The following is a 57,671-nucleotide window of genomic DNA, read 5'->3' on the forward strand; positions in this document are numbered from 1 at the left end:
AGTACGTGCAATGAAGCACAAAATTGACATGGCAATCAACTATCTAGCCAAACGCGTGATTATTAAAACAGAAGATCTAGAAAAGCAGTATACAATGGAACTTCGCGGACCACTTTATTTGTTAAAACCAAAAGAACAAATGAACATGTCTGCTTTTGTTCGCGAAAAAGAGTCTTCAAAAATTACTAAAGCGCGTCAAATTGAAGCTCCAGCAGATGAAGCGGAATTCCAAGAGTTTCATCGTCAAGTACAAGAACTTGGTAAAGTTCTTACCGAAAAAGAAGTATGGCAAACGGATGACGATGTAATCTATATACCTGCTGAACGTGATTAATTATTTAGGTATGTTGCAACTTACTTTAGTGTATTAAGGTAAATATTCCTTAATATTAAAAGGGCAAAAGTTATATACTTTTGCCCTTGTTTTTTTAGAAAGTGTCGACATTTAGGTTTTTTTGATATTTACCAGGGTAAGAAAATTGAAAATATTTGTTGCTGGTGCTGGCGGATTTATTGGGCAAAATTTAATTAAAAAACTAACGCAGAGTACAAACCACAATATTGTTGCTTTGACGCGGCGAAAAATAAACTTTTCTGCAGGAAAAAATATTGTTGGTGACATTTTAAAGTCAGATAAGTGGAAAGAAGAGTTACAGTCATCTGATGTTGTTGTAAACCTTTGTGGTAATGATATTGCTCGAAAATGGCCAAGGTCTGTAAAAATAGAGTTACAAAACGCGCGTTTGAAAACAACAGAAGCAATTGTTAGAGCAATGAACAGTAAGCAATTACTCATTAATGCTTCTGCTGTTGGTTACTATGGTTATTCTCGTGACAAAACTTTTGATGAAACAAGTGTAAGTGGTAAAGATTATTTAGCTTTACTTGCCAAGGATTGGGAATTGAAAGCACTTTCTGCTATAGAAAAAAAATGCCGCGTAGTTATTATGAGATTGGGTGTTGTTTTAGGAAATGGTGGTGCAATAAAAAATATTGTTGGGCAGAAATTTATTGGTGGACGTATTGGAAGTGGTAAGCAATATTTCTCGTGGATTCACATTACAGATGTACTTCATTTTATTAAGCGTGCAATAGATGAAGATGAATTTTACGGTATTTATAATATTTGTAGCCCAAATCCGGTCTGTTATGATGAGTTCAATGCCTCTTTAGGGAGTATACTTCCGCGAATCACAACGATGAAAATACCTAATATGCTGTTAAAAATGTCTGTTGGAGAATTTGCTGAAACGCTTATACAAGGACAGAAAGTGCTTCCAAAAAGATTACAGCAATTAGACTTCGAATTTACCTTTCCCTATCTAAAAGAAGCTTTGCAGGATGTATTAGCAAAAGTATAATACCCAACGACTAACACATCTCTTTAAAATCATAGTAAGGTACCTTTGTGGTGCCCGCAAAAAGAAGAATCAAAATTTTTATTTTGAGTTATTACACCGATTGTCACGGACACCCGGGGTGTTCTTACATCTTTACAAAAACACATTTTTGAATCTTTGCGAATAAGTCTATTCGGAACACTCCTTGGTCAATTATACATCCTGTTTTAATTAAAAACTTTGTAGTCTAAACCTTTCTCTGTGGTTTGTTTTTTTACTTTCAACTAGCAAAATATTATGGAGACACAACTTGAATATAAAAAGTATTTGCGTTTATTGTGGATCATGTGAAGGAAATTTATTGCAATATCAAATGGCAGCTATTGCGTTAGGGAAGCTGCTTGCTCAAAAAGAAATTACTCTTGTGTATGGTGGTGGCCACGTTGGGCTAATGGGAATACTTGCCGACGCAGTACTACAAAATAACGGCAAAGTGATAGGCGTTATTCCTAAGGCACTATATGAGAAAGAACTAGCTCATCTTGAAATTACAGAGCTACTTATTGTTGAAAATATGCACGAACGCAAGCAAAAAATGGCTGACCTTGCGGACGCGTTTATTGCTCTTCCTGGCGGTCTAGGAACCTTAGAAGAGTTGTTAGAAATTTTGACGTGGACAAAGTTGGGATTTCAGAAAAAACCGTGCGCCATTCTCAATGTTGCTGATTACTATAAACACTTACTTCATTTTTTTGAATTTATGATAGAACAAAAATTTTTATCTCGCGAAAATTTTAATCTATTTGTTAGTGAATCTCCTAATGAAGTTGTGAAAAAACTTAGCGAAGTGTAAGGTGTGTTGACACTACAAAATTCTAAGCAGGCCAAATAATACAATGGAATTTTAGATGAATGAACAAGAAACGGCTTTTATCGATAGTGACTTTTTAAAAGAAGGCCAAGTTTTTGACCAATATGTTGTTTTGGAAGAGATTGCACGAGGAGGTATGGGTGTTGTTTATAAATGTAAAACACCACATCGAATTGTTGCAGTTAAGTTTCTGCTTCAAGAAGGGAACAGTCGCATTTCTACAAAAAGATTTCTTCGCGAAGCGAATGTTCTTGGTAAATTAAAACATCCTAGTATTGTGTCTGTTTATAGTGCTGGAGTTTATAAAAATTGTTTATACATTGCAATGGAATTTCTTGAAGGACAGACTCTTGACTCCTTTTCAATTCAAAACATGCCTTTAGAAGAACGATTGATTTTAATAAAAAAGATAGCTATTGCACTTCATTATACACATAAAAATGGAATAGTACATCGCGATATCAAACCATCAAATATCTTTATTGAGAAAAACCATAATCCCAAAATAATCGACTTCGGGATTGCCAAAAACACGAAGATAAGTGAAGAGACATTAACTGCAGAAGGTTCTCGTTTAGGTACACCGCGATATATGTCTCCTGAACAAGTAAAAGGTGTCCGTATAAACGCACAAAGTGATATTTATTCATTAGGTTGTATAATGTTTGAAGCAATTAGCGGTGAAAAAATGGTTTTAGGCGAAAGTCAAATAGAGATTTTTTATAACCTGCAGTTGCACGAAAATCGTCGTCTCTCTGATGTATGCGAAGTGTCTAGTGATCTTAGCTATATATGTACCAAAGCGACAAATAGTGTACAAGATAAACGTTATAAAACAATGATGCATTTTATAAATGATTTAGAAAAGAATTTGCGTCATCAACATGTAAAAAAATCACCGTGGGTTAATGTTAGTATTTGTTTTATTATTTTGCTGAGTATGGTGCTTTCGATTTTTTGGTATAAAAATATCTCTGTTGAAAAACAACGACAGCAAATGACTACTAGTGACAAAATCGCCCTTATAAAAACAGCTATACATGCGCGTGATTATTTAGAAGCACAACATTTACTTCGCGAAATCCCTCTTAAAAAAATCAAAAAAGAAGACCGTGCTCGCACTCTTATCGGATTAAAAGAGTATTCTTTGTTTAATAAAACATACACAATCGAGCAATTTTCACAAAAAACTCCGTGTCTAGTAGCTATTTGCGAGATGTTGTGTGAATTAAAAGATTTTGAAAAAGCCCAAGGTATTCTTGATAAAATTCCGCAAACACAGCAACTATATACAAAATATGTTTCTTATTCTGATATATGTAATTATTTGAAAGGCAAAATTCATTTTGCTAATGGTAATTATAAAGATGCGCACAAAAGATTTCTTGTTATTAGAAATGTAAAAGAATTTTTTACTATATATCCCCGACTTTTTTACTATCTAGGGGTTTTAGATTATCAACGGCAAAAGTACGATGAAGCTTTTGAATATCTAGAGAAATCATATCAATTAAAGCGAGAGAAAGAAACGCTTTATGCAATAGCTGATTGTGTAATAGCCTCAAGTTCCGATGGTGTCGAAGAACAACGAAAAATTTTGCTTAGGATATTGGAAAATATAGTTAGTCGCGAGCCAATGTCTGGAAAAATTCATTCATATCTAGCTCAAGTGTATTATGCCGAAGGAAAAAAAGACTTAGCATACAATCACGCTCTAAATGCTATAGATTTTGGTGAAAGTGATATGAGCCTCTTTGAAATTCCTGTACAAATTTCTAGAGATGATTATTTGCATTATCAAAATTTCATGAAGATTTTTCACGAAATTTTTTATTTTTATGAAAGAGTTACGAGGCCGGATATCTTTGCTTCTCCGATCAAGTTTATACAAACAAAATATTCTCGAGACTACGATTTATATAATTTAAATGTTGAACGGTATGATAAGAAAAAATTTATTTCTCTTATGAATAGAGCACCACAAGAAATAAGAGAATCGTTAATGCGTTCTCTTCCTGCTGATAAAGATATTCTAAAAGAAGTGACTCTCGTCATTCCGCAACTTAACTATAACCAACATTTTTATATACAAAAAAGAATGCGTTTATATCGCTATTATTTAACATATATAAATAAAACAGATAATACTTATATGTTGTCACAAATAGAGAGAAATGCTTCTGAAATTTTTGAATTTATTTTTAATAATGTTGACGAAGATACTGTAATGCGATGCTTGGCATTAAAAACTCTATTAAGAGTTTTAGGGTACGATGATGTAAAAAAATACCGTAAGAAAATTGAGGATTCTCGCGGTCGATTTATTTATGATTTGACACTTTTTCGCTATGGATTTAAAGATATTAAAAAATCTCAAGTTGAAGATTACTGGAGATGGTGTGACGAAGTTTCTGATGCCAAATTTGATAAATATTTTATAATAGACACAATGCTTGAAAGAGATAGCCACTTACTATTGCCATATATAAAGCTAAAATTACCATCTATTTTGAAAGTATTATCAACAGAAAACGTATTGTCTGTTAGTTATGCTTACGTAATGAAAAAAGAAAAGAAGTTAAAAGAATACCTACTTGCAGTAGCAGAGAATGCTAACAATAACGATATATTTGTTAGAAAATATGCTTATCACGCTATTTTAGAGCGCACTGATATAACAAATAGGAATGATTACAGCGTTTTTTTTCTTGGTCTAAAGAAACCGCGACTAGTTAAGCAAGTTCTTAAAAGACTTGTTATCCAACAAGAAATCGTAACGCGAAATCAAGAATTTTCGATTTTACCTACAGCAAAACCAAGTATCTTTAGTAATGCAAATTTTGAGCTTGTTCTTGAAGAAATATTGCAAAAAAATAATCGCGATTTTTCTTTGGCTAATCTTGCCGCGAAATTGTGGAGTGGTTTAGAGAATACTACATCGAGGAAAATAAGTCTTTTTTTAAACGACACGCAAGTTCCTGTTCCTCTTAAATTTATGGCCTACTTTTATTTTTTAGAAAATAATCCCAAGATACTCTTTTCTCATTTTTTTCTAAGTTTAAATAAGTTTGAGTTACTTCGCAATGCTAAAGAATTTGGCTTTTTTTCTATGGCAATTGAATTTCAACAAATTCACAACATTAAGAAGTTGTTATCTTCTTTAAAAGATCCTAGTTTGAAGGTCCTACTCTTTCGTACAATTCAATCTGTAATTCCACTACATAATTTGTACGAACTTCTAGAAAACGAAGCTCTTCCTTTACGTAAGAAACTTCTGGCAAGCTATATTGTTAATCCTTTGATTAAAGAAATTAATGATTATCCGCTCGTTATATGTTGTCAGCATAAAAATCAATATCCAGAGTTTGGAAATGTATTAGCGGTTATTTGCAATAATTTAGATATTTTAAAAGTGCGCGAAGTAGAATATCGCACAAAATTCATTAGGGATGTGAAGGCATCAGTAAAGGCAAATTTTCAAAATAAACAAAAAATCTTTTCTGCAGCGCACGCTCTTTATTCAAATGTAGATACATTTTGGAAGCAAGTGCAGAAAAGAGGTAGTAAACTCGATAAAAAAGCTAGTGCATTAGGATTATATTTACGTTTAAAAGGTGGTTTTCTTGCATTTGAACGTAGTAAAACTATAGAGGGGATGTTTGCTCGCAATCGTAGTAAAATGAAGAGGAATTTCCTTTATGCTGGAAATAGTATTAAAGAAAGTCGATATCTAGATTATGTTTTGTATTTAAAAGAGAAAAGTAAGGTGCCTGAAGAGTCTCGAAGACTAATAAAAATACTAAACTACGCTATTGATTTATACCCTAAAGCAACATTTCTTTATCAACGGGGTGTTGTGTATAACGAAATTGGAAAAAAGAAAAAAGCGCTAGAGGATATAGAAAGAGCTGTAAAGCTAATGCCTAAAAATATACACTTTCTAATAAGTAAAATTGAAATTCAATTACTGCTTTACCCAGAACAACAAAAACTTTTGTTAAAAGAATTAGACAACCTGCGAAAAAATACAGTGAATCGCTCTTTTTTAAAACATATAGCTCGCATATACAAGACTTATAATATGACAAAAAAAGCGCGCAAAATTTTTGAACGTTTGTATATAGAAGATGTTTATGACATTGAAGTTATAAATAGCATTATAAATACTTATAAAAAAGAAAATAGCAGTTTTTTCGATTGGAAAAAAGTACTACAAGTTGTAAAACAAAAAATTATACGAAAAAATATGCCTATTGGTACACACTAGGAAAAAAAATGAATGAATTTGATACTTCAATATTTTTTGATGAGGAAGCGCTTCGTCCAGGAGATTCTTTTGATAAATACATAGTTGTTTCAGAAATTGCTCGTGGTGGAATGGGAGTTGTGTATAAATGCCAAGAAAAGGAATTGCAGCGCTTTGTTGCAGTAAAATTCCTTCTCAAGGAAGCAAAAAATATTATTGCTGAAAAGAGGTTTTTGCGCGAAGCCAAAATAATGGGGAGATTACAACATCCTAATATTACTGATGTATATAACGTTGGGAATTACAATGGACATGTATATATTGTAATGGAGTTTCTTGAGGGACAAGCACTTGATAGTTTTCGAACACAAGATTTTTCTTTACAAGAACGCTTGGCGTTAATTAAAAAAGTAGCTCTCGCACTCCATTATGCTCACCAAAATGGTATTATTCATCGCGATATAAAACCATCAAATATATTTATAGAAAAAGATAATAATCCGAAAATTATGGATTTTGGGTTAGCTAAGAATCTCAAAGTAGATAAACAATTAACACAAATAGGAGAAGTCTTAGGCACACCTCGCTATATGTCACCAGAACAAATCAACGGTTCCTATGTTAGTGCTCAAACCGACATATACTCTCTTGGTAGTATTCTTTTTGAAGTTGTTAGTGGAGAAAAGATGATCGAAGGAGAACATGCGCTGCAAATCTTTTACAATATACGTTTACAAAAAACACGTTGTCTTATAGATATAATGGATGTTTCCAAAACTTTGAACGCTGTTTGCTGTAAAGCAACAAGCAAACAACACCAAAGATACAAAACAATGATCGCTTTTGCCAACGATTTAGATGCGCTTTTAAAAAATCGCAAACGCTATTATTACAAGAAAAGCTTATTTACTATTTTTATCGTCTTTGTTATTGCTAGTTTTGCGTGTCTTTATTTACCGAAAAAAACAACGAAGAATCCAGATACAATAATAAATGAAGCAATGTTTCGCGAATTAGAGGATTACATTCGTTCTATAAAAAATTCTTTGCTTAATCGCCAATATCTTGCTGCTAAAAGACTATTGCAAGAAGTTCGCAAAAAATTTCCGCAGCAACAACAAGGACAACAAGAACAATTAAGATATTTACGTGCACGTACTTTGCTCGGTTTAAAAGAATATGACACATTCAATCAAAAATGCACAATAGAAGAGTTAAGAAGTGACTTACTTTGTTTGATTTCTATCGCAGAGATGTATTATTACCAACAGCAGCCACAAAAAGTAAAACAAACTTTGGAAGTAATAGAAAATCCTACAGATGAGAAGTATGTTGGTCAAGTCAGCGTGCGTGATGTGTATAATTTTTTGTCCGGTTACGTTTCTTTTGCAACAAACCAAAGAAATAGCTACCTGTATTTTAAGAAGATACCGAAATCAAACCACGCTAAATTTGCTAAAGAATATCCAATGTTCGATTACTATTTGGGAATTTTTTTCCAGGAACGGGGAAATCTACGCAAATCGTTTATTTATTTAGAAAAAGCATACGAAAAAGAAAATCGCTACCTTATTTTAGATGCAATGATTAACTGCGTGATGGAAAGTTTTCACTATAAAACATCAAGATTCTGGGGAAGAGTATACGCCCGTTTTTCAAATACATTAAAGTCAATCAACAAACATTCAACTTTTACCCCGCGCATTCATCACTGTTTAGCTCGTATCCACGACAAAATAAACGAGAATAGGAAAGACTTAGCCCTTTACCATATTGCGCAAGCAATTGAGTTAGGAGAGAATAAAACCGAGGCTTTTAATTTCCTTGCAAAAATGAGCAACGAATGTTTATTAAATAATGACGCATTTCCCCAGATTGTAGAAAATAGCTTTTTTGAGTATACGCGAAACCCTGAATTTGATATTTTTGCAAATAAGGTGTTTTCTCTACATAAAAAGTATGAAAGAGATTATTTACATTACTATCAAGCTATTGATAATCGCCAAAAAAATCTTGGCCTATTAAAAAAAGCGCGAGATTTAGAGACTAAAAAGGTAATTATTCGTTCTTTACCTGCTGATCAGGAAACAATAGAGTACATTTGTAAGAGTTATCCATCTTTGGTTGCTGAAGAACTTTTACAATTTTACAATCAAAAAATAATGAACTTACAACGCTATCGTTTAGCATATTTATATTCCCAAAGTGATAGTCAGATGTATTCAAGGGTTGAAGAAGATATAGATAAACTGTTTCGAGAAATATTTTGTAATCGGGAAGAAGACCCAGTAATGCGTTTTGCGACATTGACAGTACTCTTAAGAGTGTACGATTATTCGCAGTTTAAAAAGCAGCAAATTCCTGATCAAAAAGGACGAATCATTTTTGATTTGCTTTTATATCGCAATAGTCTTATTGATCTTGACAAAATAACAATAGATCGCATTTGGAAATGGAGTAACACATCCCAAGTTAGAGGTGCAGAGTTTATAAAAACTCTTCTTCTTAGTATACTTATTTACAAATCAAATTATAGTATTGTATCTTCTATGCCTAAAAATTATTTGCAAAAAAATGTAATTCAAGCAAGCTATGTTTATCACCATCGAAAGAATAAGAAAGCCGAAAGGTTTCTTATTTCAATGGTAAAGAATCATGATGATTTAGAACGTCGCATTTACGCTTATAGCGTAATGATGAAGAGCATAAATGCAAAAAATATACACAATAAAAAAAATATAAATTTATTGTTTTTGGGATTAAGACAAAATTCGCTTGCGAAAATGGCGATTAGAACGATGATTAACTGTGGCCGATCTTTTCAAGGTGAAAGTATTGTTGCAGATAAACGTTTCATTGGAGGAATATTTCACCGAACTGTAAAAGGAAAGTCTCTTCGAGAATATCTTGAGGATTTTTTCTTAAGTAAAGACTGGGAGCTTGTTAAGTTATCGGTACGATTATGGGCAAATTTACGTTATGTAAATTATCCTGAACTGCAAAAAATAATAAACGATTCGCGAATCCCAAGTGCTGTGCGCGCAACTTGCTACTTTCATTTTATAAAAAACAACCCCCAAGCATTACTAATTTCTTTTATTTCTCATATGCAAAAGATAACAAAGGAGTTGCCAAATTCAAAATATGAAATATTTGCGAGCGCTATTGAAGTGATGAAAAAAGAATATAATCTAGAGCAAGTCGTATCTGTAATACAAGACGAGAGTTTAAAACTAATGATTCATCGTTTGATGCGTAAAAATATGTATACTGAAAGTTTTCTTGATGAATTGAACAATAAGAAACAGCAGCGCAAATATTTTGCAGCAATATATATCAATGCTCCAATAAATGAGAGTCTAGATGATTTTCCAATCAAATATTTTTGTAATAATGCACGTAGTACTTTATTACAATCTTTTATTAACGAGATATGTAGACAAAGTGATATCGTTAATCGCCTTGAAGTTAAATATCGTAGAAATCTTAGGCGAAGCATTTTTCGTAAAATGAAAGACCTGTACACTCCTTCGCTGGCAATTTCCGAGAGACAAATATTTTGGATGAGCCGTATTTTATATACAGATTCGCGTCAACATAAACGCTTCTCTGATGAATGGATGGGACGTCGAGAAATCACAAAACAGCTTTTGGCTTCTGGGTTTTATCAATCGTTACGTTCTATTTTTTTTGATTTTAAACGATTAGAAAATTTAAAACAGTTAATTGATAGAAAGCATGAGCTATATTTTCCTCTACTTGGAAGTAATGTTATACAAGATACTTATTCTCTGTACATTGAGTTTTTGAAAAAAAGTATCCACAATAAAGATTTAAAACCGAGGTTAATTGAAAAATTAAATTACGCAATACTCTTTGATGGAGATCATCCAACATACTTGTATGAGCGAGCTATAATCTATCGTGAAATGAGAGAGTATGATCAAGCGCTAAAATTATTAACTAAAGCTTTATCTATAGAACCTCACAATACTCGTTACAAACTTGAAAAAATAGAAATAGAGTTACTATTAAAAAAAGCTATTGATTTTAATACATTGTCTATTATGTGTTCTAGAACAAACAATCGTATTTTTCTTAAACGAATAGCAAAAATATACGAGCACCGTTTTCCAAAAAAAGCGCAAAAAATTTATCGTAGACTCTACATGGAAGATTTGTTTGATAAAGATTGTTTACAAAAAATAATCGCGACTTATAGAGAGGGTGATTCAGACAAAAAATCTTGGCAAAAAATCTTGAGTGATTTAGAAGAAAAAATTGAAAAAGAACAACTACCTATTAAATAAGTTTTGAGCGGAGAAAGAATGAATGAGCTTAGTGATATTTTTGCGGAGTACGAGATTTTAAAGCCTGGTAGTTCTTTTGATAAATATATTATTATTTCGGAAATTGCTCGCGGTGGTATGGGAATAGTATACAAGTGCCGAGAAAAGCATTCTGGACGAATTGTTGCGGTTAAGTTTCTTCTTGCGGAAGCAAAAACTCTTATTGCAGAAAAAAGATTTTTACGCGAAGCAAAAATAATGGGTAAACTAAAGCATCCAAATATCGTAGAGGTTTACAAAGTAGGTACCTATCAAGGATCTTTGTACATTGTGATGGAATATTTAGAAGGAACGACTTTAAATAAATTTTCATTACAACAATTTTCGTTGCAACAACGTGTTGAGTTAATAAAAAAAACAGCATTAGCGTTTCACTATGCGCATAAAAATGGCATTATTCATCGCGACATAAAACCGTCAAATATTTTTATTGAGAGTGATAACAATCCAAAGATTGTAGATTTTGGTCTTGCAAAAAATCTCAAATTAACAAAACAACAGCTAACGCAAACTGGTAGCATCATTGGAACCCCTCGCTACATGTCTCCTGAGCAAGATCCAGAAAGTGAAACTTGGCAAAGAATTATTCGTAATCTAAAGCGGATTATAAAAACAGAGAAACTCTCTATTGACAAACCGAAATAGAGGTTGCTATTTTTTCTACACACTTTGAACTTAAACTCTAAATTTTATAATGGAGATTTTTACAGATGCGCGTCCAAGATAATCTATTTATAAAACTCGCCTTACATATGAAAATGATAACGAAAGAACAAGTTTTAGAGTGCCAGTTGGAAAAAGACCAGTCGGCTTCTCGTACATTTTGCAAAAAAGGTTATATCTGCACTGGAAATTTGCAAAAGTTAGAGGAACATGTAAAGTGTAGGACGCTTAAAAATCGCTATGTTGTGTTTGGTGAAATCGGTCGCGGTGGTATGGGAGCTATTTACAAAGCGTTTGATTTATTTCTTAATAAAGAAATAGCTCTTAAAAATTTACAACGTTCGGGCACAGAAGATATCGAACGATTTGTTCGCGAAGTAAGAACTATTGCAAAGCTTCACCATCCAAATATTATTAAAATGTATGATGTTATAGAAGAGGATAATCAATATTTTTTTTCGATGGATTTTATTGAAGGACAAACTTTCGCAGATGCAATAAAAGAAAATTTTTCTCAACAACAGATAATCGAAATACTTATAAAAATAGGTGATGCTGTTCATTATGCCCACAGACAAGGAATTATTCACCGCGATTTAAAGCCTGAAAACGTTATGCTTAACAGTGAGCTACAGCCAATCGTGATGGATTTTGGCTTAGCAAAAGAAGTAAAAAATTTAGAGAAACTCTCAGCAAGTGGAGCAATTATTGGAACTCCAAGTTATATGTCTCCTGAGCAAGCAAATGCCAATAATGATAATGTTGACGAACGTAGTGATGTTTACGCTTTAGGTGTGATTCTCTACGAAGCACTGACAAAAAAACTTCCCTTTACTGCTCCGCGTATAGCTATACTCCTCGTTAACATCTGCACAAAAGATCCGCAAATCCCTTCGCGTTTAGATTCCTCTGTCCCATCAGAATTAGATCGCATTTGTTTAAAAGCATTAGAGAAAGATCAAGATAAGCGCTATCAAAGTGCTGCAGATTTTGTAGACGATTTGTTGCGTTTTCAACAAGGAAAGACGATCCGCGCGCACATGCCGCGAAAATGGACGCGTATTATAAGAAAAATCAAAAGAGATGCTGTTGTACGGACTTCTTTATTTGCGGTAATTATTACTACCGTTGTTTCGGTTTTTGGTATTGCGCTCTTTGGTAGTTGGCAAAACTCACATCAAATGAAGTTAGTTTTTACAAAAGCCACAAATATGTTTGATAACACTTCTGATTACAAAACCTTACAAAAATTACAAAAAGTCTCAAAAGCAAAAGCTTATAGAGCTGCAGAACATTCTTTGTTCAAATATAGAGAAACCCTATCTATTTTAGAGCAAATTACATATCCAAATGATCAAACTGAAAACTTACGATTTATAGTTGAAAAACAAATGGGGCTTGTAGCACTATTAACAAAAAACTACATACTAAGTGAACTATGTTTCCAACGTTGCAAAAAAATATACCCTGAAAAATCAAAAATTCTTTTTACACTCTTAAAAAGTAAACGCGAAGAAGTAAAAAAGGCAGCAATAAAGCAGTTAGAAGAAATAATGGGAAAAGTAAATGACAAGCTAACTCTATATGTACAAGATGATTATGTAACAACTATAATAAAACAGCCAGAAGATTATATTGTACAGGAATTACTTTACCATGTTACCAAGACAAATGCATCATTCTCTCAGAAAAAGATAGCGATAGAAGCTTTAGGAAAAATAGGCAAGCGTGAGGTGCTATATGAAAAGAAAGATGTTGTACAGTGGTTAATGTTTATATTGCAACAAGCGACTAAAAATCGCGAAGAAGACCTCGCAGAGGTTACTATTTGGGCTTTGGGACGTTTGCGTGATGCGCGATCGAATGTAACTGTTTATAGAGCTCGAATAGCTTTTGGGCAAGGTAGTTCTCTTTTTTTACGTACTGAAATACCCTATCGTTGGATACCTGTTAGTAGAATAAAAGATACATCGGCAGAAAGTGTCTTTCTGCGAGCGTCTGCAAAAATAGAGAAAAAAGACTATAAAGGTGCTATAGCAGACTTAACTGCGAGAATTAAGTTACAACCTCATCCTGATTTATTGTCTACGCGCGCTGATACTTACGAAAAATTACAACAGTTTGACAAATCAATAGCTGACTATTCGTACATACTTAAGTATTTTAAAACAACGAAAGTCTTTGCCTCTGATATTTATTCAAAGCGAGCAATTGCTCTTTCTCAACAAGGAAAATACAACGAAGCGCTTAGTGATTTCAAACAGGCAATATCCCTAAATCCTCAATATCCACTCCACTATAACAACCGCGGCTTTCTTTATTTATCTTGCGAAAAAATAGATTTAGCACTGAAGGATTTTGACGAAGCAATTCGCCGCAATCGTAATAATTTTCATGCACTCTGTAACCGCGCTTATGTATATAATAAAAAATCCATGTGGCACAAAGCAATTGCGGATTTAACTGTCGCTATACAAATAAACCCCCAAAGAGGTGAAACATATCTTGATCGCGGTTATTCTTACGAGAAGATTGGTAAAATAAATCAAGCAATAGACGACTACAAGCAAGCGCTTAAAGAAAATCCTAGTATAAGAGAGGCTTACTCTAATTTAGGATATATTTATTACCGAAAAGGTGATATACAAAAAGCATTTAAACTGTATAATAAAGCGTTATCAATTGATCGAAATTTTGGTTCGCCATATTATTTTATCGCAAGATATTATCACGATAAAAAAATGTGGAAAGAAGCGGAAAAAAATTATTCATTTGCTTTACAAATAGAGACTTTTGCTCACCCAGATTTGGCTTATAAAGAACGCGCTCAAGTTTATATAAAACTTAAGCGTTATGATCTTGCAATTCGCGACTGGAAACAATATCTAAGAAAATACCCTGACAATGTAGATCGCGACAAAATAGTTAAATATATAAAAAAATATTCAAGAAAATAAATCGTTTTATTAAATTATTTAGATTCAGAACATCATACAAGACTTTTAATGTAGTAAAGTACGACTTAGCTTTAGCGTCTAATTATAATTCTTGGCAACGTATTTTGAAGTAAAGTTTTTAATTTTACAACGGAGGCACTGTCAATGCGCGCTCAAGACAATTTATTTATTAAACTTGCTTTACATATGAATATGATAACAAATGAACAAGTCTCTAGTTACCTTCCTCAAAAGGATTTATCTGTATCGCAAACTTTTCGTACAAACGGCTATATTTCACAGGAAAATTTTAGAAAATTAGAAGAACACGTAAAATACCGAACTCTCAAAAACCGTTATGTGGTGTTTAGTGAAATTGGTCGCGGTGGCATGGGAGCTATTTATAAAGCGTTTGATTTATTTCTTAATAAAGAAATAGCTCTAAAAAAATTAGAGCGTTTTGGAAAAGAAGACATTGAGCGGTTTATACGTGAAATAAGATCTGTTGCCAAATTAAGCCACCCCAACATTATTAAAATGTATGATGTTATAGAGCAAGATAGAAGCTATTTTTTCTCGATGGAGTTTATACAAGGCCAGACTCTGGGAGAGATTATTGAAAATGGTTTTTCCCACAAAGAAACAGTTGAGGCGATGATCAAAATAGGTGATGCTGTCCACTATGCGCATCGCCAGGGGATTATACATCGCGATTTAAAACCAGAAAACATTATGTTTGACGACAAGCAGCAACCAATTGTTATGGATTTTGGTTTGGCAAAAGAGATCGAAAGCTCACAAAAAATATCAGCGAGTGGTGTTCTTCTTGGTACTCCAAACTATATGTCACCAGAACAAGCAAATGCTAAAAGCCATTTAGTTGATGAAAGAAGTGACGTATTTGCCCTAGGAGTTATTCTCTATGAAACCTTAACCCAAAAACGCCCTTTTGATGACCCGCAATTAGCAGTTCTGCTAACTCACATATGTGTAAAAGATCCACAAGTCCCTTCGCGTATAAATCCTTCCATTCCTCTAGAATTAGACTGTATTTGTTTAAAAGCATTGGAAAAAGACCAAAATAATCGCTACCAAAGTGCTGCTGATTTCGTTGATGATTTACTACGTTTTCAAAAAGGTAAAAGCATTCGCGCATACATGCCGTCGCGGTTGGTACGTATTACTCGAAAAATAAAAAGCAGTGCGGTTGTGCGTACTTCTTTATTAACTGCCGTTATTGCAATGATTGTTGTATCGATAAGCATATTTGGTTGGAGTAATTGGCAAAATAAACGCCAAACGCAAAGTCTATATACGGAAGCGAAAAAATTATTTGAAAATACTAATAATTATAAAACGCTGCAAAAACAATCAAAAGCCAAGATGTATAAGATGGTTGAAGATTCTCTGATAAATTATCGAGAGGCTATGTCTATTTTAGAACAAATAGCTATACCAAATAATGAAACGGAAAATTTGCGGTTTCGTGTTGAAGAACAAATGGGTCTTGCGGCGCTTCTTACTGAAAATTATATGCTAAGTGAACTATGTTTTTTGCGTTGCCAAAAAATCGATCAAAAAAAATCAAACTATCTTTTTAGTACTTTAAAAGCAAAACGCGAAGAAATAAAAAATTTGCGTATCGCACGTTTGGCTGAAATTATAAAAAAAGTAGATAATGAGTTGGCTTCGGGAATGAGGGGGCAATATATGATTACTACTTTAAAAATGGCAGAGGATTATATTGTTCAAAAATTGTTGTTTTATGCGACAGCTGATTTTTCTCAACTTCAAAAAGAATTTGCTATTGAAGCGCTAGGAAAAATAGGTAAACCAAATGTGATATACAATGAAAAAAATGTGATTCAGTGGATGCTTATTTTCTTAGAACAATTCGCAGTGCAGGAAGATGCGCAACTTCTAGAAGCAACTATTTGGGCTTTAGGACGATTTCGCGATCCACGAACAAATAAAGAGGTTTATCTCGCGCGAGGAATTTTTGGCGAAGGCCATTCTTTATTTCTACGTACAGAATTACCTTACTCTTGGATTCCACTTGATAAAAATAAAGAACAATTAAAATCAGTAGATGATATCTATTTGTTTGCAGTGCGAAAAATAGAAAACCAAGATTATCACGGTGCTATTGTTGACTTAAATAAAATAATAAAAATACAACCTGCTCCTGCTTTATTGTCTTCGCGGGCTTGGGCGTATGAGCGTCTAAATGAACTGGATAAGGCTATTCAGGATTATTCCTATGTACTAACATATTTTAACTTAAATAAAGTTTATACATCTAATACTTATTTAAAGCGAGCTGTTCTTTTTTCCAGGCAAGGAAAAAATAAGCAAGCTCAACACGACTTTAATAAAGCGATTAAGTTGAATCGATCACCTTCGAACTACAGTAACCGAGGTTTTTTTTATATGCAACAACAACAAATGGACAAAGCGCTTGATGATTTTAATAAAGCTATTCATCGGGATGGGTATAATTTTGCCGCTCTTAGTAACCGCGCTCATGTATATTTTAGTAAAAAAATGTGGTATCAAGCTATAGAAGACTTAACGCGTGTTCTTAGAATTAATCCTCGATATGCAAAAGGATATAGTAATCGTGGTTATGCCTATGATAAAATCAATGAAGTTGATAAAGCTATTGACGATTATCATAAAGCACTTTCAGAAAACCCGAGACTTATACAGCCCTATACCAATTTAGGGGAAATTTATTATCAAAAAGGTAATACCAATGAAGCTTTAAGCATGTATAATAAAGCAATATCTATAGATAAAAATTTTGGCCCTGCATACTACTTGCGCGCGCAATTATATGAAGATGAGCAAATGTGGAACAAGGCCATAGAATTTTATTCTTTGTCCTTAGAAAAAGGTCGCCTTACTGATCCAGGGTTAGCTTATAAATATAGAGCTAAGGTATATATAAAAATTAAAAGTCACAAACTTGCTCTAGATGATTGGCAAGAATACTTAAAACTTTACCCGAAAAGTTTAGATCGTAAAAGAATCGAAAGTTATATAAAAAAGTACTCACAATAAAATTTTATGGGGAGTGAACCATGAATAAATTTTTTAGTTTTGCTATTGTGCTTATTCTTATTTGTAGCATAACAGCAGATGATGTTTTTACATCGCAAAGTGGTAACAAATATTCTACAAATCGTCTCATTGTGAAATTACAACCGCAAAAAGAAATGCCAAAGAGCGAACTTATTAAAAACGTTCACCATTTATTTTTGCAGACATACGTCGTATACACAAGTGATCTTCACGCTTTAGAAGATGTTCTACAAAAAAGTGAAAATGTAAATTCTATTGAGCGCGATTTTCATAGCGAACGCAAAGATCTTGCACGTAATGTAACAACAATACGTGAAAGTGAAGTGGCGTCGCCTTTTAATGATCCGCGTGTAGGAAGTTTGTGGAGTTTTGCTGATGCAGGTGAAAATGGTATTTCTGTTAACAAGGTATACCAAGAAAAATCAACCAAACCACAGTCTGAAATTATCGTGGCAGTAGTTGACACAGGTGTTGATGTAAATCATGAAGATTTGCGTAACGTTGTGTGGAACAACCCAGGTGAAATTGCAGGCAACGGTATTGACGATGATCAAAATGGTTACATTGATGATATTAATGGTATCAACACTCTTGTTCGCGATAAAGATGGTAAAGCAACTGTAGATGTCTCTGACACTCATAGCCACGGAACACACGTTTCAGGTACAATTGCTGCACAACAAAATAACTCAACAGGTGTAGCAGGTATTGCCTCTAAAGTAAAAATAATGGCAATTCGTACGGTTCCCAATGCTTCTGATGAAAAAGATGTTGATGTTGTTGAAGCCTTTATGTACGCTGCCAAAAATGGTGCAAAGATCATTAACTGTTCTTTTGGAAAAGCGCATAACGAAGGTGGAAATGTCGTTGCTGAAGCAATTGATTTTATTGGAAAAGAATATGGTGTTTTAGTTGTGGCAGCAGCTGGAAACTCTTCGCAAAATATCGATATTAGACCAACATACCCTGCGTCATTTACTAGCGAAAATTTGTTGGTTGTTGCATCCACTACAAGTAGAGGAGCAATGTCTTATTTTTCTAACTATGGTAAAAAAGGCGTAGATATTGCTGCTCCTGGTTCATCTATTTTTTCAACTGTACCGCGTAATCGTTACTCTTCAATGTCAGGTACTTCTATGGCCTCGCCAACTGTTGCAGGAGTGGCCGCTGAAGTTCTTGCTAACAATCCAAGTCTTGACCCTGTTGCTCTAAAGAGCATACTAATGAATTCGGTAACCAAAGTTTCCGCTTTCTCTAGTAAAGTAGTTTCAGGTGGTCGTATAGATTTGAAAAAAGCACTTATTGCAGCTAAAGCTCAACAAAAATAATTATGTAAGTAGGGACAGCTTATTTTAGCTGTCTCTATTTATTTTACTTTTTGTACTAGAGCCTGTTACGAATTAAAACATTGTACTACAAATTCGCGACTGTGACCGTAGAAAGAAAATCTTTTTATTTTTTGACATCTTATATCGAAAAGATTAGTTATAATTAAAAAAGGCTATGATAATGCTTCCTTCTAAAATTCAAATGGAGAACCTGCCAGGTAACTGGTAATCTAGTGTTATCACTTTCTTTCTCAAAGGCTATAGTGGTGTTTCCTTCTAAAAGTAATTGAGCGACACTGTCGACGACCATGTAAAATGCCACTAGTTTCCTTTGTTACTTTTACCCACCTTGTTTACTAAAAACCTAAACATATCCTAATTTCAGCACTTACAAAAAAATATATTTTATTTCTCGGCGTTATTGAAAAAGATTAGTTATACTTTAAGTATAAAGGCTATGGCAACACTTCCTTCTCTTGCCTAAAAGGCACTCAACCGTGGATTGAATATTTAGTGTTGCTGCTTCCTTTTTTCAAAACCCAGGTGGTATTCACTTCTAAAAAAAACTAATATCATAACTTAAGTTGCGACCTAAAAATAACAAGAAAAAGTGAAAGCGAGAACAAAAAGGACAACTTTTAACTCAAATCCATAAGAGGTAACAGCATGAATTTTCTTTGGAAAAAAAGAAGTGATCTGACTAAAAGTAGTTTCAATCCTTTTACGGGTAACCTTTTGAATAAACTCAGTAGCTCCGGAAAAAGCTCTTTTAGAATTTTTCTTTCTCTGAGGTAAGATAGAGACATTAAGAGCTTCAGAAACAATATCTTCGAAAGAGTAATCATTGTAAGATTTATCAGCAAAAACAAAAGAGTTTTCAGGGATATCTAATTGAAATTGTTTGAGAACACGACAATCATTGCAGCCGCCAGGAGCAAGCAAAAACTCAACTGGTAAACCAGTTTTGGTGACGAGCATATGAACCCGCAAACCGAAAAAATAACGATGTTTGCTTACAACACAACTCCGATGATCTTGTGTATTGTATATTTTGCAACGACTAATGCGAATATTGTCACAGACCGGAATAGGGAAACTATCTATGATATAATCTCGCAGATTGTTTCGCTTACTAATTTCAGCAAACAAATGAAAAAGAGAAAGCCATACACTTTCACCAATAGCACGTATGCGGCGATTGAAACGACTTTTACTTAGCATTTTTTTGATGTAGCATGTTCAGCTAAAAAATTTCGTCCTTTTTCAAAGTTGTCAGAAAAGTAGAGCATAGAAACTAATGCTGTTGTCATAATTTCTGAATTAGTCATTTTAACTTGAGGATCTTCTACAATCTTGAGTGCTTGTGTTATCTCATGACATATACAGAAAACAATTATAATTTCTTTTTCTATGACTTTCTCCTTCTTGTTTTTCCTACTTTAAGAGAAGAGTCGTTATAACAGTATAAAAAAACGATGTGTGCAATTCGATTTTTGAGGTTCGTGGTCGTGGATCGATATTCCATGTGCGAAAATTAGACTAGCTGTAACCTGATGGCATTTTCTCCATCACATTAAATGTTTCTTTTGTATATTCTAGTGATACTTGATATACATCTAATTTTTCATGATTAAGATTCATTGCATTACCCTTACTTCGTGCCATGTGCCACGACTGCGTCTCACGAGATTCGAACCGCGCACATCGAATTTGTAAGAGTAATTATACCAGACTGTACGATAACTTTTATAGGTCGCAACTTGGGTTATCATAATCAAAATTGGTTGTGAATTTATTAAGACATGTCGACTTACTAATCTTCTTTGTCAATATCATCTCTAACTTTTTCTATTTTGATAATTCTTTCAAATTTAAATGAGAAATTATGCAATATTATATATCCCTTAAAGAAAATAAAATAGTTATTGAAGATTTATCCTCTAAACCAGACTGTGCTTTGGCAGCATCTTTAAATGTTGAGTTAATGCAACTTGGATATATGATGGATAAAAATTTGTTTGATAAAATTGCTCGCTTACCTTTAGAAACGGCAGGAAAGTTGTATAGTTGTGTTTTACAAGAACTGCTCAAAGCAAAAGGTGCTGATGTTGTTTATAAACCTTTTTATACAAATTTCCCTCAGCAAGTAATGGAAATGAATGAATTAGATTTATACTTTAATGCTATTGTTCACTACTGGTCTTATGGAAAATGGAGGCCTGAAGATAAAGAAGATGTTCGTATGATTCGCTTTGAAAAAGTGGATTATATTATGCTTTCTCCCATGTCAGAGGAAGAATTTAAATCTATTTTTACCCAAAAAATATCATCTAATGATTCTATTTCTGAAGATGATAAAATGATAGTTGAGTGGTTTATCGAAAATTATGTAGATTTAACATATCCAAAAGAAATACCGTTTAAAGAAAATCTTTGTTTAGTTGCTGCGAAATTGTTACAAAAAGGTGAAAATATTAGTGGTTGCATTAATACCTCAACAGATGTATTACGCATCGCAACGTATCTTTCGCAGGGGGATATTTCTTTAGCTTCGAATACAAAATTTGTTTCTTTACCACGTAAAACAAGAAAAATACTGTGTAGTGTTTTGGATAGGGTTATTTCTGAAGAAGATATCAATCGTCACAAGAATAAATGGATACGCTTGTTTCACAATCTCCACGTAGGTGAATATTCGCCGAAAATCTTTGCTATAGCGGCTAAATTTCGTAATAACGAAAAAATAAAGACTTTCAATAGTAGAATTGAAGATGCTATACAAAAAAGAGATATAAAAGCCGCGACTGAAATGTTAGAGAAACGTCCGGGAGATTTTGCAAGACGATTAGATCATCTATTGCGTCTATCTGGTAAAGATTGGCAGACTATCATTGATTCTTTTACTAAAATTGTTGATGAAATCTCAACGAGAGTATTATTACAGTTGCTAGGACATGTTAAGACGCGCAACAATGTGGTTGATAAAAGAGTTGTTTTTCCAAAAGGCATGATGCAAAAAGCACAAATAATTCGGGATGAATTACCTCCTCTTGACGAGAATTGCTGTAGTAAATTGACAAAACAAATACAGCAAACTCTAATTCGCAGGTTTTTTTTACTTCCTTCGTTAGGAAAAGTATGGGTTGATCCGCAACTTGCGAATTGTCCACTACCTTCACAACAGCGAAGTGCGTCACAAGCGTTGTTTAATGTTGGAAGAGGAACCAGGTTAGATTTTGGCGATAAAAATATATTGCGCTTTTTTGTGTACTGGATTGGAAAGGATATTGATCTCTCTGCATCTTTGCATAATGAAGATTTTGATAAAATAGAGCATATTAGCTATACAAAGATCAAGTCTGATAAATACCAAGCTTGTCACAGCGGTGATATTGTTGATGCTCCGAGAGGAGCTTCAGAGTTCATTGATATTACAATAGACCAAGCATTATCTTGTGGAGCAAGGTATGTCGTTGTCAATGTTTATGTTTATAGTGGCCCATATTTTTCTGAACACGAAGAATGTTATGTTGGTTGGATGACGCGTAAAGAAATAGAAAGTAAAGAAATTTATAGCCCAAAAACTGTACAACAAAAAGTAGATCTTCGGTCAAAATCGCGTAATGTAGTTCCTTGTATTTTTGATTTAAAAGAGCGCAAGATGATTTGGTGCGATTTAGTTACGAAACGACGTTTCCACAAACCAAATAATATAGAAAGTAATACAGCAACAATAGAAGAAACTATCCAAGCAATTACTAATCTTAACAACAAAACCAACTTACAAGAGTTATTTAAGCTGCATGCTCTTGCGCGAGGTAAATTAGTGGATGATATAAGGGAAGCAGATATTATTTTTGATATAAATCGTGCGTATAAAATCACTGATATCAATAGCTGCTTTATTATCGACAAATGCGAACAAGAGAATGAGGAAGAGGTTGTTGGTTACAAAGAATTAAGTCAAATATTGGATAAACCTATTTCTACTTTACGAAAATGGCAAAAGCAAGGTGTTCTTCCCGAATCAAATAAGCAAGGTAAAAATTTAGTTTGGAAAAAAAAGCAACTAGTAGATTTATTGTTTATCTAGGGCGTATGATCACCTAGGAACAACGAATTATTACCTTACACTATGATACTGCGATTAGTATCGAACCCGCTTCTGAAAACTTTCTAGTAGAAAAATAGAACTTTTTGCGAATTGTAACAAATATTTTTTTCTTTGATCAAAAGCTTTGAAGTTGGGCTCGGGATCGGAAATGGGTTCGGGATCGAAAAAACATTTTGAATGATGATAAGTCCTAGTTCTGTTTTAAAAGTGAGAACAATTTTAATTTTGAATGATTTTCAACATAAGAAAGATCAATGTCGATACGTCCTAAGGTGTGTCTAAAAATAAAGATATAGAGCAGTCCAAAAATATTTTGCGTCTCTACTACGTTGTGTGCTATAATTTATAAAAATAAAAGTAACGGCTTCTTAATTGAAGGGATAGAAGTGGCTCAAATTATAGTTATGGACGGGCCAGGCTCTGGTACGACATATGAACTGGATGCAGTTAATAATATTGGTAGAGGCGATAATTGTAATATAAAATTACAAAGTGGAAATATTAGTCCTTTGCAAGCGATTATCAAGAAAAAAGCCAGTCATTATAACATTATAGGCGCTACTGCAGGTAGTGTATTGGTCAATGGACAGCCCATTCACAAAGAACGCAAATTGATTCATGGCGACATGATTACGTTAGCAGATATTATGCTTCTTTACGGTGAAGAGCCGTCTGGTGAGTCACCAATTGTTGGGCAGCCTCAAGCAAACGCTGATGAACCAATGATCACAAATGTACAATCGTATTATAAAGATACTAATACTGCTATTAGTAATCTCGATGCAACAAAAAATGCATCGCAAAATATAAAAGTTTTGCTCAAAGTTAGTAACGCTATTATGTCAAAGCTAGAACCGAAAGAACTTCTAGCAAAACTATTAGACATAATGTTCGATGAAATAAAAAGCGTTGATCGAGGAATGGTATTACTAAAAGAATCTGATGCTGGTAGCAGATTATGGCCTATGGCTTCAAAAAAACGTCCTAACATTACTCAGGATGTTGTGCCATCGCGTACGATTATAAAAAGAGTACTACAGACAAAAGAGGGTGTTCTTACCGAAGATGCAAAAGGTGATTATGGAAACATGGCGGTTTCTATTGTAAACCAGAACATTGAAGCTGCGATATGTGTACCTCTTGTTGGAAAAAATAATAATATATTAGGAATAATTCACTTAGATAGTATAAGGCAAAACCAAGGCTTTCGTGAAGATCATCTTCGACTTGTAACTGCAATTGCTATGCAAGCATCTTTAGCTATGGAAAATGCTATTTTAGTAAAGCATCTTGGCGAAAAGCAAAGAATGCAAAGAGAACTCGATATTGCCAACGATATACAAATGAAATTGTTGCCTAAGAATCTTCCCGTAACAGAAGGACTTGAAGTTTACGGACTTATGAAGCCTGCGAAAGAAGTGGGTGGAGACTATTATGACTTTCTTATTCCAGAAAATTCCAACAATAGAAAATTATTTATTTGTATTGGAGACGTTTCTGGTAAAGGAGTTCCTGCCGGTTTAGTTATGGTTATGGCGCGATGTTTTTTTCGCCCCTTGATTATTTCGTGTAAAAATACCAAAATGATTATAGAAGAAATGAATAAATTTTTGGTTGAAGATACGCGAAAAGACATGTTCATGTCGATGCTTGTTCTTAGTTGGGATGCTGATAAAGAACAAATCCAATGGACAGGAGCTGGTCACGAGCATATAATTGTTTACCGTGCCCAAACGAGAAAATGCGAAACAATTCGCGCTGGTGGAATTGTTTTAGGTATGATGAAAAAAGCCAATAGATTTTTTAAAGATCAATATTTAACACTACAACCTGGTGATACTCTTATCCTATACACCGATGGAGTAACAGAAGCTATCAATCCAGGAAAAAAAATGTTTGAACTCGAAAATTTAGTTACTTTATGCGAAAAATATGGCCATCTATCAGCGGAGCAAATTTGTAAACACTTGTTGGATGATTTAAAAAGGTTTATGGGAAATGCTCCTCAACACGACGATATTACTCTTGTCGCTATCAAGAAAAAATAGCTTAGGGATGTGGCGGAAAATAATTTATTTTTCATTTACAGAATACTACTATGCGCATTCAAAATGTTTAGCTGATAAATAAAATTTCTATGTGGAATTTTGTAACTTATTTTTCATTACATCTCTTAAACCAACCGTCAATAATATTCGATGGTATTTTGAAAGTAGAAGTTTTCAAAGTTGAAAACTTAATTTAGGTGCTTGTTTGTAAATTTAAGTTGATGATGTGCCTAATTAATCTACTATTTTATAGTAAGTTAGGGCGCGTCCCTATTTCCCATAATTTGACGTTTTTTTAGATGTTAGTTTTGTTGCTTCCAAACATGTAACAACATTGCGCGTCGAAAGCACCTCGCTGTTGCCTTAAAATAACTAAATTTTATAAAAATTTAAACAAGAGTGTCCTAGTTATTGCAATAGTTGATGGTTATTTTTCTCTCAGAAAGGAGATGCGGGGTTAACAAACTTCTTTTTAAAAAAGTTTAAAATAGAAGTTACCTCGTAACTAGGTTATGAAAAGCTATATGATTTTTCTAATAAGTTTCCTCGTACTTGTGGGGTGTCAAAGCCGTCGTTATACTTTTCGTTCAGTAGAAACAATTTCCAATGATTCTAACTCTGTTCAGGAAGTACACCCTATCAAATATAAAATTGCTTTTGGAGGCGTCGAAAAAGCGAAACAAGATGTTTCTCCAACAGCCAAATTTACATTTAAGCTTACCAACGTAGGCAATGAGCCAATTACAGTACATCCGCACTCTTATAATCTTATAGACGACGATGCTAATAACTTTAACCCAGTTGTACAAAATGCCTCACCTTCTATCATCTTGTATCCACAAAGTTCTACTAATTTTACCTTAATGTATCCGTTTCCTCCTGGATATAATCTTCGTAAGATTGGATCTTTTCGTATTACATGGAATTATGATATTGGTGGTGTAAAATATCGACGTTTGACAAAGTTTATAAAAAGAGAAGTAGAGTATCGAACAAATTATCGTTATAACTATCCACATTTTTATTATTATCCAAGTTTCAATGCTAGTTTCAATTTTGGACATAGACATCGAAGACGTTTTAGATCAGGTATTGGCTTCGGATTCGGTGGTGGCGGTGCTTGTTATTAAGCAATAACAATTTATTCTCTTGAGCGTGCAAAATTGCGCGCTCAACACCATTCCTTATAATCCAACATATTCTCTAAAATTACATTGCAAAGCATAGTTCTCTCCTGCGACAACCCATTTCATTTTTTTATCCAAGTCTACTAGGTATAATATGCCTCAAATTTTGCGAAGAAAGTTTTGTACAATGCGAAAGATTGTTTGTTATTTCTGTCTCACTCTTGCACTTGGCTGTTCTGCATCACCCACAAAAGAAAATGCTGATTATTACACCTTGAGAGGTTATCATGATTATTCCATTAAAATAGTACAGTACAAAGTTAAAGAAGGAGAACCATGGGCATTCTTGCGTATGGGGGTTGCGTATGAACTTGGGCATGGAGTAAAGAAGGATTATAAAGCTGCGATCTCATGGTATGAAAAAACAGCATTCGCATCTAGAAAAAATATCCGCGAAACTACAGAGGGATTCATTGCTCTTTATCACTTAGCAAATCTTTATTTAGAGGGAAAAGGAGTTGCGAAAAATCCCGAAAAAGCATATGAATATATGGAAATAGTAATGGAGCATACCAAAGGAAAGCCGCTACTTTACTGTTGTGAAAATGATAATGGCGGAGGGCGCTTTATTGCCAAAGAAATGATTTCTCATACTCATTACCGCGCGGAAGTTATGGCTAAAAAATTTCAAAAACAAAATAGTCAATAAGGCGAAGAATTGTGGCGAAAAAGAAAAGTAAAAACAAAAAGCAGTCTGGGAAAATTAAAAAAGTTATTGAGGAATCTGTAGAAGTAGAAAACGATAAAAGTAGTATCACTGCTAGGCTAGAGAAAGTCAAGTCTGTTGATGTATTTGAAGGTATGACTCCTGAAAAGCATGTAGATCAGTTAAAAGAGCAAGTTATGTCGGCAGCTAGTCAGCAAGCTCGAAGTATAAATGAAAGCTCTCGTGGATTTCCGTGGACCGAATTTTTAATCGGGTTTATTCTTGGCGGTGCACTGCTAATTGTCATGTTTGTTTTTCATATTAATTTCGCAAAAAATGTAAATAAACGTATTGTAAATTTAGAGAATCGAGTTGCAATGCTGAGTCCTGAAATTACTTCTCCTGATCGCGAATATTTACAAATACTTTCTCAACAACAAATGTTTGCAAGTGAAATAAATGCATTCAAAAGAAAACTACAAAATTTTCCAAGTAGTTTTATGATGGGTAGTGACTCTTTTGAGTTTACCCCTGGCAAAGTTGTTCAAGGAAAAGTGCATTTTACAAAAAAATTTCGCAAGAAACCAACTATTATATACCAAGCAAGCCATCGCGAATTTGAATGCAAAATTGATATTGATGACAAATTTCATTACTTTACCTATGAAATAAGCTCGGCCAAAGTTACCAAAGGAATATACAATTTTTTTTGGGTAGCAGGAATACAAAAATAGGAAGGAAATATGAAAAAAATTGAAAGCACTGATTCCGAAATATTTAAAAGTGAAAAAACGAGATGGAATATTTTTGCTGCTTTGATACTTTTTTTCCTATAAGAATAGAGGAGTCGTTTCTAGGGGGTGATTTTGTTTTCGTTTGTATTTTATTTTCTAGTAGCGGATAGGCAGTTTTTTAGTAAACATGGGTTTTTTTCAATCATGGCCTTTATCCTTTTGGCTGCTTATAGGCCGTTACCAGGTGTATACATATACTCAATTATAGTTGCGGTTATTTACCTCTTTCATAACAGGGTTTTGATCTTAAACAAACGAGAGAATAAGGTAATTAGGGCCTGTCATCATTCAATACACATAAAAATATAACGGATTCATTTAATGATACGCCAGTAGTATTGAGCCCGAGCCCGCGCCCGTTTGCGAGCCGCGCCCGAAAACTTTTTGAGAGCGACAGAAAGTGATTTATTGGTTCAATACTAGTTTTTTGCGATGGAAAAAGAAACTTTGCTTCTTTGATAAATTGTTAGTGAAAGTTTTGGAAACGGGCTCGGGCTCGAAAAAACACACAATATTTTGAATAATGACACGCCCTAGTAAGCAACGTTTCTTTATAACTTTTTTTAGAATAACTTACCCATTAGATAAATTTGAACGCGTAGAGTTATCTGAAAGAAGAGAATTTCTTCCTTATGGAATGACTTTTGTCCGCCATTTTTTATTTCTACTCGGACCAACGAAAGAATTTTGCGTGGGTAAAAGTACTAAAAAATTAAAAAATACTGGGCGTCTAGTTTGTAATTTTCTTGATCTTTCATTGGAAGAGTTTTTAGATGACTGTGCTGATATAGTAAGACGAAAGAGATAAAAATCTAAAAAAAATTATACAAATTACTCACTAAAAAAGCTAAAATTTAGTATGAAAATGTTAATTTATGTTTAGTCAATTTTATTTGCGGAGGTTTCATGAAAAGAGTTATCGTTTTATTTTTCGTTTTGGTTTTCATTATTGCTTGTGACCCTAAGACAGATTCTACCGAAACTAAAGGTAATGACCCACAAGATAAGCAAAATGTAGAAAATACAAATAGTAATGAGCCAGCGATTGTTGAAATAACAGAAGAGTGGGGCAATACTATGTGCCCTGTAATGCCTGATGATGGTGTAGATAAAGAAAAATTTGTTGTCTACGAAGGAAAGAAAGTTTATTTTTGTTGTAATGATTGCATCGAGAAATTTGAAAAAGATCCTAAGAAATATCACGATTTTTTAGCAAAAGCAGAAAAAAAATAGTTTTATACCGTATCTCTAAGTGTATTAATAGTTCTTTGACTATTAGTACACTTATCTTCTACTACTTCCTCCCATGTGAACCAAGAGTCCTGATGCCAGATATGACGAAAGAGCTATCAATTTTTTAGGCGCTATTTTCTGACTTCTTGCCTTATTTTGTTAAAATAAAACCAAAATGTTTAATTGACGACACACCCTAATTTTGCATAAGCAACTAAATTATTTTTAGATGCAAATTCTCAGCAGTTCATAACCTTTTTATAACAAGATGTTTGGAGATATGTATATGTTTTCTGCTTTTTTTTATCCTCTTAAAGGATGTTTGTTTTTTATCTCTCACCCTCGCTTATGGATTCATCTTATTAAGTCTATTTTTATTTCTATTTTGTTACTTGTTGTGATATTTGCTGTGGCTAAGAATAATTATTCATTGCATATCGCTCATGTACCTTTTTTGAAAAAAATAGTACTTAGTTTTGCGTTAGTTGTTGCATCCGCGGTTTCTTTTTTTGCTCTCAATAGCATTTTTACAGCGCGTTTTATGAAGGCTTTATCTATAAATGTGGAACTTCTTGTTTTGAAAAAAGAGATCGCGCAACGCAAAAAGTCTACATTAATGCAATCTATATTTGGTGTTTTTCGTTCTATTCGTTCTATTCCTTTTGTTCTATTTATTTTCTTTTTGAATTTTGTCCCGATAATTGGGCAAGTGATTACTTTTTATTTTTTAGGGCGAAGCTATGCTTCTTTTCCTTTAGATCGAAGAGATTATTCTTCGCAGGAGAGTAGTCGTATTGCGCGAGAAAATTCGCCGCGATTTGTGGGTTTTGGTATTGTAGCTGCTTTTATGATGATACCACCTTTTACAATTATAGCACATCCAATGTGCGTTGTTGGAGGAACACTAATGACTTTGCAAAAAATAGAGCACTGGGATGAGAATGGATTGAAAAATTTTGACAACGCAGGTTAATAATAGGTAGTTACTTATTAATATTCGTTGTTGAAATTTTGGCGCACAAAGAATATCATGCTACAAAGTTGACGATTACAAAATAAATAAAGCATAGGAGATAACATGGCTTTGAACTGCGGTATTGTAGGTTTACCTAATGTAGGTAAATCAACTATCTTTTCAGCTCTGACTTCTGCAAAAGCCGAAGCAGCAAATTATCCATTTTGTACAATTGAACCGAATGTAGGGATTGTAAATGTTCCTGATCCTCGTTTAGATAAGATAGTACAATTTGTTAAACCTAAAAGTATCGTGCCAGCAGCCACTGAATTTGTGGATATCGCAGGGCTTGTAAAAGGTGCTTCGCAAGGAGAAGGGCTTGGAAATAAATTCCTGGGACATATTCGACAAGTAGGTGCTATTATACATGTTGTAAGGTGTTTTAGCGGAGATGAAGTAATTCATGTTAGTGGTAAAGTTGATCCTGTTGATGATATAGAAACAATTCATTACGAACTTGCACTTGCAGATTTAGAAACAGTAGAAAAAAGGAAGCAAGGTCTCAACAAACTCCTGCGTTCTCAAGAGAAAAAAGTATCCGACAAAGCTAAAGTGTTGGAACCTCTTTTAGATGATATTATTCAGCATCTATCCGATGGAAAAGCAGCAAGATTGATGTCATTTGATGATGAACAACTCGAAGCTTTAAAAGATCTTCATCTTATTACAATGAAAAAGCAATTATATTTATGTAATGTAGATGAAGATAGTATAGGTGAAGAAAATGAGCTCGTTGAAAAGGTAAAAAAAATCGCTGAAGAAGACGGTTCTGAAGTTGTCGTGATTTGCGGGCAAATTGAATCGGAAATAGCTGGTCTTGAAAGTGATGAAGAGCGCCAAGAGTTCTTGGAAAGTTTAGGGATGGAAGAGTCAGGACTAAGTACTTTAATTCGCTCTGCGTATAAAATGCTGGGATTACAAACTTTTTTCACAGCAGGCGAAAAAGAAGTAAGAGCCTGGACTTTTAAAGAAGGAAGTAAAGCTCCGCAAACAGCAGGCGTTATTCATACTGACTTTGAAAGAGGTTTTATTAAAGCGGAAATATATCATTGCAATGATTTATTTGAGTTAGAAAGCGAAAAAAGCATTCGCGAAAAAGGAAAGTATCGCATAGAAGGAAAAGATTATCTTGTAAAAGATGGCGATGTTATCTTGTTTCGCTTTAATGTCTAAAAAATGAGTGATTTGCTCGTAAGATTTAAATAGCTCAATTAGGACGTGTCCCTGTTTAGATTTTTACAAAATTCGGGTTAAGTAGTAGCGAGGTTCTTTGAAAGTAAATAGTTCTATTATGCACTTGAAAAGTAACAAAGCTAATGTTTAAAACCACCAAATTATGGAAAATATGAATAGGGACACGTCCTAACAATTAAAAGATTGTAGGGGCATTGTTGTCCTTACATCTTTTACAACAGTGTATTTGTGTATTATTCATACATAATTAAGCGAAGGCCAACAGTGCGCGTGCCTTTTTCTCGTGGACTGTTTTCGCGAAAAGCACAACGTTGGACACTTATCTTCTGGGTGTAGTTTCCACCGCGTGCCCTTTTTTGATCACGATTATTCTGATAATACGGATCGATTTGTTGCTGGTTTGTATAATTGCTTACACTATCGCGGCAAATTTCAGATACATTTCCCAACATATCAAAAATCCCCCAATGATTAGGTTTTTTTTGACGTACAATTGCAGGATGCTGTTTGTTATGATTGTAAGAATTCCATGTATATAGAGATCCTTTTTTGGGAGACTTTCCCCAGAAAAATATATCCGTACTACCTGCGCGACAAGAGTATTCCCACTCTGCCTCAGTTGGAAAGTTGAATTTCTTATCCATTTTGCTCAATAAATCGCGAGTTACAATATTATAACTTAGGTATGTTGCAGGGTACAGTGGGCTACTATCTTTTTCTTTATTCCATGGTGTTGTTTTTGTTATCCTCTCCCAGATTTGCCGCGACATTTCTTCTCTTTGAATCCAAAAAGCTTTTGATAGAACTACCTTGTGACTTATTTCGGCTGCATTTCTTCCGCGTTCATGTTTGGGGGAACCCATTAAGAATCTTCCAGGTGGAACAAAAATCATATTGATTTTAGTGCCTTGAATTGTTACTACTTTGGCAGTTTTTTTTCCAAAAAATTTTGCATAGTATTTTTGGTATGTTTTTGCGTAATACTTTTTTTTACTAGAAGTTGAATTAAGCCAAAATGGAGAGGACATATCTACTATCTCGTTTCCATTGTGACGATAATACAATTTTTTCCAAATATCAGCGTAGAATCCGTATTTTTTTTTCTCTACATTGATATCTAATTTTTTCGTGTGAATGACCTTTTCTTTCGTTTCTATCACTAAACGAAAGGAATATTTTTTAGCGCTTTCTATTAAGAATGGTAAATGAATGTATTTTGTAGCGTTTGCTGGCAACTTTGGTATGTTTTTTTGAGAAATTACTTTTCCTTTACTATATAGTTTTGCTGTTATGTCTGACCAACCTGCTTCGCCATTATTTACTAGCAGTATTGGAACAGTTTGCTCTATGTTAACCACAGCAGGAGTTATGTGAACTTTGATTTGGGTTTGTTTATGTATTTTGGCAAAATATTGTAAATTTGTTTTCCATATATTGTAATTCTCCGTGTCTTTAGCAACGAAACCCCAATACTTATTTGCCATTTCGAAATCGTTTTCGGAAAAAAAGTGAATTGCTAATAATCTCGCATGCTTTTTGACGCTTTCTCCCAAAATTTTAACCATATTTTTCGCTGATATTCCCAGATAGAAAATCTTCTTACTTGTGCCGTGTATTCTAAAAAAACTAGCGTGTGTTTTTGATACTTTTCCTGAAAAAACTTGATTATTTTTTAAAGTAACGGTTATTTCTTTGGTTTTTTTACTGAGAATTTCTTGCATTTCATTGCGTAACAAAGAAGATTGCTTTTTTATATTTCCGAAGTGTAATTGAACATATTGTTTAAGCTTCGGCTCTGAAATTTTAAGTATTTCTTGATCAAGAAATGAGATCTTAACTAATCCTTCGAGCAATATTCTGTGAAAATAGAAATTATAACTTTTCTCTTCTATTGGAAGGTTTATATCTATCTTAGGATTTTTTAATTTCTCAGCCATTTTTTTAGCAATATCTTGCTTTTTGTAGAATACGAGCGTTTGCTCTAATACATGTTTGATTTTTGGATTACGCTGACTTATTGTTTTTAAAAAAGATAAATGATGATGAAAAATAGGCCAAAAGTTTGGAGTAACTTTATGACCTCTTTGTAAAATAGGCAAGTGTCTAAGCAGTTCTCTTAGTATATTGTTTTCAATTTCGTTTTTCCGGCGCTGCATATACTGCCAAGCACGCGTTTTTTCGTATTTTTTATCTACCGCATCAATTTGCTTCCAGATTGCAACTTCATCGCCTTTTACTGGGATTGTCATAAATATTTTTCGAGCTTCTTCTTCTAAAAGAAAAATGTTGTCTTTTTCTGTTTCTTTGTTTTGAATTGCGTTTTGATTATTTATTTTGGCTGCGATCTTATTTTGTTGCGTGTGTTTTTGGAGTTTATTTTCGAGTATATTTTTCTTCTGGTCTATTGTGTTTTTTTGCGTAGTATTATTGCTTTTATTTTCATTGTTGTGTTTCTCTATACTTTGCTTTTTTTCATTTTTCTTTTCTTTACTTTGTTGAACTGTTTTACGTAATTTAGATGTCTTATCTTGACGTGGCAAGAAAATAAATAAACTTAAAGAAATCATCACTACAACCATTATGCTAAGAGGAATTTTATTTTTGCTACTATTTTGATCGGCAATTCTTTGGGTAATACGACTACCTACAGCACGTTGTGTGTTTCTATTTATATTTGTTCTTTTCGCAGGTACTTTTGTGATTTTTTTACCTGCACTAAAATCATTTAGAGCTTTTAATAATTCTTCTGCGCTTTGATAACGATTTTCTTCTTTTTTTCTGATCGCTTTTAAACATATTATTTCCAAGTCGCGTGGAACCTCTTGATTTATTTTACTTGGTGAGATGGGACGGCTATTAATAACTTGATTAAGTATTTGTAGGTAAGATTGTCCTTCAAATGGAGCTTGCCGCACTAACATTTCGTAAAAAATAACTCCAATTGCATAGAGATCTGTACGCTCATCAACGTTTTTTATTCCCTCTGCTTGCTCTGGAGACATATATTTTACTGTCCCAAGTATTTCTCCTGTGCGCGATAATTCCGTTTCGCTATCTGTCAATTTAGCGAGGCCGAAATCCATTATTTTTGGATTTTGATTGTTTTCCATCATGATGTTCTCAGGTTTCAAATCGCGATGAATAACTCCTTGATTATGTGCGTAGCCAATGGCTTTTGTAACTGTTTTTATAATAGAAAGCGATTGCTCAATACTCGGTTTTTGGCGATAAATAAATTGTTTTAAATTTATTCCTGGAACAAAATCCATTATAAAATACGGTATGTTATTTTGTACGTTTGTTTCGTAAATCGTTACAATATTTGGATGCTGTAAACGAGCGGTTGTTTTAATTTCAACATTAAAGCGTTGCAATTGTTTTTGTGTAGCTACTTGACCGAGAGTAAGTACTTTGAGTGCCGCTTCGCGATCCATGCGCGGGTCATAAACTTTATAGACCGTTGCCGACCCTCCTTGCCCTAGAATCTTTTGAATTTCGTAACGCCCAAAACGTTGCGCTTTTTTCGCGTATTTTTGGGTTTTTGAAGAGGAGGTTCCTGGATATTTTGGTGGTGTAGGAGCTGTTGTATTTTCTTGTAGATTTTTAGCCTGCGTAGAAGTTGGAATTTGTTGGGCAATTGCTTTGGCGTCTAGGCCTGTAATTACTTTTTTTTGAACAAGAATTTCACTCAATATTTTATTGACACCCTTTTCTTTTAGCAAACGCTGCAAGTTAAGGTATTTGTATAATTGTTCTTTTGTAATAAAGCCCAATTTTACCGCAAATTTTCCAAATTCTTTGTTCTCTGACATATGCATTCCCAGCTAAACGGATATTGTAATTTGCCCATTACTTACTAGTATAACAGCATTTAGGCAAAAAAATCGAGAAAATTATAGTTGACGCCTTTACTAAAAGTTAAGGCGCCTTAACCTATCTCTAATAATCCTTACGTTGAAAAATAATACAGCTGACAATTAGAGTAACGCCCATAAAAATCAATGAAGAGGTCAGTGGATAGAAATTGGTTTCTTTGCCACTAGACATCTTAGTAGCAATTGTAAGACATTCGTTTATCTTGGGAAGAATATGGTAAGCGCTATCAAGTACATTTGCGAGGAGTGGACTATCTATACCTGCTTTAATTGATTCTCTACTTTGTAAAACTCCTTGCAAGAGATACGCGTATACTAGGTAAATCGAAATACCGGCTCCTGCTCCACGCGTTAACACGCAGCAAAAAGTAATGACAGAAAAAGAAATAGCAAAGATAGCGGCGGCCATAAAAGTGAAAATAAATGGTTGTAAAGTAATAACACCCGCTTTCCATGATAAAATGCTCCAGAAAGTTGCCGTCATTATTAGCATTAGTACTAGAACACCTGATACGCATGCTAGGAATTTGTAAAGCAGAAGTTGAGGTCGCCACAATGGTTTACTTAAGTGTAAGTCGAGAGTTCCAGGTTTGAGGAGGTTGGCTATGACAAATGCAAAAGTAATGATGAATAAGAACAGGATTATGCCAGTTGTTACGTGGGAGAAAAACATCATTTGTTTTTGGACAAATTCTATCGCATTTATTGTTTCGCTGTCACCAAAAAAAGTCGTTTCAATGTTGCCATTTCCTGCAGGTTTTGTGCTTAGTCCGAATATATAAGTGCAAGCGAAAATGGCAGTAATGATTCCAAAAGTTATGAGCATTTTTTTATCGCGTATTTCGCGGAAAGTGTCGATGAATATAGCAAAAAATTTCATTATGCGTTGTCCTTTCCTATGACATCTACAAAGTAATCTTCTAAACTTTGGCGATATGGTACAATGCTGCGAATAGAAATTTCATTTTCGCGTAAAGTATCTATGACAAAATCGAGTTGCTCCATTTGTTCTAAAGTTATATCTATTTGATTGTTGGTATACTCGATATTTTGTACTTTGGTTTTGATAGACTCAATGGCCTTTGTTGCAGAGCCCTCTACATCTATTTTGTATGCATTCTTTGTTGCTACTAGAGATTCTATTGTGCCGCGCCGAATAATTTCGCCTTTGTTCATGATAACAATTTGATCGCAAACTTGCTCTACTTCGCTCAAAAGGTGAGAGTTTAAAAAGATGGTTTTCCCTTCTTGCTTTAACTTCGATATTAAGTCGCGAATTTCCTTACGCCCTAAAGCATCAATGCCATCTGTTGGTTCATCTAAAAATAAAAGCTCACTGTCATTGATAAGTGTTTGTGCTAGGCCAATACGCTGGGTCATACCTTTTGAATATTTTTTTACTTTAGTTTTACGCCATTTTGTCATGCCTACTAGTTCCAGTGTTTCATTAATTTTATCTCGTAGCTTTTGACCACGAACTCCACTTAACCACCCAAAATATTCTAGTACTTGTTCCCCTGTTAAATAGCGAGGATAGGTGTGGTTTTCTGCAAGATAAGACAATTTTGTTTTTACCTCTGTATTGCTGTGAGGTTTGTCAAATATAGAGGCGCTTCCCGACGTAGGTTTTATTATAGATAATAAAACTCGTACTAGTGTGGTTTTTCCTGCGCCATTTGGCCCAAGAATACCAAATATTTCTCCTTGTTTTACTTGTAAAGATATACCTTTAAGGGCATGTACATCGTCTTGAAACATTTGTCCATATTTTTTATGTAGATTCTCTACTTCAATAGCATACATTAAGAAATCCTTTCCGGTTCTAAAATTAAAGGGTAGGAGCCGCAACTACCAACAATTCTTCCTTGTACACAACAGATATTTTCTAAAGCCATAGGAAAATACAGTGTTTGTTTGTTGATTGAAATTTTGGTGATGCCGTCTTCTACTTCAATGTGATACGGGCTATGATCGTTTGACGGAATGGATGTTGTTAATGATTGTATTTTTATGCATTCATTTTTTTGTAAGCACCAAACTTTTTTTTCTATATAAGAATGAGAGATTAAAGTTTGATTTTCTGAAAATTCAAGTTTTACGACGTGTATATCGTGTGCTTCGAATTGCTGAATAGTTGTTTGTTGTTCTATGTCCCATAGAAATATATTACCCTCACTTGCGCTAGCAATTGTGTTACCACTGACAGCTAGGGTGGTGATAGACTGATTATGACCAAGTAAAGTACAAGTAAGGGATTGGTTTTTTAAGTTCCACACATGAATTTTTTTATCATGTGTTCCAATAATAAGATTTTGATTGCAAGGAGAGAATTGTAAACAAGAAACAATGCCAATGGTAAACTCGGTTTGCTGTTTCCCAGTTTCACCATCCCAAAGGATTATATTTTGATCATACGAACCAGAAGCAATATATTTGCCATCTTGAGAGATTGCCATTGCACTTACTAAAAATTTATGTTCTGGCGCCTGTATGTTTGTTCCTGTATTTTTCGTATTCCACAAGCGAACAGTTTTATCCATTGAACCAGAGATCAATTTTTTGCTGTCTGGAGTAAAATGAATACTTCCTACTATACTGTCATGACCATCTAAGGTTGCATTTAAACTATAATCTTTGGTATTAAACAAGAATATTTGCTGCGCACCTACTGCAAGTGTTCCGCCGTCAGAACTGTAAGCGATACTCATTGGAGCAGCTGTTAGATTGTGAGTATAAATAATTTTTTGAGCACTTATATCCCATATCTGAAAAGATATGTGAGTTGAGAGGGCGATATACTTATTATTAGGGTGGAAATCAACGTCGCTGACAATACCTTCACTTTGATAAGTCGTTGTAAGTTGTTGCGTTCCAAGATCCCAAACTTTCATGGTGTTGTCGTAGCAACCAGTGGCAATAAATTTAAGATTTGGACTTATGCTCATATTACTAATAGCATGTGTGTAGCCAGAAAAGCAAGCTACTTGGTCTTGTGTTGTCGTGTTGTAAACGATAACTCGTTGATCGGCGGTTGCTATAGCGAGAAGAGAACCATCTACGCTTAATGCTAGCTTGGTAATCATTAGGTTGGGTTCGCCGATGCTTTTTATTTTTTCACCTCTTGTTACATCCCAAATATCAACCTGTAGACCCGCAGAATAAATAGTACCACCATCAGGCGAGAACCTCACGTCGTTTACCGGAGCTACGTAGGTATGCTCTAGTAGAATTTTACTACTACGTAGATCCCAAACACGTAAAGTACAGTCGTAAGAACCTGAAGCAGCTTTTGTTCCATCGCTACTTATGTCTATTCCCGTAACAGGTTGTTCGTGTTGGCAGATGTTGAGAACGGGAGAATCTAAGCGCGTTGGCAAAGGACGCTTACTGCGTATCCATGGGGTTTTGGTTTGATGTTGTTGCCAATACTCGACAATAGTGCTTAGTTTAGAGTGGTCTTTATTCCAGGGACAAGAAGCGTCATTTTGGTTATAATGTGTAGAGCTATTCGAGTGGTCGTGCCAATAGCCATAGTTCCAAAAAGTTTGGAACAGGCACTGTGGGTGAGATTGTAAAAATTGACCATCCATTCCTAATGCGCGGTCAAGAAGTTGGATTGTTTTTCTGTCAACTTCAATACCTGGAGCTATTTCGCAGTGACTACTTTCGCGTAGTTTGACTACTTGGCCTTGGAGAGCAAAGTGAAAGTCATTTTTTAATTCAGCTACCATTTTTGCATTGCATTTTGCTTGCAAAAATTCAAATTGAGTAAGTGTTTTTAATAGGTCTTGGTATTGTTCGGCCCATTGTAGTTGGTATGGTAATTCTTCTAAAGTTCGATAATATTTGTAGCTTTTGTTTTGTAAATATTCTGCGATTTTTTGATGACATGTGCGCATTCCCGATTTACCTTGGCGCATTTTTATAGCTAACTCAAATTGTGGATGGAAGAAATTAAGGAAATCTTGTCTTTGTACAATAAATGTGCGTAATGATTTTCTTACCGATAGTATAAAGTCATCTCCCACAGATAATATATCCTTGATTTCTTTCTCTAGAATGCCGTTTTCGCCAGCGGCAATTAATCCAAGGTATAGATTGATCATTTCTGTTGCGGGCATTTGTAGTGTCGGAAATTTTTGTGCAAATTCTTTTTCCAAGCGTTCTACTATTTGTTCAAATAATGCTTCTATGCTTAAAGCAAGTTGCCCAACAGCCATTCCAGAAAGCGCTAGTTCTTCAAGAGCAACTTTTAGGTAAAGTGGATTTCCTGCGGCTCTTTTATGGAGTATGTCTGTGTCATTTTCTGAAAAAGAGGTGCGATGTTTTTTCGAAAAAATATTGATAATTTCATTGGTCTCGTTTGTAGTGAGAGGTTGCAATTGAATTGTTTTAACAAAAGGGAATGTTTGTAAGCGATCGAGAGTATCTGCAGGGCGCGAAGAAAGTATTACTCTGACGTTTTCGGATAATGAACGTGGTAACCATAATAAATCTCTTGCATTGTCGGCCGCTTCATCTAATCCGTCTATGATAAGTATCATTGGTTGCGTTATATTTTCCAAAGAGCTTTTAACCGCAGGAAGTAACGATGCAAGGTCTTCAGGAATTTCGTTTAATATTCTCCAGACGTGTAGTTGTTCGGCAATGTTACGTATTATACCGCTAATTTGCCGAGAGTCGCGTCCCATCCCCATAAAATGGGCAATTATCGGTATTTGAGTTCCTTTTCTTTCGCAAATAAATTTTGCTAAAAGAGCAGATTTACCAGTACCAGCCATTGCTTCGATACACAAATAATTATTACGATTTTTACTTTCTGCGAAGCTATGAAGTTGTTGTAAGTATTGTTTTCGTCCACAAAAGCGGTGTAATTTTTCGGCAAGTAGGTTACGGAGAGTATCGCGATAAGATAGGGGTTTTTGTATTTGCGGTGCATTAGGGTAGTCATTATCGACAATACTTTGAAAGTTTTTCTCGACGTTTTGAAGAAGTTGATTTACGTCGTCACAGTAAAATATAGTTTCTTGTTGTTCTTCTAAGAAGTTTTTAAGTTTTTGAATGGCGGCAAAATTGTCGCTTTTTTCCTCGTCGGTACTGGTGAAGCAAAAAAAGCGCCGCTCTTTAGGAATTGTTTCTAGTGCTTTGCGAACTTCCATTTCAGTAACGGAGAAATTTTCCTGATTGTTTTCGCCATCAACGCCTTTCTCAGGAACCCATCCATAACGATTGCCTAGAATAGCTATAAAATAATCGCATTGTTCAACCATGCGAATACACCAGTCGACAACATGTTCGGTTGAAGATCTGTCGCGCCATCTTAAATCATATGAACAAATCGTTAATCTTCTTTGTAAAATTTGTTGTTCTATTTTTTCAAAAATTTGATGTAAACGATCGCGCTCAAGTTCTAAATCTAAAAAAGTTGAGGAAACAAAAACTTTTAGCATCTTCCATGTGTTGAGCATGATACCTCCTGCGACTATTTCGAAAGTTTATTGACAATGATAAAAAAAAAATATCTAATATGAGCCCAAAGGCATAAAATATTTCAGAATTATATAGAAAATACATTTAAGTGACCACTTATTTGTTGAGAAACTTTCAAAATAAACTAGGGATATGCCCTAATTATAAAATTACTCGTGAAATGCAGGTGTAGGGATGAAAATACTATTTATAAATGCCAATCAAGAACGAATGCCTGATCCTGTTCCTCCTATTGGAGTTGCTTACGTTGCTGCAGCAGCGAAACAGCGCGGACATGAAAGCTCATTATTTGATTTAAACTTTTATACAGATTTTGCCGATTCGCTTTATGAAAAAATACGCGAATACGAGCCACAATGCATTGGTCTTTCTATTCGTAATGTTGACAATGTTGCTTATCCTAAAGTAATAACATATTTGGATCATTACAAAAAAATTATGTCCGTATGCCGAAAGGCGTCCTCTGTAACGCCCGTAATTGTCGGAGGGTCAGCGTTTTCGTTATTTCCGAAAGAATTTTTAAATGAACTGCAAGCAGATTATGGAGTTGTTGGCGAGGGAGAACAACTTTTTTGTGACTTAATTGACTCTTTAGAAAAAGACAATATACCAAGTAAAAATAATAATTCAGGACCAACGAATGATGCACGGATTTATTATCCTGTCGGTTTATCTTTAGCATTTGATGAGTTAGTACCAGACAGAGATTTATTTGATGTTGATACTTATTTTCGCGAAGGAGGTAGTATCAATATCCAAACGAAACGTGGTTGTTCTTTACGCTGTACTTACTGTACATACCCACTTCTCGAAGGGATCAAGGTACGTCAACGTGATCCGATAAAGGTTGTCGATGAAATAGAAAATTGTTTAAAAAAATATGGTGTGGATTATTATTTTTTTGTAGACAATGTGTTTAATTTGCCTAATCATCACGCGATTGCTATATGTGATGAGATTATTAAGCGTAAACTAAAAATACGTTGGACAGCATACGTTTCTCCTCTGAAAGTAAGTGAAGAGCTTTTTGCCAAATTTAGCGAAGCTGGTTGTAGCTCTCTAGATTTTGGTATTGATGCCGCAAGCGAAATAGGTCTTTATGCTATGGATAAACTTTTTTCTATAGAAGATATTAAAAATAGCGCGCTTTGGTGTCACAAATACGGTATAAAATTTAGCCATTCTTTGATTTTAGGTGTGCCAGGAGAAACAAAAGAGAGTATTGAACAGACAATCACCAATATTATTGATTGTAAACCGACAGCGGTAATTTTACTAATAGGTGTGCGTATATATCGTGGGACACCTTTAGCGAGAAAGCTAATTGAAGATAAGTGGATTACCGAAGAAAAAATAGGAATAGAGCCTGTTTTTTATGTAGAAGAGGAGGTTCGCGAATATTTGCTTGAACGAATAAGTAGTCTTGCAGATGAGCGTTCAAATTGGATTGTCCCTGGACTAAAGAAAAAGATGAACGCGCGCTTTTTTAAAAGAGTTCGATCTCGCGGTGTAAAAGGTCCACTGTGGGAAGCTTTTTCTTAGAGAGTTGATTAACTCTTGGAAGAAAAAATTCTTCAAGTGTTAAGGAATTTCTTTCAGGTGTTATTCTTTGCCTCGACAAAGAATTTCTTCAGGTGTACTCCTTGCCTCAACAAGGAATTCCTTGATATGTGACTCCTTGTTTTGACAAGCAATTCTTGAGGTGTCATTCCTGGCTTGACCAGGAATCCACAAAATAAAATAGACTGTCGTGGATTTTGGAGTTTATGTATTTAGGTTGTATGGATATTAGAAACCTAATTGATATTTAGAATTACTGTAATTTTGAGAATACTATGGAAAATTTAAAACAAGAACTAAAAGAACTTATTATCACCGCCGCGAATCTCGATGACATTACTATGGAAGAATTTGAAGATGATATGCCATTATTTGTCGAAGGGCTTGGGCTCGATTCTATTGATGCTCTAGAAATTGTGGTACCTTTAGAAAAAAAGTATGGTGTTAAATTTGATGACGAGGAAAAAGCCAAAAAAGCGCTTTTTTCTGTACAAACTTTAGCTGATTTCATTGAAGCAGAAAGAAAGAATGGATAATCATCGTGTTGTTGTTACGGGATTGGGAATTACAAACAGTCTAGGACATTCTCTAGAAGACGTAAGCTCCGGCTTGGCAAGTGGTAAAAACAATTTTGAAATACAACAGGAAAAAACGCAGTTTGGTTTTCAAAGTCTATTACAAGCTGCTATGCCAGGACAGAGTATATACAAAATAGAGAGACGAAAAAGGCGTTTTATGTCTGAGTCTGCGATTTATACAGCTCTTTGTTGGTTGAAGGCTGTAGATCAGTGCGGGTTAGACCCTCAACAATTTGTTGGCCCAGAGGTTGGAATCATTCTTGGTAATGATAGTTCGTCACAACCTTTAGAAGATTTAATGGCTACGCTGAAGAAATACAAAGAAACGCATTTCTTGGGATCTAATATGGTTCTTAAGGTTATGAATTCGTGTTGTTCGATGAATTTAGGCCCTTTTGTTGGGGCACGAGGTATTAATATTACCGCTAGTGCGAATGATGCTTCTGGTGCTCATGCATTAGGTTATGCTTATAATCTTATTCGTAGTGGTAAACAACAGGCTGTGATCAGCGGCGGCTTCCAAGAGATTAACTGGATATCTATGGCTAGTTTTGATGCTTTAGGGATATTTGCTAAAAGTGAAATACCTACAACAGCATGTCGACCGTTTGATCAAGAGCGTATAGGAACGGTGCCTAGTGGCGGAGGAGCTCTGCTTGTTTTAGAAAATTTAGAGCGCGCACGTCGTTTAGGACACAATATATACGGAGAGATTATTGGGTACAGCTTTAATTCGGGAAAGAAAACGGTTGAAGCTTACGAAACATGCATGAGAAGTGCTTTGAAAAGTGCTAAATTACAAAGTGAAGAAGTCGAATATATAAATGCTCATGCTTGTGGAATTACTGACGATGATTTAGAAGCGCAAGCGATATATAATGTTTTTGGTTCTGAAACTCCGGTATCCTCTACAAAATCAATTACCGGGCACGAGCTCTGGATGTCAGGGGCTTCGGAAGTTCTTTATTCTTTGTTGATGATGCGCGATGAGTTTGTCGCACCATCAATGAATTTTGAAAAACAAAACCGCGATATTCCAAAGATTAACATTGTCACTGAAACTTTACAGTGCAAACCAAAAGTAGTACTTTCTAATACTTTTGGACTAGGTGGAACAAATGCTTGTATTATTATTAGGGCTTTTTAAAACGAATGAAATATGACTATCTTATTATTGGAGCGGGTCTATCTGGATTAACACAAGCATGCATTTATGCACTTGAAGGAGCAAAAGTGTGTGTAATTGAGAAACAGCGAATACCTGGCGGGTATATCCAGACCTTTTCTCGAAAAAAATATCGTTTTGATACCGGTTTTCACTATGTTGGTAGTACTGATCCACACAAACCAATGCGTCGATTTTTAGAGTACCTTAATATTTTTACTAATTTAAAAATCCATTATTATGATGATGAAGCGTGCTTTGAGATTGCAACTCCAAGACAAAAATTTGTCGTGCCATCCAAATTAGATCTTTTTAAAGAAAAATTGACTTCTACTTTTCCTGAAGATGCACAAGCAATACAAGAACTTTTTGAACTTGTTAAGACTATTACTTCCTCTTTTAGGTGGTACCACCTCGATATAAATAAAACCTACGAGCGCTTTAAATCACTTCCTACTTATAGCCTTTCTCAGTGGATGAATGAAAGGTTTACTTCTCAGTGGCTAAAAGAGATTTTGGGTGCTTTTTCTTATAACATAGCTCTTAACGCTGATGAGATACCTATCGTTGCGTATGCTATATGTCTAGATTCGGTATTTGATCGTACTGTGTGGTTATACGATGGTGGTGATGGACTTGTTGCACCGTTAATGGAAAAGGTAAAAGCACTGAACGTTGATCTCTATTTCTCAACGCAAGTGGAAAAGATGTTATGTGAAAAAAAACGAGTGCATAGTGTTGTGACATCATGTGGCAAAGTTTTAAATAGTGATTTTGTAATTTCGACTATCCATCCGAAGCTTATTGTTCCTATGTTAGATGATAGCGCGCTACGCCCGATTTTTAAAAACAATATTTTAGAAATGAAAGACTCGCGAGGGAGTTTTGGTTTAAATATTATATTAAAAGAAGAACTAAACATAGATGCCTTGAATTATATTTACATTACTAAAAACCGCCCATATGCTGGTATATATATAAACTCACCGAGTTTACTAAATGATAAAATTGCCGCAGAAGTTCCTTATCGCCCGCGATTAAATGTGTGTACTTTTGTTGAATCAGAAGAATTTATGGCCTTTAAGGGTTCTAAATTTGGTAAACGCCCACAGCAATATAAAGACTTAAAACAGAAATACACTGATTTTATCCTAGAAGATTTACAAAAATACATTCCTGATTTACAGGATAAGATTAGCGATGTTTACTCTTCTTCTCCACTAACAAACGAACATTACACTGGTAGTATAAACGGAAGTGCTTTTGGTATTTCTCACGATATCTCTCAACAAACAATTCACCGACCCCCACAAAGAAGCCGCGTTAAAAATTTGTTTTTCTCAGGACAATCTATGAATATGCCTGGTATTTGCGGAGTAGTAGTCAATGCATTTACTACCGCTGGGTTAATATTAGGTGAAGACTATCTATTTCACAAAATACTAAGGTGAAATCAGCGATGGGACGTTATGGACTAAGAAGCGAACAATGAGGAAAAATAGAGCTATTATTACCAGGTAAGCAATAAAATATAGGAGTGACAGCAAAAGAAATCGACTATTTGTTAAAACTGTTTTATATGTTGATTGATAACATGCTTGAAATTAACGGCCATACCACAATCTTTTGCCACTAATTTCAGGTAGAATATTTGTGGCATTGATTTTCTGTATGGCTTTTTCGATATCATATTCTATACGATGGGTTGATATGTGCTTTGTATCACTATCATATATTGCACAGCATGCTTTAGGGTTACCATCGCGCGGTTGTCCAACACTTCCAACATTGACTATAACGGAAGTATTTTGATCAAAAGTTAAGTGTTGTTCTTGAGAAAAATTTCCGTTTTTAAAAAATACTATCGGTACATGTGAATGACCAATGAAACCGATAGTGGTTTCCAAAATGGCAAAAGAAAATTGCGCATCTTGAGCGGTTTGAATGTAGTCAAATAACTCTGGATGATTAAAAGTACTATGTGTTAGACTGATCTCGTCATCTATTTGTATTTTTAAATCTAAATTTGCTAGATAAGATGCCTCTTCTTTATTGAGTTGGTCTTCTGTCCACCGGACACATCGTAAAGCAAATGGTCACCAGTAAGCCATTTGTAATTTACCAACAACTGCGTAGTCGTGATTACCAGCAACAACAATAGAGGATAGTTCGCGAATTAGTTTTACACATTCTTTTGGGTTTGCGCCAAAATTTACAATATCACCTACACATAAATATTTATCGATATTCTGATTTTCTAGAAAATCAATCACTGCTTCTAGTGCTTCTAAATTAGAATGTATGTCTCCAAGCAATCCATAACGCATTTAGATTTACTCCTGTGTTGGTGATTGAAAGTATTTTTGTGTTTTAAAATAATTCTACGCGTGTACCTCTACTGCTTAGCTCTAAATCAATAGGAATAATACTACTTTCTTGCCACGATCGCAGTATTGTTTGTGAATCTTCCTCATTTGTTGCTATCGCTATGCCACAATCTCCTCCTCCAGCACCTGAAAATTTTCCTGTAGCATTGTTTCCCTCGGCAATATCAGCAAGCAATGCTAGTTCTGTGGTTTCTAAGTTACGATAGCTAAATTGATTCATATCACGCAATAGATAGCGATTTTGCGTAAGGAGTTTCAATATTTCCTGGTTATTTTGTGCAAGTATATTTTGTTTTACTTTGTCGACAACCATTGCAATTTCGCGCATTTTATCCATGTATTCCTGTGAAGAATTTTCGCGAAATTCACTAAGAGAGCGAATGAGCTTTTTAGTGTTTGCGCTGTAACCAACAAAACCAACGAGTAGTTTAAGATTCGCAGGGAAATTTAATGTCTCGTGGTGTAGTCCTGGCCAGTCTTTGTCCAGCACACTCATTATTCCTCCTGCTTCTATTTGTTCTGTAAGCCACTCAGCGCAAAAACGTTTATAGTAAGTGACTCCTCCCCAAACGGAAGCGGCTATATCGAAACCGCTACCTAATTTGTCTTGTACAAGATAGTGAGCAATACACGCGATATTAAAGATCACTTTTTGGGTTTGAGGTTTTTCAATATCGATGTTGTGTAATTGAAATATTGCGGAAACAATTCCAACGGCTATTGCTGCTGAACTTCCTAAGCCGATTTTGTATTTTTTACCGTCATCTTTTTCGACAATCGTTTGCTTTGAAGAAGTTGTTAACGAAAAATGATTTAGCGCAATGGATTTTGTTTGTAGATATCGTAGTGAGATTTCCATTGTTTTACGACTCAGATTAAGCTGTGCTTGTTGAATTTCGTTTAACGGAGTTTGCCAATGAATTTCACCATTATCAGTATAATTAAATTCTGTTGTTGCTATTTCAAAGTCAGGTGCTGCGAATAAGTATTTGTTGTGTGGTTCAATAAAAATAGAAATACCAGCATTCACAGCCATTACTATACACGGTAAGTCTTTTTCTAGAACACACCATTCGCCTGATAACATCAATTTTCCTGGAACAAAAATTTGCATAGTTCTCTCATTGAACAAGTGTTTTTGGATTGCCATTTTTAGGATCAATTAGAAACATTTTTTCGTCATTAATTTGTTTTGGTCCCTCGCCTACTTGGCAAACTAAAATATTTTTAAGTTGCGAGATTTTTTGTAGACGTTCTTTTATGATAGAAACATACTCTTGTGTTGTATAAATATGAGCGTTTGGCCCGGCATCAAAAGTGTAGCCTGCAACTATTTTGCCTAGTTCGCTATTGAGATTTTCTATGGTGTAAATAACCTCTCGCGATCCATCGCTGAGATACATAATAGGAGGCCAAGTATCGAGCATGGATGCGTGCATGCTGTTACTTTCGCGCATTGTCAATTCTGCAAAAGTAGCAAAATCTTTTTTTAGAACAGCTTCTTTCATTTTCGGAACCAAGGTTTTGAGATACTCAAGGCGCTTTTCGTATAAGGGGCTGGTTAATGTAGTGGTTTTCATTCCATGGCGCGAGCTTATTTTTTTCTCTTCTGTTTCTACAACAGCTATTACATTACGGAGTTGTGGCCAATGGTCATGTGGTGCTATTTGGACAGCATAGCTGTCAGAACCATCTACACGTTCTCCTTGCAACCATTCAACAAAACCTCCGTAAACGCTTCTTGATGCGCTGCCACTTCCTTGGCGTGCAAGTATCGACAGTTCTTGTCCGGTTAGAGATAATCCTAATGCTTTGGTTGTAGCACAAACAAGAGCTGCTACTCCCGAAGCTGAAGAAGCAAAGCCAGCCCCTGTAGGAAAACAGTTTTGCGAAACAATACGAGCTTTCAAGTCAATACTTGCTTTTTCTCGAATTAAGTCAACAGGAAGTAAGTGAGATCTTTTTCCTTGTTGCAAGTCAATTTTTTTTCCATTGAGCCATAGTTCGTCTTGCGAAAGGCTTTTACAAAACATAACTGTTGTGATCGTTTGCAGATTATCGTCCATGGTAAAACTTAAACTGTTGTTATAGGGTAAAATAAGTTTTTCGTTTTTTTTACCCCAGTATTTGACAACAGCAATATTGGCGCTTGCTGTGTAAGTTGCTATGTTCATTATTTCCTCGTATGGTTTCACTGATTTGTGCATAAGTTATAATTATTAGAACTTTGGAGCTAATGAGAGCTAGAACCGAAACTAAATTCTAAAAATCTAAGATGTATTTTCACTTGCACAATATGTTGATTTAAGGTATTTCGCAATATTTATTTCTCAGAAATAAATATTACGATTATTATTTTTACTATCTACTTATTACGATTAACAAAGTTGTTGTATTCTGGTGATGCTACATAATCAGCGTACTCAGGTACGGTGCGTAAATCTTTCCATTGCATTCCTAGATCGCGTTCCATTTGGATTAATATGCGCGTGACTTCCGTGTGCTCTTTAGTTTTTAATGCGAGCCCTAACAAAGAAAAATATGCGTTTTGATTACGTGGCTCTTTTTCAATAACGTTTGCAAACGCTGTTTTGGCTTTTTGATTCTCTCCCATTTCAACGTAAAAGTTTCCACGGAAAACATTCAAATATGGGTCGTTTATTGTTTTATCTACATTATCTACGCAAGCTAAAGCTTTAGGGTATTGCTTTTTTAGAAAATAAAAATCGATTCCCATTAAGTTACTTGATACATCGTGAGGATGGTATTTTAGGTAATCTCCTATTGCCTGCGCATATTGTTGCTCACTAACTTGAAAAGCCGCTTGAGCCCTCATCAGTAGGGCTATTTTAATTTTTTTTGCTTTACTTGAAAGACTATTGTATACGGTTATTGCTTGAGAAAACTGTTGTTGTCTTGTTAATTGTACTATATTGAGTAATTTTTGCCCATCGTTTTCGCTGCCCATTAAACGACTAAAAAAGCCTGCTTTCTGCATCATGAGAGAAGCACTTTTTGACATTGTAGTACTAAGATCTTCACCAGTGGCATATATATAAATATCAACCCATTTCCAGCTTTGATTTATCTGCTTCATTTTGAAATGATGATAATTTAACCCTCCTCCGGCGGTGATTAATCGAAACAGTAATCCTGGAGGATTTGCCGAAGAGCGTAAGAATTTATATTGGCCGCCTTGTGCTACGGCGTTTACCATCGTTTGTCCAAATTGAAAAGAAGAACTAGCTCCTGCGGTAAAATCTCGTATTTCTTTTGCATTTAAATTTAGATTTTTAGTGGTTAGCTTTACAAGAAAGGGAATATCAGCTAAAGAGTCTAAGTAACGCGCTTGACCAATACTTATTTGATACTCTATTTGTCTACCGATATTATCTAACTCTCGGCTTGGAGATGCATTTGCCCAATCTTGAACTTGATTCGTGCTATTATAGGGAATTGTTTTCGAAGTTTTTTGTTTCCTGGTTTCAAAGATATTTTTGTTCAGTGCCTGTTCTTCACTGACTTTTTTCATCTCTATCCCAGAAGCTTTTAATTTATACATTGTGCCAGAGGCAGAAATATACATTTTCGCTTTATTCGCAGCGTCTGTTACATGCATAACATATACTTTTACTTTGGTATTATTGTAAGCCAAACTACCGCGTGTAGTAGTGCGAATTCTATATTTAACTATTTTTCCTCTTACAGCTACGCGTATTGTTGCTTTTTTTCCTTTTTTTAAGAGACCTAACGCTTTTGCTTCGTTGCCGTTGGCAGCTGCGTATATATCACCTTCAAATGGAATTGATACTTTTCCTGTAGTGTGCTTTACATGCAGAATCTTCTCGTTGTTATCTACATTGTAGCTATATATTTTTCCATTCGTTTGTTGTTGCATATTCAATAAACGATATTGTTTATCAATGTTTGCTTGTAGAGATTCTACTAAAATAAATTGACTACCTTGGAGTATATGTAATTTTTCGCTGTAACTGTAGCCATTATTGTTTGGTGTTAATGTCGAAACGGCATAACCTACTTTTTGTTTTTGGGCATTGTATACATTATACCAGCTACTTTCCGCAGAAATTAAAGTGGTGACTAAAATGCAAGTTGCGATGAAAAAAGCTTTCATTTTTTGTTTTCCTTTTGTAATTTTTTCTCTGGTTTTACCAAGACAATGTTTACATTTTTAATCATATCTCCTGTTTGTATTAAATCTACGATTTCCATACCGCTAATAACTTCTCCAAATATTGTATATTTACCGTTGAGATGTGGTTGCGGTGAATGAGTGATGAATAGTTGACATCCCCCAGTGTCTTTTCCTGCAAGAGGCATTCCTACCATTCCACGGTGATAACGAAGCATGTTATACTCGCATGGTATATTATATCCTGGTCCGCCCCAGCCATCTCCTCGTGGATCACCGCCTTGTACTACAAAGTTGGATACAACGCGGTGAAAGGTTAAGTTATTATAGAATTTTTTTTGTATTAGTTGATAAAAATTGTAAACAGCTATAGGGGCTTCCTTGATGCAAGGACGTATTGTGAATGTTCCTTTACTTGTGAGTACTTCAATTTTGAAATTAGGAAGATTTTGGATTTCTTCGTATGGAAACGATTGTGAAGTAATATTTGATGATGGTTGTTCCTTTGTCGTAAGAATTCCTAACTGTTTTAAATAACCTTTCGCAATAGCTGCTAAGATGAGTTGAGAGGAACTCGCTGTTTTTTGCAAGAATGCAATCCCTGCTTTTTGCGTTTTATTTGTTAACTTACCAATGGCATTTATAATTGCTTGCATTGCCTCAATATCATTTGGGGTGCGTAATTTAGAGTAAGTATTTTCAAGTTCTGGTATTGCTGTTACGACATTTTTATTAGCAAGAGCTTCAGCAGCATAAGTTACAATTGCCATATCTAGGGTCTGTAGAGCTTTTACAAGATCACTTGTTGTGTCGATACAGGAAATCTTTCCTAGGGAGGCAACAACTGTTTGTATTACTTGATTATTTGTTGTTGATAGCATTTTTTGTAATATTTTTACAGATTGAGGGTTGTCTATAAATCCCAATGCTTCAGCGATTTTAACTTGAAGTAGTACCGATGTTTTTTCCAATAATGAAATTTTTTGTAAGCAGATTTTTGCGTCTATTTTAGCAAGCGCAACAAGGATTTCTCCTTTTTGCAAATCATTACTTTTACTAAAAATATCTAGTAATTTTTTATGAACTTTTAATTTCAAATTTCCTATTACGCGAATAGCTGCTAACGAAATATGATGATTTTTGCTTTTAATAAGAGGCGATATTTTGGCTATATCAATATTAGAAAAATTACCAAGAGCATTGATTGCATTGACGGCTACACGCGAATCTTTATCGTGTATTGCAACATATAAATGAGTGATTGCTTTATTGTGCTTTATGTATCCTAATCCACGTGCAGCATTCATACGGCAGTACGCATTTTTATCGTAAAGAAGTTGTACTAAGTGATTTATTGTCCGCGGTTTTTTGGCTCGCATTAGAGAGTAACTAACATGCCCGCGAATTTTTTTTGAAGGATGCATTGTGTAAACTACTAATCTTCTAATTAGAGCCTCATTGTGCATTCCGCGATAAACAATCAGCCCACTCGCATAAGTTATATCTTCACTATACACCGGATTAGAGATTTTTTGCAAAAACTTTTGTATAGTTTTTTCTCCCCCGACTTTACCTAAAGCTTCAATGATTACCTTTGTTACTTGTGAATCTTCCTCTGACTCAAGAGCTTTTAGTAAATGCGCTTCACTTTGTGTTATCCACATTTGACCTAATGCAAATGCAGCATGAACGCGAACTTCTACTTCTTTATCTGTCAAACATTTTGCAATATATTCTATAGATTCAGGCTTTTGAATGCGCCCTAAAGCTTGTACGCTTAATTGGCGAATTTGTTTGTTTTTATGTTGTGATAATTTATGTAAATTTACCAACCCTTGTCGCTGATGTTCCCATAAAAAAATATCTTTTTTCAGTTTAGCTATATTCTCAGAATAAAGAAAGCCAAAAACGACTAAAATTAGGATTGTATATCTATGCATTTTTTATCCAATCGTGTTTGAGAGTAGTTTTATAATTTTGCTGCCAATAGTGACTATTTAATTAATGATGTATTTATAAGCATGCCGTTTCAATAATATATTCTTGGGTGCGTGGAATTTTTGTGTTGTGTACTGTTTGGCGAAGTTGATATTGGTTTAGCAATTTTGTAAAAGTTGGGTCTTCAGCTATACTTTGACTATATATTACTTGATCTGTATTGCAAATGCTTAACATATATTCTAATGATTTAATTGTTGAACCAAAATAATCAAGACGATTGTTGATTGTTGCAACCATTGCTGGTCCGCGGTGAGCAGTTACTCGCGTTTTTAAATTGCAATTACATGACTCTAACTTCTTTTGTAGTGAGATTGCTGCTTGGATGGCATTTTTTACAGTAGGAAAAGAAGCAATAAGCCCTTCGTTTTTGGTTTTAATAACCACTCCTGTATTCTCAGTGATGTGTTGTTCTAAATTTTGTAAATAATTGTATAACAATTGAAAAGCTTGTGAATCAGTCTTTTCTTTATAGAAAAGTTCGGAGTTGTGAATGTCTACTGCAATTAAAATCAAATTAGAGATAGAAACCAATTGTTGTGGGGATAACACTTCAAGAGGAAATAGTTTTCGAAATAGTGGAAGAGTTGAAACATATGCCGCTGTAAGTGTGTCGCGTCTTGATACTGTATGTTCTATACGTAAAACTATCTCCTTATCGAAATCATTAATAAGTTGAATGCACTGCTTTTCTGTTGTTAAAGTGAATTCTTCTTTATCTAAACTAGAGATTTGTAAGTTATGTTTGTGTATATTACAGTTTTTAGATATCTGAAATTTGCAAGAATGCTGTAGTTGTGGGGAGCGTAGTAGATATGCTCCTTCGTTGAGTTTTAAATTTAACTCTAGGCACTCCTTGGCTTGCAATTTCATTTGAGATATTACATGAGGAGAGTGTGCTGGGCCTCCAACACAGTATATTTGTAAGTCACTTTCTCGGACTGATGAATGAACTTTAAAGATAAGCTCTACTGAGTTGGCGAAATCAAGTTCGTAGTCTATGTTACATGCTTCACAATACCCGTGGTTTTTAATTTCGCGTAGTGTGTCTTTTAGATCTGAGGGAATACGACATAGTGGGCAGATCACATCCCATAGTAAGGTTAGTAACCCTTGAGCGGCGGCGTTTAAACACAACGTAATAAGTTGCTGTGGATCGATATTTAATTGTTTCGAAAGCGCTAAAGGACGAATACGTGCGACATCTTGGTCTGAAGACTTTTCGATAAAAAGTTCGAAGGTTTGTTGTGTTTTTTTATCTATAGTGTGATTACTACTTTTTTGTATCAAGCGTTGCAGTAGTATTTTTTTATCAAATGAAAGTTTGTTTTCTTCTATAAAAACAGATTTTTTGGTGGTTTTTCTTTGGCAGTAATTATCCATTTTTTGATAGATACCGTTTAATTTACTGCGAACGGATTTATTAAATTGGTAGTTTAATAAAATGCGAGCAAACCAATTTCTTGGAGAAATAACAAATTTATGAGTTATTTGTGTTCCCTCACCATGAGAATGAAACTCCACGATACTTGCCATCCACTTAAATATACCGTAATTGTACTCACGTAAAATACTCATACGCTTTTCATGCAACCATTCGTAAGGGTGTTCTTGCCACTCTAGAGAAAATAGTTTACTTTTATTTCTCGCGAATAATTGGCGCCCATTTTGGGGATTATTAACATATGAGTAGTCTGGAGCCACTAATCCTAGAGCTTTATTGACTTTTTCGGTATTGGTAACATGTGGCCAGAGATCTTTTATCGTTGACTTCAGTTGCCATTTAAACTCGAAGTTCAATAAATTGGGTTCAGAGATAGAAGGTAGTTGTGGATGAATGATGAGGTTTGTTGGTTCTCCACGCAATAAACTTTCTATGTCAGAAAGTAAATCGCCTGCACTTTGGTAGCGTTCGTTTGGATCTTTTCTTAGTAATTTTTCAATAATTGAACATATGTTTTCACTGGCGTTTGGAGCATATTCTTTAACAGAAGGAGCAGGGGTGTTTACGTGTTTATTTATGATGGCAAATGGAGTATCGGCATCAAAAGGGGGGCATCCTGCGATTAAAGAAAAAAGAGTAATCCCTACAGAATATAAATCGCTTTGAGCACTTACTTTTTTTCCTTGGCATTGTTCTGGAGACATGTATTTAGGAGTTCCAAGAATAGCCCCAGACTGCGTTAAATCAAGGGATTCATTTTCTACAACGTGTCTGGCTAGTCCAAAATCTGATAATTTTGCAAAGGTTTGATTTGCGATACTTATGGGCGAGGATGACTGGATAATTTTAAGAGCATCGTTTGTGGTTAAAATTATGTTAGCAGGTTTGATATCTCTATGTATTACTTGTTTTTTATGAGCTATATTAAGTGCACGAACAACATCTGCTATGATGAATAACGCTTGTTTTTCACTAAGTTGCTTATGCTTTTTTAAAACACTACTAATGTTGTCTCCTGCAATGAATTCCATCACTAAGTAGTGAAGATTTTTTTCTTGGTTGATTTCGAGCATGTTGGCAACATAGGGATTGTTTACTTCTGAAAGAAGCCGTGCTTCTTTATAAAAACGTTGTAAATAATTTTTGTCTTCAGCGCATTTGGGAGATATTATTTTTAGAGCGACACTGCTTTGATCGGTTTTGTCCTTGGCCAAATAAACAACTCCCATTCCACCGCTGCCAATTTTTTTTTCTATGATAAAACGTCCAATTTTTTTTAATCGATCAATGTTTTGTGGCTTATCGCCAAAAATAGCGTTTTCTATAAGGACTGTGTTTTCTTTTTGCATTTCTTGGGTGGCTTTGCTTGTCGTAATAATAAATTCATGCAGTTTGTATTTTAGTTCTGACATTTGTACACGTGTGTTGCTGTGAAAGCATTTTTTTAAGAGCTCTATGAATTCATTAAATGGGCTGGCTGCAAAGTATTTTGTGCTTTTTTCGACGTCGATGTTTATATTGCCTTTATATTTCTCGCCGTTTGTCAATATCCAATATATAACTTTCGCTACGCAATATGTGTCATTTCCTAGGGCTAAAAAAGAAGAACTGCTTTGTTGAGTATGCAATTCCGCCGAGTAAGCAAAATCTATTTTGATATTGTTATCTGCTACGTAAACAGTGTCGATAGATAAGTTATTATGCGCAATTCCTAAGCGGTGAGCTTCTGTTATAAGGCTTACTATTTGTTCAATAAACTGCATTTTTTCTAGTGTGTCCCAATTGGGAAAATTGAATTGACGCAAGGGGATTTTTTGTAGAAATTCAAAAGCAACAAATCGTGGTGAATTTATTAAGTCCATGTCTAAAATTTTAAGGGCTCTAGGATGATTTAATGCGTATAAACGTAGTAATTTTTTGCTGATTTGTTGCCATTTTTCTTTTGAGAAATACCCATGCTTAAAAATACGCAAGTCAATAATATTATTGTTTTCATTATTGTAAGCGCGATAGCAAACACCTCCTTGCCACGAACGTAATAATTCTAGCGGTTGGTATTTTTCTATTTCCATAAAAGTCTTCTTAATAATTAACAATCAAAATGTAATTAATTGAGCGATTTCGCACATGCTTTGTGCGATAGTGATACAAAAAATAGCATCGTACAAAAAAAGATAAAACTCCGCAAGTTGTTTTTCTGTATTGCCTTATAGTTTTTTGTCTCGTTTGGCATTACTTTTGCTTTTACAAATAGTCAATGGTTTAGGGTCTTGACTTATCTTTTTGTAAGTGACCGCCAAGAATGTTTATTCAGAAACGCAATTATAAAATTCATGGGAGATTAATTATGTGGAATACAAGATTATTGAGACTTTTTAGTATATTAGGTCAACTATCGCCTCACTCGCAAACAACAGTGATGGATTTAGTAAGAGAGTATGAAGTTAGTGAAAGAACTATTGAAAGAGATATTGAAACTCTTTCTCTTGTAGGTGTTACTTACAATGAAGGTAAGATTACCATATCGCGACAGGGTTGTAAATCCATTTCTGAATGGATGTTGTCAACAAATATGTTGTCAAGCACTGGTGGATAAAATAAGCAACGGCTCAAGAGTGGGTTCGATATTTTTTCTGCAAACAAAAATGCACAAATTGTTTTAATCTGTTCAATGTTAATAACTTACGCTCAATATGTGTATTGCATTTTGCCATGTAGTTTTAGAGGGAGTGTTTATATAAAAGAATTACTTCTTCTACCATACGTGTAAGCCCATATTTTTGTAAAAATATATTGCGATTTTCCCCAATATATTCAGAAGGATTTTGAATAGCTTTTTCTATGCTAGTTGCAAAATTCTTGGGTGTTGCTGGGTGCACAGCAATACCATGTCCTGTATCTTCTATTATTTGAGAATAGATACCTATTTGAGGAACTACAACAGGAATTCCCGAAGCTATAGCTTCTAGAACAGCTAATCCTCTAGATTCGTTAAATTTACTTGGGACGCAAAATACGTTACATTGTTTTAGAAAAAGTTGTTTTTGTTGCAGAGATAATTCTCCGTGATAGATGATATGTTCGCTAAGCTTTTTCTTCTTGATATACTTTTGCATTTTAGCCCAGAAACTTTTTTCATAAATTTGTCCAGCAATGTGTAATGTAACATTATTGTGTTTTTTTTGTAGTATTGCAAAGGCTTCGAGGAGGGTGTCGAGTCCTTTTTCAGGAGCAATACGCGATAAGTATCCTATTTTGATTTCTGATTGATTCGTTTTTTTGTTAAATATATAACGTTTAGAATCTACGCCTGGGAGAATAACAGACATTTTTTGTTGTGGGATGTCTAAAAAAGAGACCATCTCTTCAACATATTTGTTATACGGTACGATAAAGTGGTCGATATGTTGAGCGTTTTCTTTGAGTAGTTGTTGTGCTTGGGTTTTATGAGGTTCTGCTAAGGAGTTAATAAAAGCTTCCTCACCTTGAAAAGTACATAGTATTGGTACTTGTAAAGTCTCTTTCAGGGAAACAGCAATACCTGATAGCATTGAATTGGTTATGTTGATTATATCTGGTTTCACCGTCTTGAGGTATTCTATGAGTTTTTGTAGTTCTTTTTTTTGGTTCCCATCTTTTCCTGCGAGAACAGATACTGTCATTGGCCCTAATTTTTCTGGTTTTGTTGCAATCGTAAATTTACCCAGTACTTTTAATAATTTGGGATTATCAAATAAATAGTCAAGAAAAGCAGGTGTATGGCGAAAAATTTTTAGGCTTTGTTCTAAAAAAGTAATAATACCGCCGTAAAAAATGCGACTTGTTTGCAAGGGATTTTCGCTATCGGAACGAAGAGGGGTATAAAGAGGAATAAGCTGAATATCGTAGCCTTGTTTTTGGATACCATTTACTAAATCTGCATCGCGGTTACAAGCTCCGCAGTACATACCTCCTGCGCCAGCTAATATGTATA

At 34.6% G+C, this 57,671-nt stretch carries 34 protein-coding genes and 1 pseudogene (2 of these 35 only partly in view); 22 read left to right on the plus strand and 13 right to left on the minus strand.

Annotated features, from left to right (window positions below; translation table 11 throughout):
- The 9 genes from UABHE_RS34265 to UABHE_RS34305 form a co-directional block, all read left to right on the plus strand.
- Nucleotides 1-334, plus strand: the 3' portion of a protein-coding gene (locus UABHE_RS34265) for a hypothetical protein (protein ID WP_372368001.1). 1,463 nt of this gene lie to the left of the window's left edge; 334 of the gene's 1,797 nt are visible here — the last part of the coding sequence; the start codon falls outside the window, past its left edge; the stop codon is at nt 332-334.
- 145 nt (nt 335-479) lie between these two features.
- The gene (locus UABHE_RS34270) at nt 480-1,361 is read left to right on the plus strand and encodes a TIGR01777 family oxidoreductase (RefSeq protein ID WP_372368002.1); all 882 of its coding nucleotides are present in this window, start codon (nt 480-482) and stop codon (nt 1,359-1,361) included.
- Nucleotides 1,362-1,656: 295 nt separating this feature from the next.
- Nucleotides 1,657-2,193, plus strand: coding sequence for a TIGR00730 family Rossman fold protein (locus tag UABHE_RS34275; protein ID WP_372371721.1), 537 nt, complete (start codon nt 1,657-1,659; stop codon nt 2,191-2,193).
- Between the two features lie 55 nt (nt 2,194-2,248).
- A complete protein-coding gene (locus tag UABHE_RS34280; protein WP_372368003.1) occupies nt 2,249-6,478 on the plus strand; it encodes a protein kinase in 4,230 nt (1,409 codons plus the stop codon).
- A gap of 8 nt (nt 6,479-6,486) precedes the next feature.
- Complete coding sequence (locus UABHE_RS34285) at nt 6,487-10,767, plus strand: protein kinase (protein WP_372368004.1); 4,281 nt, start codon at nt 6,487-6,489, stop codon at nt 10,765-10,767.
- A gap of 18 nt (nt 10,768-10,785) precedes the next feature.
- Nucleotides 10,786-11,451 (plus strand): serine/threonine protein kinase, encoded by a 666-nt coding sequence (locus tag UABHE_RS34290; protein WP_372368005.1) that lies wholly within the window; start codon nt 10,786-10,788, stop codon nt 11,449-11,451.
- 65 nt (nt 11,452-11,516) lie between these two features.
- Nucleotides 11,517-14,426 carry a tetratricopeptide repeat protein gene (locus UABHE_RS34295; RefSeq protein WP_372368007.1) on the plus strand — a complete coding sequence of 970 codons (2,910 nt, stop codon included), beginning with the start codon at nt 11,517-11,519 and terminating at the stop codon, nt 14,424-14,426.
- Nucleotides 14,427-14,570: 144 nt separating this feature from the next.
- Nucleotides 14,571-17,468, plus strand: a complete 2,898-nt coding sequence (locus UABHE_RS34300) for a tetratricopeptide repeat protein (RefSeq protein WP_372368008.1) — start codon at nt 14,571-14,573, stop codon at nt 17,466-17,468.
- A gap of 20 nt (nt 17,469-17,488) precedes the next feature.
- The gene (locus UABHE_RS34305) at nt 17,489-18,817 is read left to right on the plus strand and encodes a S8 family peptidase (RefSeq protein ID WP_372368010.1); all 1,329 of its coding nucleotides are present in this window, start codon (nt 17,489-17,491) and stop codon (nt 18,815-18,817) included.
- Nucleotides 18,818-19,408: 591 nt separating this feature from the next.
- Here the strand turns inward: UABHE_RS34305 and UABHE_RS34310 are convergent.
- Entirely contained in the window at nt 19,409-20,038 is a 630-nt protein-coding gene (locus tag UABHE_RS34310) for an IS982 family transposase (protein WP_372368012.1), read from the minus strand.
- Nucleotides 20,039-20,702: 664 nt separating this feature from the next.
- Here UABHE_RS34310 and UABHE_RS34315 point away from each other — a divergent pair.
- The 8 genes from UABHE_RS34315 (at nt 20,703) to ychF (ending at nt 31,027) form a co-directional block, all read left to right on the plus strand.
- On the plus strand, nt 20,703-22,910 hold the full coding sequence (locus UABHE_RS34315; protein WP_372368013.1) for a hypothetical protein: 2,208 nt from the start codon (nt 20,703-20,705) through the stop codon (nt 22,908-22,910).
- A 407-nt stretch (nt 22,911-23,317) separates the two neighbouring features.
- Nucleotides 23,318-24,979, plus strand: a complete 1,662-nt coding sequence (locus tag UABHE_RS34320; RefSeq protein ID WP_372368014.1) for a SpoIIE family protein phosphatase — start codon at nt 23,318-23,320, stop codon at nt 24,977-24,979.
- A 524-nt stretch (nt 24,980-25,503) separates the two neighbouring features.
- Nucleotides 25,504-26,109, plus strand: coding sequence for a hypothetical protein (locus UABHE_RS34325; RefSeq protein ID WP_372368015.1), 606 nt, complete (start codon nt 25,504-25,506; stop codon nt 26,107-26,109).
- 184 nt (nt 26,110-26,293) lie between these two features.
- A complete protein-coding gene (locus UABHE_RS34330) occupies nt 26,294-26,815 on the plus strand; it encodes a tetratricopeptide repeat protein (RefSeq protein WP_372368017.1) in 522 nt (173 codons plus the stop codon).
- A gap of 11 nt (nt 26,816-26,826) precedes the next feature.
- Nucleotides 26,827-27,546 (plus strand): hypothetical protein, encoded by a 720-nt coding sequence (locus tag UABHE_RS34335; protein WP_372368018.1) that lies wholly within the window; start codon nt 26,827-26,829, stop codon nt 27,544-27,546.
- A 966-nt stretch (nt 27,547-28,512) separates the two neighbouring features.
- Entirely contained in the window at nt 28,513-28,839 is a 327-nt protein-coding gene (locus UABHE_RS34340; protein ID WP_372368019.1) for a YHS domain-containing protein, read from the plus strand.
- Between the two features lie 286 nt (nt 28,840-29,125).
- Nucleotides 29,126-29,812, plus strand: coding sequence for an EI24 domain-containing protein (locus UABHE_RS34345; protein WP_372368021.1), 687 nt, complete (start codon nt 29,126-29,128; stop codon nt 29,810-29,812).
- 105 nt (nt 29,813-29,917) lie between these two features.
- Nucleotides 29,918-31,027 carry a redox-regulated ATPase YchF gene (gene ychF, locus UABHE_RS34350; RefSeq protein WP_372368023.1) on the plus strand — a complete coding sequence of 370 codons (1,110 nt, stop codon included), beginning with the start codon at nt 29,918-29,920 and terminating at the stop codon, nt 31,025-31,027.
- Nucleotides 31,028-31,281: 254 nt separating this feature from the next.
- Here the strand turns inward: ychF and UABHE_RS34355 are convergent, their stop codons facing one another.
- The 4 genes from UABHE_RS34355 to UABHE_RS34370 all read right to left on the minus strand — a co-directional run bounded on the left by UABHE_RS34355 (nt 31,282) and on the right by UABHE_RS34370 (nt 40,391).
- Entirely contained in the window at nt 31,282-34,860 is a 3,579-nt protein-coding gene (locus UABHE_RS34355) for a protein kinase (RefSeq protein ID WP_372368024.1), read from the minus strand.
- Between the two features lie 127 nt (nt 34,861-34,987).
- Nucleotides 34,988-35,803 carry an ABC transporter permease subunit gene (locus UABHE_RS34360; protein ID WP_372368025.1) on the minus strand — a complete coding sequence of 272 codons (816 nt, stop codon included), beginning with the start codon at nt 35,801-35,803 and terminating at the stop codon, nt 34,988-34,990.
- Nucleotides 35,803-36,726: an ABC transporter ATP-binding protein gene (locus tag UABHE_RS34365; protein WP_372368026.1), complete on the minus strand. Its 924-nt coding sequence runs from the start codon at nt 36,724-36,726 to the stop codon at nt 35,803-35,805. Before UABHE_RS34365 ends, UABHE_RS34360 begins: the two co-directional genes overlap by 1 nt.
- Nucleotides 36,726-40,391 (minus strand): DUF4062 domain-containing protein, encoded by a 3,666-nt coding sequence (locus UABHE_RS34370; protein WP_372368027.1) that lies wholly within the window; start codon nt 40,389-40,391, stop codon nt 36,726-36,728. Before UABHE_RS34370 ends, UABHE_RS34365 begins: the two co-directional genes overlap by 1 nt.
- 196 nt (nt 40,392-40,587) lie before the next feature.
- Here UABHE_RS34370 and UABHE_RS34375 point away from each other — a divergent pair, with 196 nt between their 5' ends.
- From UABHE_RS34375 to UABHE_RS34390, 4 genes and pseudogenes are all read left to right on the plus strand, one after another.
- Entirely contained in the window at nt 40,588-41,955 is a 1,368-nt protein-coding gene (locus UABHE_RS34375; protein ID WP_372368028.1) for a lipid biosynthesis B12-binding/radical SAM protein, read from the plus strand.
- A gap of 290 nt (nt 41,956-42,245) precedes the next feature.
- Nucleotides 42,246-42,509: pseudogene (locus UABHE_RS34380) on the plus strand (phosphopantetheine-binding protein); the annotation flags it as partial.
- The gene (locus UABHE_RS34385; RefSeq protein WP_372368029.1) at nt 42,502-43,698 is read left to right on the plus strand and encodes a beta-ketoacyl synthase; all 1,197 of its coding nucleotides are present in this window, start codon (nt 42,502-42,504) and stop codon (nt 43,696-43,698) included. The pseudogene UABHE_RS34380 and the gene UABHE_RS34385, both read left to right, overlap by 8 nt.
- A 5-nt stretch (nt 43,699-43,703) precedes the next feature.
- On the plus strand, nt 43,704-45,167 hold the full coding sequence (locus UABHE_RS34390) for a phytoene desaturase family protein (RefSeq protein ID WP_372368030.1): 1,464 nt from the start codon (nt 43,704-43,706) through the stop codon (nt 45,165-45,167).
- A 153-nt stretch (nt 45,168-45,320) separates the two neighbouring features.
- On the opposite strand, the gene UABHE_RS34395 is transcribed toward UABHE_RS34390, so the two are convergent.
- The 7 genes from UABHE_RS34395 to UABHE_RS34425 form a co-directional block, all read right to left on the minus strand.
- The gene (locus UABHE_RS34395; RefSeq protein WP_372368031.1) at nt 45,321-45,623 is read right to left on the minus strand and encodes a metallophosphoesterase; all 303 of its coding nucleotides are present in this window, start codon (nt 45,621-45,623) and stop codon (nt 45,321-45,323) included.
- A gap of 189 nt (nt 45,624-45,812) precedes the next feature.
- Nucleotides 45,813-46,043, minus strand: coding sequence for a metallophosphoesterase (locus UABHE_RS34400; protein ID WP_372368032.1), 231 nt, complete (start codon nt 46,041-46,043; stop codon nt 45,813-45,815).
- A 43-nt stretch (nt 46,044-46,086) separates the two neighbouring features.
- On the minus strand, nt 46,087-47,217 hold the full coding sequence (locus tag UABHE_RS34405) for a phosphomevalonate kinase (RefSeq protein WP_372368033.1): 1,131 nt from the start codon (nt 47,215-47,217) through the stop codon (nt 46,087-46,089).
- A gap of 7 nt (nt 47,218-47,224) precedes the next feature.
- The gene (gene mvaD / locus UABHE_RS34410; RefSeq protein ID WP_372368034.1) at nt 47,225-48,277 is read right to left on the minus strand and encodes a diphosphomevalonate decarboxylase; all 1,053 of its coding nucleotides are present in this window, start codon (nt 48,275-48,277) and stop codon (nt 47,225-47,227) included.
- A gap of 191 nt (nt 48,278-48,468) precedes the next feature.
- Nucleotides 48,469-50,238, minus strand: coding sequence for a tetratricopeptide repeat protein (locus UABHE_RS34415; protein WP_372368035.1), 1,770 nt, complete (start codon nt 50,236-50,238; stop codon nt 48,469-48,471).
- Nucleotides 50,235-52,196: a HEAT repeat domain-containing protein gene (locus UABHE_RS34420; RefSeq protein WP_372368037.1), complete on the minus strand. Its 1,962-nt coding sequence runs from the start codon at nt 52,194-52,196 to the stop codon at nt 50,235-50,237. Before UABHE_RS34420 ends, UABHE_RS34415 begins: the two co-directional genes overlap by 4 nt.
- Before the next feature lie 73 nt (nt 52,197-52,269).
- Nucleotides 52,270-55,770 carry a protein kinase gene (locus tag UABHE_RS34425; RefSeq protein ID WP_372368039.1) on the minus strand — a complete coding sequence of 1,167 codons (3,501 nt, stop codon included), beginning with the start codon at nt 55,768-55,770 and terminating at the stop codon, nt 52,270-52,272.
- 275 nt (nt 55,771-56,045) lie between these two features.
- Here UABHE_RS34425 and UABHE_RS34430 point away from each other — a divergent pair, with 275 nt between their 5' ends.
- The gene (locus tag UABHE_RS34430; protein ID WP_372368040.1) at nt 56,046-56,294 is read left to right on the plus strand and encodes an HTH domain-containing protein; all 249 of its coding nucleotides are present in this window, start codon (nt 56,046-56,048) and stop codon (nt 56,292-56,294) included.
- A gap of 124 nt (nt 56,295-56,418) precedes the next feature.
- Here UABHE_RS34430 and UABHE_RS34435 read toward each other — a convergent pair whose 3' ends face one another.
- Nucleotides 56,419-57,671, minus strand: partial view of a glycosyltransferase family 4 protein gene (locus tag UABHE_RS34435; protein ID WP_372368041.1) — the 3' portion only. 10 nt of this gene lie beyond the right edge of the window; only the last 1,253 of its 1,263 coding nucleotides appear in the window; the start codon falls outside the window, past its right edge — the gene reads right to left on this strand; it ends in the stop codon at nt 56,419-56,421.

Origin of the sequence: Candidatus Uabimicrobium helgolandensis (assembly GCF_041508025.1) — a bacterium.
GTDB lineage: Bacteria > Planctomycetota > Uabimicrobiia > Uabimicrobiales > Uabimicrobiaceae > Uabimicrobium > Uabimicrobium helgolandensis.

Bases quoted from the DNA above. Each gene is read 5' to 3' on its own strand.
- UABHE_RS34280 (WP_372368003.1), top strand. From the start codon at position 2,249: ATGAATGAACAAGAAACGGCTTTTATCGATAGTGACTTTTTAAAAGAA.
- UABHE_RS34285 (WP_372368004.1), top strand. From the start codon at position 6,487: ATGAATGAATTTGATACTTCAATATTTTTTGATGAGGAAGCGCTTCGT.
- UABHE_RS34290 (WP_372368005.1), top strand. From the start codon at position 10,786: ATGAATGAGCTTAGTGATATTTTTGCGGAGTACGAGATTTTAAAGCCT.
- UABHE_RS34295 (WP_372368007.1), top strand. From the start codon at position 11,517: ATGCGCGTCCAAGATAATCTATTTATAAAACTCGCCTTACATATGAAA.
- UABHE_RS34300 (WP_372368008.1), top strand. From the start codon at position 14,571: ATGCGCGCTCAAGACAATTTATTTATTAAACTTGCTTTACATATGAAT.
- UABHE_RS34305 (WP_372368010.1), top strand. From the start codon at position 17,489: ATGAATAAATTTTTTAGTTTTGCTATTGTGCTTATTCTTATTTGTAGC.
- UABHE_RS34310 (WP_372368012.1), bottom strand. From the start codon at position 20,038: ATGCTAAGTAAAAGTCGTTTCAATCGCCGCATACGTGCTATTGGTGAA.
- UABHE_RS34315 (WP_372368013.1), top strand. From the start codon at position 20,703: ATGCAATATTATATATCCCTTAAAGAAAATAAAATAGTTATTGAAGAT.
- UABHE_RS34325 (WP_372368015.1), top strand. From the start codon at position 25,504: ATGATTTTTCTAATAAGTTTCCTCGTACTTGTGGGGTGTCAAAGCCGT.
- UABHE_RS34330 (WP_372368017.1), top strand. From the start codon at position 26,294: ATGCGAAAGATTGTTTGTTATTTCTGTCTCACTCTTGCACTTGGCTGT.
- UABHE_RS34340 (WP_372368019.1), top strand. From the start codon at position 28,513: ATGAAAAGAGTTATCGTTTTATTTTTCGTTTTGGTTTTCATTATTGCT.
- UABHE_RS34345 (WP_372368021.1), top strand. From the start codon at position 29,126: ATGTTTTCTGCTTTTTTTTATCCTCTTAAAGGATGTTTGTTTTTTATC.
- ychF (WP_372368023.1), top strand. From the start codon at position 29,918: ATGGCTTTGAACTGCGGTATTGTAGGTTTACCTAATGTAGGTAAATCA.
- UABHE_RS34355 (WP_372368024.1), bottom strand. From the start codon at position 34,860: ATGTCAGAGAACAAAGAATTTGGAAAATTTGCGGTAAAATTGGGCTTT.
- UABHE_RS34360 (WP_372368025.1), bottom strand. From the start codon at position 35,803: ATGAAATTTTTTGCTATATTCATCGACACTTTCCGCGAAATACGCGAT.
- UABHE_RS34365 (WP_372368026.1), bottom strand. From the start codon at position 36,726: ATGTATGCTATTGAAGTAGAGAATCTACATAAAAAATATGGACAAATG.
- UABHE_RS34370 (WP_372368027.1), bottom strand. From the start codon at position 40,391: ATGCTCAACACATGGAAGATGCTAAAAGTTTTTGTTTCCTCAACTTTT.
- UABHE_RS34375 (WP_372368028.1), top strand. From the start codon at position 40,588: ATGAAAATACTATTTATAAATGCCAATCAAGAACGAATGCCTGATCCT.
- UABHE_RS34385 (WP_372368029.1), top strand. From the start codon at position 42,502: ATGGATAATCATCGTGTTGTTGTTACGGGATTGGGAATTACAAACAGT.
- UABHE_RS34390 (WP_372368030.1), top strand. From the start codon at position 43,704: ATGAAATATGACTATCTTATTATTGGAGCGGGTCTATCTGGATTAACA.
- UABHE_RS34400 (WP_372368032.1), bottom strand. From the start codon at position 46,043: ATGCGTTATGGATTGCTTGGAGACATACATTCTAATTTAGAAGCACTA.
- UABHE_RS34405 (WP_372368033.1), bottom strand. From the start codon at position 47,217: ATGCAAATTTTTGTTCCAGGAAAATTGATGTTATCAGGCGAATGGTGT.
- mvaD (WP_372368034.1), bottom strand. From the start codon at position 48,277: ATGAACATAGCAACTTACACAGCAAGCGCCAATATTGCTGTTGTCAAA.
- UABHE_RS34415 (WP_372368035.1), bottom strand. From the start codon at position 50,238: ATGAAAGCTTTTTTCATCGCAACTTGCATTTTAGTCACCACTTTAATT.
- UABHE_RS34420 (WP_372368037.1), bottom strand. From the start codon at position 52,196: ATGCATAGATATACAATCCTAATTTTAGTCGTTTTTGGCTTTCTTTAT.
- UABHE_RS34425 (WP_372368039.1), bottom strand. From the start codon at position 55,770: ATGGAAATAGAAAAATACCAACCGCTAGAATTATTACGTTCGTGGCAA.
- UABHE_RS34430 (WP_372368040.1), top strand. From the start codon at position 56,046: ATGTGGAATACAAGATTATTGAGACTTTTTAGTATATTAGGTCAACTA.